The 55,309-nt window shown below is 72.5% G+C and carries 44 protein-coding genes and 13 pseudogenes (1 of these 57 running past the window's edge); 43 read left to right on the top strand and 14 right to left on the bottom strand.

The annotated features are described in order from the left end of the window. From EJG53_RS40505 to EJG53_RS44155, 5 genes and pseudogenes are all read left to right on the top strand, one after another. Positions 1 to 1,205, top strand: a 1,205-nt coding sequence (locus EJG53_RS40505) for a Rossmann-fold NAD(P)-binding domain-containing protein (RefSeq protein ID WP_125049066.1), incomplete at its 5' end; no start/stop codon positions are given. Between the two features lie 262 nt (positions 1,206 to 1,467). After that, positions 1,468 to 1,800: pseudogene (locus EJG53_RS43725) on the top strand (acyl carrier protein); the annotation flags it as partial. A 49-nt stretch (positions 1,801 to 1,849) separates the two neighbouring features. Beyond that, positions 1,850 to 2,484: pseudogene (locus tag EJG53_RS44165) on the top strand (beta-ketoacyl synthase N-terminal-like domain-containing protein). 78 nt (positions 2,485 to 2,562) lie between these two features. Beyond that, positions 2,563 to 3,123, top strand: a pseudogene (locus EJG53_RS44160) (hypothetical protein); the annotation flags it as partial. Positions 3,124 to 3,334: 211 nt separating this feature from the next. Further along, positions 3,335 to 3,454: pseudogene (locus EJG53_RS44155) on the top strand (hypothetical protein); the annotation flags it as partial. An 8-nt stretch (positions 3,455 to 3,462) separates the two neighbouring features. On the opposite strand, the gene EJG53_RS40860 reads toward EJG53_RS44155, so the two are convergent. Then, on the bottom strand, positions 3,463 to 3,606 hold the full coding sequence (locus tag EJG53_RS40860) for a hypothetical protein (protein ID WP_154806434.1): 144 nt from the start codon (positions 3,604 to 3,606) through the stop codon (positions 3,463 to 3,465). A 1,693-nt stretch (positions 3,607 to 5,299) separates the two neighbouring features. On the opposite strand from EJG53_RS40860, the pseudogene EJG53_RS44150 reads away from it, so the two are divergent. From EJG53_RS44150 to EJG53_RS44140, 4 genes and pseudogenes are all read left to right on the top strand, one after another. Further along, a pseudogene (locus EJG53_RS44150) lies at positions 5,300 to 5,620 on the top strand (KR domain-containing protein); the annotation flags it as partial. Positions 5,621 to 5,979: 359 nt separating this feature from the next. Next, positions 5,980 to 6,060, top strand: a pseudogene (locus EJG53_RS44330) (acyl carrier protein); the annotation flags it as partial. A 657-nt stretch (positions 6,061 to 6,717) separates the two neighbouring features. Then, positions 6,718 to 7,041: pseudogene (locus EJG53_RS40465) on the top strand (beta-ketoacyl synthase N-terminal-like domain-containing protein); the annotation flags it as partial. Next, a complete protein-coding gene (locus tag EJG53_RS44140) occupies positions 7,038 to 7,157 on the top strand; it encodes a beta-ketoacyl synthase N-terminal-like domain-containing protein (RefSeq protein ID WP_371858824.1) in 120 nt (39 codons plus the stop codon). The pseudogene EJG53_RS40465 and the gene EJG53_RS44140, both read left to right, overlap by 4 nt. A gap of 54 nt (positions 7,158 to 7,211) precedes the next feature. Here EJG53_RS44140 and EJG53_RS40460 read toward each other — a convergent pair whose 3' ends face one another. Continuing rightward, the gene (locus EJG53_RS40460; protein ID WP_125049061.1) at positions 7,212 to 7,448 is read right to left on the bottom strand and encodes a hypothetical protein; all 237 of its coding nucleotides are present in this window, start codon (positions 7,446 to 7,448) and stop codon (positions 7,212 to 7,214) included. On the opposite strand from EJG53_RS40460, the gene EJG53_RS44135 reads away from it, so the two are divergent. From EJG53_RS44135 to EJG53_RS44270, 4 genes and pseudogenes are all read left to right on the top strand, one after another. Beyond that, positions 7,408 to 7,779, top strand: a complete 372-nt coding sequence (locus EJG53_RS44135; protein WP_125049918.1) for a hypothetical protein — start codon at positions 7,408 to 7,410, stop codon at positions 7,777 to 7,779. The genes EJG53_RS40460 and EJG53_RS44135 overlap by 41 nt on opposite strands. A 521-nt stretch (positions 7,780 to 8,300) precedes the next feature. Beyond that, entirely contained in the window at positions 8,301 to 8,624 is a 324-nt protein-coding gene (locus EJG53_RS41395) for an acyltransferase domain-containing protein (protein WP_167515260.1), read from the top strand. 150 nt (positions 8,625 to 8,774) lie between these two features. Then, positions 8,775 to 8,897 carry a hypothetical protein gene (locus EJG53_RS43550; protein WP_280526806.1) on the top strand — a complete coding sequence of 41 codons (123 nt, stop codon included), beginning with the start codon at positions 8,775 to 8,777 and terminating at the stop codon, positions 8,895 to 8,897. Between the two features lie 332 nt (positions 8,898 to 9,229). Further along, a pseudogene (locus EJG53_RS44270) lies at positions 9,230 to 10,806 on the top strand (acyl carrier protein); the annotation flags it as partial. A 200-nt stretch (positions 10,807 to 11,006) separates the two neighbouring features. On the opposite strand, the gene EJG53_RS43210 reads toward EJG53_RS44270, so the two are convergent. Next, the gene (locus EJG53_RS43210) at positions 11,007 to 11,393 is read right to left on the bottom strand and encodes a hypothetical protein (protein WP_244955743.1); all 387 of its coding nucleotides are present in this window, start codon (positions 11,391 to 11,393) and stop codon (positions 11,007 to 11,009) included. Positions 11,394 to 12,527: 1,134 nt separating this feature from the next. Here EJG53_RS43210 and EJG53_RS40440 point away from each other — a divergent pair. The 13 genes and pseudogenes from EJG53_RS40440 (at position 12,528) to EJG53_RS40385 (ending at position 25,040) form a co-directional block, all read left to right on the top strand. Next, entirely contained in the window at positions 12,528 to 12,875 is a 348-nt protein-coding gene (locus EJG53_RS40440) for a polyketide synthase dehydratase domain-containing protein (RefSeq protein WP_125049059.1), read from the top strand. A 212-nt stretch (positions 12,876 to 13,087) separates the two neighbouring features. Beyond that, complete coding sequence (locus tag EJG53_RS40435) at positions 13,088 to 13,552, top strand: SpnB-like Rossmann fold domain-containing protein (protein ID WP_125049058.1); 465 nt, start codon at positions 13,088 to 13,090, stop codon at positions 13,550 to 13,552. A gap of 46 nt (positions 13,553 to 13,598) precedes the next feature. Next, positions 13,599 to 14,569, top strand: a pseudogene (locus EJG53_RS44125) (SDR family NAD(P)-dependent oxidoreductase). After that, positions 14,476 to 14,943 (top strand): acyl carrier protein, encoded by a 468-nt coding sequence (locus EJG53_RS44120; protein WP_371858823.1) that lies wholly within the window; start codon positions 14,476 to 14,478, stop codon positions 14,941 to 14,943. The pseudogene EJG53_RS44125 and the gene EJG53_RS44120 overlap by 94 nt, the downstream one beginning before the upstream one ends. Further along, positions 14,940 to 14,984, top strand: a pseudogene (locus tag EJG53_RS44325) (hypothetical protein); the annotation flags it as partial. The gene EJG53_RS44120 and the pseudogene EJG53_RS44325, both read left to right, overlap by 4 nt. Positions 14,985 to 15,035: 51 nt before the next feature. Continuing rightward, positions 15,036 to 16,619, top strand: a pseudogene (locus tag EJG53_RS44115) (type I polyketide synthase); the annotation flags it as partial. Between the two features lie 66 nt (positions 16,620 to 16,685). Further along, positions 16,686 to 17,812 (top strand): annotated as a pseudogene (locus EJG53_RS44110) (acyltransferase domain-containing protein). Continuing rightward, positions 17,733 to 18,416, top strand: coding sequence for a SpnB-like Rossmann fold domain-containing protein (locus EJG53_RS44105; RefSeq protein WP_371858778.1), 684 nt, complete (start codon positions 17,733 to 17,735; stop codon positions 18,414 to 18,416). Before EJG53_RS44110 ends, EJG53_RS44105 begins: the two are co-directional and overlap by 80 nt. Beyond that, the gene (locus EJG53_RS44265; RefSeq protein ID WP_125049054.1) at positions 18,329 to 19,567 is read left to right on the top strand and encodes a KR domain-containing protein; all 1,239 of its coding nucleotides are present in this window, start codon (positions 18,329 to 18,331) and stop codon (positions 19,565 to 19,567) included. The genes EJG53_RS44105 and EJG53_RS44265 overlap by 88 nt, the downstream gene beginning before the upstream one ends. Before the next feature lie 28 nt (positions 19,568 to 19,595). After that, positions 19,596 to 21,190 (top strand): annotated as a pseudogene (locus tag EJG53_RS44090) (type I polyketide synthase); the annotation flags it as partial. Between the two features lie 27 nt (positions 21,191 to 21,217). Further along, positions 21,218 to 22,195, top strand: coding sequence for an acyltransferase domain-containing protein (locus EJG53_RS44085; RefSeq protein ID WP_371858822.1), 978 nt, complete (start codon positions 21,218 to 21,220; stop codon positions 22,193 to 22,195). Further along, on the top strand, positions 22,192 to 23,472 hold the full coding sequence (locus EJG53_RS40390) for a cytochrome P450 (protein ID WP_125043141.1): 1,281 nt from the start codon (positions 22,192 to 22,194) through the stop codon (positions 23,470 to 23,472). The genes EJG53_RS44085 and EJG53_RS40390 overlap by 4 nt, the downstream gene beginning before the upstream one ends. Continuing rightward, positions 23,469 to 25,040, top strand: coding sequence for an FAD-binding oxidoreductase (locus EJG53_RS40385; protein ID WP_167515013.1), 1,572 nt, complete (start codon positions 23,469 to 23,471; stop codon positions 25,038 to 25,040). The genes EJG53_RS40390 and EJG53_RS40385 overlap by 4 nt, the downstream gene beginning before the upstream one ends. Before the next feature lie 73 nt (positions 25,041 to 25,113). Here EJG53_RS40385 and EJG53_RS40380 read toward each other — a convergent pair whose 3' ends face one another. Next, complete coding sequence (locus tag EJG53_RS40380) at positions 25,114 to 25,470, bottom strand: MerR family transcriptional regulator (protein ID WP_125043144.1); 357 nt, start codon at positions 25,468 to 25,470, stop codon at positions 25,114 to 25,116. Between the two features lie 110 nt (positions 25,471 to 25,580). Here EJG53_RS40380 and EJG53_RS40375 point away from each other — a divergent pair, with 110 nt between their 5' ends. Beyond that, the gene (locus tag EJG53_RS40375) at positions 25,581 to 26,516 is read left to right on the top strand and encodes an NmrA/HSCARG family protein (protein WP_125043146.1); all 936 of its coding nucleotides are present in this window, start codon (positions 25,581 to 25,583) and stop codon (positions 26,514 to 26,516) included. 113 nt (positions 26,517 to 26,629) lie between these two features. On the opposite strand, the gene EJG53_RS40370 is transcribed toward EJG53_RS40375, so the two are convergent. Next, positions 26,630 to 28,153 carry a chitinase gene (locus EJG53_RS40370; RefSeq protein ID WP_125043148.1) on the bottom strand — a complete coding sequence of 508 codons (1,524 nt, stop codon included), beginning with the start codon at positions 28,151 to 28,153 and terminating at the stop codon, positions 26,630 to 26,632. 178 nt (positions 28,154 to 28,331) lie between these two features. Between EJG53_RS40370 and EJG53_RS40365 the strand changes: the two genes are divergently transcribed. Then, positions 28,332 to 28,748, top strand: coding sequence for a nuclear transport factor 2 family protein (locus tag EJG53_RS40365; RefSeq protein WP_125049051.1), 417 nt, complete (start codon positions 28,332 to 28,334; stop codon positions 28,746 to 28,748). Positions 28,749 to 28,791: 43 nt separating this feature from the next. On the opposite strand, the gene EJG53_RS40360 is transcribed toward EJG53_RS40365, so the two are convergent. The 5 genes from EJG53_RS40360 to EJG53_RS40340 form a co-directional block, all read right to left on the bottom strand. Continuing rightward, complete coding sequence (locus tag EJG53_RS40360) at positions 28,792 to 29,574, bottom strand: thioesterase II family protein (RefSeq protein WP_125049050.1); 783 nt, start codon at positions 29,572 to 29,574, stop codon at positions 28,792 to 28,794. Beyond that, positions 29,571 to 32,069 carry an amino acid adenylation domain-containing protein gene (locus EJG53_RS40355; RefSeq protein ID WP_167515258.1) on the bottom strand — a complete coding sequence of 833 codons (2,499 nt, stop codon included), beginning with the start codon at positions 32,067 to 32,069 and terminating at the stop codon, positions 29,571 to 29,573. Before EJG53_RS40355 ends, EJG53_RS40360 begins: the two co-directional genes overlap by 4 nt. Next, positions 32,038 to 32,814: a condensation domain-containing protein gene (locus EJG53_RS40350; RefSeq protein WP_125049048.1), complete on the bottom strand. Its 777-nt coding sequence runs from the start codon at positions 32,812 to 32,814 to the stop codon at positions 32,038 to 32,040. Before EJG53_RS40350 ends, EJG53_RS40355 begins: the two co-directional genes overlap by 32 nt. A 67-nt stretch (positions 32,815 to 32,881) precedes the next feature. Beyond that, the gene (locus EJG53_RS40345) at positions 32,882 to 34,186 is read right to left on the bottom strand and encodes an aspartate aminotransferase family protein (protein ID WP_244955564.1); all 1,305 of its coding nucleotides are present in this window, start codon (positions 34,184 to 34,186) and stop codon (positions 32,882 to 32,884) included. Positions 34,187 to 34,188: 2 nt separating this feature from the next. Further along, positions 34,189 to 34,530 (bottom strand): hypothetical protein, encoded by a 342-nt coding sequence (locus EJG53_RS40340; RefSeq protein WP_125049047.1) that lies wholly within the window; start codon positions 34,528 to 34,530, stop codon positions 34,189 to 34,191. Positions 34,531 to 35,433: 903 nt separating this feature from the next. Between EJG53_RS40340 and EJG53_RS40335 the strand changes: the two genes are divergently transcribed. The 8 genes from EJG53_RS40335 (at position 35,434) to EJG53_RS40300 (ending at position 45,138) form a co-directional block, all read left to right on the top strand. Then, a complete protein-coding gene (locus EJG53_RS40335) occupies positions 35,434 to 36,099 on the top strand; it encodes a hypothetical protein (protein ID WP_125049046.1) in 666 nt (221 codons plus the stop codon). 45 nt (positions 36,100 to 36,144) lie between these two features. After that, positions 36,145 to 37,404, top strand: coding sequence for an FAD-dependent oxidoreductase (locus EJG53_RS40330; RefSeq protein ID WP_125049045.1), 1,260 nt, complete (start codon positions 36,145 to 36,147; stop codon positions 37,402 to 37,404). Further along, the gene (locus EJG53_RS41375; RefSeq protein WP_167515257.1) at positions 37,401 to 38,201 is read left to right on the top strand and encodes a HisA/HisF-related TIM barrel protein; all 801 of its coding nucleotides are present in this window, start codon (positions 37,401 to 37,403) and stop codon (positions 38,199 to 38,201) included. Before EJG53_RS40330 ends, EJG53_RS41375 begins: the two co-directional genes overlap by 4 nt. Next, positions 38,198 to 39,217, top strand: a complete 1,020-nt coding sequence (locus EJG53_RS40320; RefSeq protein ID WP_125049044.1) for a zinc-dependent alcohol dehydrogenase family protein — start codon at positions 38,198 to 38,200, stop codon at positions 39,215 to 39,217. Before EJG53_RS41375 ends, EJG53_RS40320 begins: the two co-directional genes overlap by 4 nt. Before the next feature lie 89 nt (positions 39,218 to 39,306). After that, positions 39,307 to 42,423 carry an amino acid adenylation domain-containing protein gene (locus EJG53_RS40315; RefSeq protein WP_125049043.1) on the top strand — a complete coding sequence of 1,039 codons (3,117 nt, stop codon included), beginning with the start codon at positions 39,307 to 39,309 and terminating at the stop codon, positions 42,421 to 42,423. A 432-nt stretch (positions 42,424 to 42,855) separates the two neighbouring features. Then, positions 42,856 to 43,380 carry a SigE family RNA polymerase sigma factor gene (locus EJG53_RS40310; protein WP_125049042.1) on the top strand — a complete coding sequence of 175 codons (525 nt, stop codon included), beginning with the start codon at positions 42,856 to 42,858 and terminating at the stop codon, positions 43,378 to 43,380. Next, a complete protein-coding gene (locus tag EJG53_RS40305) occupies positions 43,373 to 43,792 on the top strand; it encodes a hypothetical protein (RefSeq protein ID WP_125049041.1) in 420 nt (139 codons plus the stop codon). Before EJG53_RS40310 ends, EJG53_RS40305 begins: the two co-directional genes overlap by 8 nt. Positions 43,793 to 43,875: 83 nt before the next feature. Next, the gene (locus tag EJG53_RS40300; RefSeq protein WP_125049040.1) at positions 43,876 to 45,138 is read left to right on the top strand and encodes a mannosyltransferase family protein; all 1,263 of its coding nucleotides are present in this window, start codon (positions 43,876 to 43,878) and stop codon (positions 45,136 to 45,138) included. An 88-nt stretch (positions 45,139 to 45,226) separates the two neighbouring features. Here the strand turns inward: EJG53_RS40300 and EJG53_RS40295 are convergent, their stop codons facing one another. Then, a complete protein-coding gene (locus tag EJG53_RS40295; protein ID WP_125049039.1) occupies positions 45,227 to 46,750 on the bottom strand; it encodes a carboxylesterase/lipase family protein in 1,524 nt (507 codons plus the stop codon). 61 nt (positions 46,751 to 46,811) lie between these two features. After that, positions 46,812 to 47,420, bottom strand: a complete 609-nt coding sequence (locus EJG53_RS40290; RefSeq protein ID WP_125049038.1) for a TetR/AcrR family transcriptional regulator — start codon at positions 47,418 to 47,420, stop codon at positions 46,812 to 46,814. A 192-nt stretch (positions 47,421 to 47,612) separates the two neighbouring features. Here EJG53_RS40290 and EJG53_RS40285 point away from each other — a divergent pair, with 192 nt between their 5' ends. The 4 genes from EJG53_RS40285 (at position 47,613) to EJG53_RS40270 (ending at position 51,642) form a co-directional block, all read left to right on the top strand. Then, positions 47,613 to 49,103, top strand: coding sequence for an MFS transporter (locus EJG53_RS40285; RefSeq protein WP_125049037.1), 1,491 nt, complete (start codon positions 47,613 to 47,615; stop codon positions 49,101 to 49,103). Positions 49,104 to 49,213: 110 nt separating this feature from the next. Beyond that, positions 49,214 to 50,110: an SDR family oxidoreductase gene (locus EJG53_RS40280; RefSeq protein WP_125049036.1), complete on the top strand. Its 897-nt coding sequence runs from the start codon at positions 49,214 to 49,216 to the stop codon at positions 50,108 to 50,110. Positions 50,111 to 50,232: 122 nt separating this feature from the next. After that, positions 50,233 to 51,096 carry an alpha/beta fold hydrolase gene (locus EJG53_RS40275; protein WP_125049035.1) on the top strand — a complete coding sequence of 288 codons (864 nt, stop codon included), beginning with the start codon at positions 50,233 to 50,235 and terminating at the stop codon, positions 51,094 to 51,096. Between the two features lie 84 nt (positions 51,097 to 51,180). Further along, positions 51,181 to 51,642: a TetR-like C-terminal domain-containing protein gene (locus tag EJG53_RS40270; RefSeq protein ID WP_218041952.1), complete on the top strand. Its 462-nt coding sequence runs from the start codon at positions 51,181 to 51,183 to the stop codon at positions 51,640 to 51,642. Positions 51,643 to 51,676: 34 nt separating this feature from the next. On the opposite strand, the gene EJG53_RS40265 is transcribed toward EJG53_RS40270, so the two are convergent. Beyond that, the gene (locus EJG53_RS40265; protein ID WP_125049914.1) at positions 51,677 to 52,546 is read right to left on the bottom strand and encodes a LysR family transcriptional regulator; all 870 of its coding nucleotides are present in this window, start codon (positions 52,544 to 52,546) and stop codon (positions 51,677 to 51,679) included. 384 nt (positions 52,547 to 52,930) lie between these two features. Between EJG53_RS40265 and EJG53_RS40260 the strand changes: the two genes are divergently transcribed. The 3 genes from EJG53_RS40260 (at position 52,931) to EJG53_RS40250 (ending at position 55,039) form a co-directional block, all read left to right on the top strand. Continuing rightward, positions 52,931 to 53,626: an SDR family NAD(P)-dependent oxidoreductase gene (locus tag EJG53_RS40260; protein WP_125049034.1), complete on the top strand. Its 696-nt coding sequence runs from the start codon at positions 52,931 to 52,933 to the stop codon at positions 53,624 to 53,626. A 228-nt stretch (positions 53,627 to 53,854) separates the two neighbouring features. Then, positions 53,855 to 54,268, top strand: coding sequence for an STAS domain-containing protein (locus EJG53_RS40255; RefSeq protein WP_125049033.1), 414 nt, complete (start codon positions 53,855 to 53,857; stop codon positions 54,266 to 54,268). A 231-nt stretch (positions 54,269 to 54,499) separates the two neighbouring features. Then, positions 54,500 to 55,039 (top strand): STAS domain-containing protein, encoded by a 540-nt coding sequence (locus EJG53_RS40250; protein WP_125049032.1) that lies wholly within the window; start codon positions 54,500 to 54,502, stop codon positions 55,037 to 55,039. Between the two features lie 67 nt (positions 55,040 to 55,106). On the opposite strand, the gene EJG53_RS40245 is transcribed toward EJG53_RS40250, so the two are convergent. Then, positions 55,107 to 55,309: the 3' portion of a carboxymuconolactone decarboxylase family protein gene (locus EJG53_RS40245; RefSeq protein WP_125049031.1), read on the bottom strand. 286 nt of this gene lie beyond the right edge of the window; the window shows 203 of its 489 coding nt (coding positions 287–489); its start codon lies off the right edge, out of view; it ends in the stop codon at positions 55,107 to 55,109.

The following is a 55,309-nucleotide window of genomic DNA, read 5'->3' as shown; positions in this document are numbered from 1 at the left end:
CTCGCGGCGACCAAGGTGCCGAGGAGCTGTACCTCGTCCCCGAGGTGCCGCGTACCGCCGCGTCGGGCAAGGTCATGCGGCACCGGCTGCAGAACTGCCCGGCCCGGCTGTGGGCCGTCAACGCAGTGAGTCACCGCCGGGTGTCCGGCGTGGGCGGCGGACGCTGCGCGGGCGGAGGGCGAGCGGTCGGGCGGGCTGCGGTGGGCCGTGGTGGCGGGGCGGCGACGGGCGCGTACGAGGACTTCCCGCGGGCCGCGGTGGAGCGGTTCGGTGGAGAGGTGCGCTGCTACCCGGACCTGGCGGCGGTGGCCGAGGGCTGCAGCGACTACGTACCGGAGGGCGTCGTGCTCTTCCCCGAGCCTGTCCCCGTCAGCAGGCCGGAGAGCGGCGCGGATCACCTCGCTGCTGCCGTACGGGAGGTCGCGGCGCTCGGTGCACAGGTACGGGAGTGGCTGGCCGGTCAACGCGACGACAGGGCACGGTTGTTGGTGGTGGTCCGGGAGCCGGAAGCGGCAGCGGCGGAGGGCTCGGTTGTGGCCGGGGCGGCGCTCGTACGGGCTGCCGTGCGCGGGCTGATGCAGGCGTGCCGGGAGAGCGGGTCACCGTCCTCGCGCTGCCCCGGGCGCGCCCGCCTGCTCCCGGGTCTGCTGGCGGCGGCCTTGTATTCGGGCGAGCCGGAGGTGACGTGGCACGACGGCGCGCTGACGGTCCCTGTAGCGGCGCCCGTCGCCGCCCGGCCCGGCGCGGCCTTCGGCCCGCACGACGCCCTGCTGCTGACGGGCACCGACTCGCCGCTGACAGCCACGCTCGCCCGCCACCTGGTCACGGCCCATCGGGTCCGCCGTCTCGTACTCGTCGGGGCGAAGAACCGGGTGGGGACGAAGGGCCCGGCGGGTGCGAAGAGCCCGGCGGGAGCCGCAGGAACGGACCTCGCCGCGCTGCGTACGGAACTGGAACGCCTCGGGACGCACGTGACGCTGATCCTTCGCGACGCGTCGGCGGACGCGGAGAGCGGGGCCCTCAACGCCGCGTTGAAGCGCCTGGAGCGACAGGTGACCGGCGTGCTCCACATCCTTCCGGACACCACCGCCGCCGACGCTTCGTGCGCCCCGGACGGCGACGAGGCCGACGAACTGGCCGCAGAAATCGGTATGTTGCTGGCGCTGGACCGCTTCGCCGCGACGCGCACGTGCAGACGTTCGTGACCGTCGACCCGACGGAAGACGGCGCCGGCCCCGTACCGGTGGCTGCCGCCGCCCTGGCCCGGCACCGGCAGGCGCTCGGGGCTGCCCGCACTCGCCCGCCCTGCCGGCCGGCGGCCTGTCGAAGCGCGGGCTCACCGCGGCGTTCGACCTGGCCCTCGGCCGTACGGAAGCAGTCCTGGCCGCCCGTCCGCCCGCCGAAGAGCCGTCGGGCGGGGGCGGGGACGCGGCGGCGCCGCGCCATGCGAGCGGCCTGCTGAATCTCGTGGTGGAGACGTGCGCGGAGGTGCTGGACGGCCCCGGCGCCACGGCATTCGACCCGCAGCGGGCCTTCCGCGACGCCGGACTGACGTCGCGGGGCGCCGTCGAACTGCGCAACCGCCTGGCCACCGCCACCGGACTCAGCCTGGCCTCGTCGCTGGCCTTCGACCACCCGACCCCGTACGCCGTGGCCGCACACCTCGAAGCGCGCCTCTCCGGCCGCGCCGCCCCCGAGGACTCGCCGCACGGAGCGAATGCCTCGGCGACGGAGCCGGTCGCCATCGTCGGGATGAGCTGCCGCCTCCCGGGCGGGGTGACCTCGCCCGAGGACCTGTGGCAGCTCGTACGGGACGGGCGGGACGCCATCTCCGGGTTCCCGACCGACCGTGGCTCGGGTTCCGACGACGTGGCTGGGACTGGCGACTGTACGACCGGACCCGACCACCCCGGCACGTCGTACGTCGGGAGGGCGGGTTCCTGCACGACGCGGGCTGTTCGACGCGGACTTCTTCGGCATCGGCCCGGGAAGCCTCGCCATGGATCCGCAGCAGCGCCTGTTGTTGGAAGTGTCGTGGGAAGCCGTGGACGTGCCGGGCTGGACCCGAGTCGCTGCGCGGCAGCCGCACGGCGTCTTCACCGGCCTGATGTACACGACTACGGGAGCCGCGCACGGACGTGTATCCAAGACGAAGGCGCGTGAATTCGAGGGCCTGCTCGGCATCGGTGCTTCGGGCAGTGTGGCGTCCGGGCGGATCGCGTACACGCTCGGCTGGAGGGACCGGCGTTGACCGTCGATACGGCGTGCTCGTCGTCGCTGGTCGCCCTGCATCTGGCGTACGGTCTACGACTGGGCGAGTGCGACTCGCCTGGGGGGCGCCACCGTCATGGCAACTCGGCAACCTTCGTCGGAGTTCAGCGCCAGGCGGGCTGGCGCCTGACGGACGCTGCAAGGCATTCGGCGCGGAGGCCGAGCGGGACCGCGTTCTCCGAAGGAGTCGCCGTCCTCGCGGTCGAGCGCTGACGACGCCGAACGCAACGGCACGCGTCCTGGCGTCATCCGCGGCTCGCGTAACCAGGAGGCGCTCCAACGGCTCACGCCCCCAGCGGACCCGCCAGCAGAAGTCTCCGTGAGGCGCTGCGCGATGCGGGCTGGCCGCGTTCGGACGTCGAGCCGTCGAAACCCACGGCACGGGACGGTCTCGGCGACCCGATCGAGGCGAACGCGCTGCTGGCACGTACGGGCGCGACGCGCAGGCGAGCGGCACTGTGGTTGGGCTCGGTGAAATCCACATCGGACACACTCAGCCGCCGCGGAGCCACCGGCGTGCTGAAGATGGTGCTGGCGCTCCAGCAGAGGAACTGCGCGCACCTGTACGCGGAGGAGCGTCCCCGACATCGATGGGCGTCCGGGGCGTGCGCCTGCTCGGCGAGAACACCCCTGGTCTGTTCCGGGGAGGACGTCGGCGCGCCGCCGTTCTCCTTCGGGTCAGCGGGACGAATGCGCATCTCATCCTCGAAGCGCGTCTCGGGATCAGGTGGCGGAACCGGGCGGCGACGACGAAGGCCGGGACACTCCGCAGACGTTCCTCGGGCCTCCCTCGGACATGCTTCGGACATGCCGTGGGTGCTGTCGGCCAAGTCGGAACGGCTCTGGCGCTAGGCCCAACGTCTGCTCACCCACATCGCGGCACCCGGCGTTCCCCGCAGGCCATGGCCACGCCTGGCACACCCGTACATCACCTTCCCCACCGCGCCGTCTGACGCCACCAGTCTGACGAACGGGAGCCGCCTCACCGCGCTGGCGACACCAGCAGCATCCGGCCTCGTCGGGGCACCGTACGGCCACCGGGGCCGGGCCGGTCTTCGTCTTTCCAGGTCAGGGCAGCCAGTACCCGGGCATGACCGCCGAACTCCTGGACAGCAACCTCACATACGCCCACTGGATCGGCCAGTGCGAGGACGCCCTCGCTCCTGGGTCGGCTGGTCGCTGACGGATGTCCTACGAGGTGCCCGGTTCCCGCCTCGACGCGTCGACGTGGTGCAGCCGCCCTGTTCGCGTGTACGTCGCCTCGCCGTACTGGCAGACCTCGGCATCCACCCCACCGCCGTCACCGGCCTCCCAGGGCGAGATCGCGCGCCACATCGCCGGCGCCTCACCCTCGCCGATGCGGCCCGTATCAGCGCTCTCCGAGCCAAGCCTCCTTCCCTGACTGGCAGGGCGCCATGGCTCCTCAACCTCCGGCGGAAGTTGTCCAGGGCCTGCTCCGAGCAGACACCATCGCGGCGTCAACAGCCCTGCACACTGTCATTTCCGGCCCCCCGACCAGGTCAGCAAGCCTCGCCGCGCGCGAATCCCACGGCGCCGCACCGACTCCTCCGGTCGACTACGCGTCCACTCCCCCAGATCGAGACATCAGGGAGAAGCTGGTCGCTGCCTGGCACGGTCGGCCCGGGAAGCACGGATTCCTTCTTCTCGACGCTGCTCGGGCGTTGGGCGGAGCCCAAGGAGCTGGACGCGGAGTACTGGTTCGCAACCTCCGCGAACCGTACAGTTCCACACCGCATCACCACTCCTCAAGCAGGCCACACACTACATCGAAACCAGCCCCCACCGTCCTCACCCCCGCCATCGAAGAAACGCCACACCAGAAACACCGCATCCACACCACGGAACCCTCACCGCACCACCCGACACCCACCACTCCACACCACAGCCGCCCACCTCCACACCCACGGCCACACATCACCTGGCCACCACACAACCAACCGACCACCAACCTCCACCTACCCTTCCAACACAACACACTGGCTGGACATCACGGAAGAGGGCGGAGAAGGGGCTGCCGAGGACGAGCGGTTCTGGGAGCGGCTGGAACGGGCGCGCGATGCCAAGGAAAGCGGCGGCGACGGCTTGCGGAGGACGAACGGCAGGCGCTCGGGCTGGTTCTGCCAGGCTGCTCGCCTGGCGCGACGAACTGCGGACCGAAGCCGCGCTGGACGCATGGCGCTACAGGTTGAGTGGGCCCCGTCACGTCCGGCGCCGGACCGGAGCGGGTGACTGGCTGGTGCTGGTGCCGACGGGCTCCGGCGCTCGGTGCTCGACGGCCTTGTCGCGTCGCTGATCGACGCGTTCAGCGCCGTGCCGGGCATGCACGGTCGTACGGATCGACCGGAGGCCCGGATTACGTGTGCTGACCGAGGCATTGGCGCACCGGTACGTGGCGTGTTGTCCTGCTGGCGCTCGCCGACGACCGCTGCTCACGTCCGCGTCGGAGGCCCGGCGGGCTTCGCCTGCACCGTCGAAGTCCTCCAGGCCGTACAGGCAGCACAAGCGGTCACGACGACGCTCCGGCACAGTGCCCCAACTATGGTCGTCACCACCGGATCGGTCACCGTCGACCGAACGACACGTCACCCACCCGGCAGGTGCACTCGTCTGGGGCCTAGGCCGGGTCGCCGACCAGGAGTGCGGCGGGGTGTGGGGCGGCGTCGTGGATCTGCCGCCGGAGCCACGGAGGCGGACGTACTGCGTCTGGTGGACGTCTCGTGGGGGCCCGGGGCGAGGAGAACGAATGGCGTACGGCCTGCCGGCGTGCTCGCGCGGCGGTTGCGCGGGGCACCGCTGGCGCACGCGCCGTACTCCGTGACTGGCGTCGGAGACGGGGACGTCGTGGTGACCGGTGGCACGGGGTCGCTCGGCGCCATGTGGCGCGGTGGCTCGCCGGGCGCGGCGCGGAGCATCTGCTGCTGCTCGGGCGGCGTGGGCGGGCGGCGCCCGGCGCCGACGACTGGTCGCCGAGCTGACCGCGCCGGTACGCGGGTGACCGTCGCCGCCTGTGACGTCGGCGACCGGGACGAGCTGGCCGTCGTCTGGCGGGGCACCGTATCGACGCGGTCGTGCACGCTGCCGCGGAGCTGGACGACGCGCTGCTCGGCGATCTCACCGGGAGCAGATCGCGCGGGCGCTGCGGGCCAAGGCGGTCGGGGCGGTCAATCTGCACGAGCTGACGCGGGACGCGGAGCTGTCGGCGTTCGTCATGTTCTCGTCCATCGCGGGTGTCTGCGCGCTCTCCGGCAGTCCAACTACGCGCCGGGCAATGCTTTCTCGACGCACTCGCCGAGCACCGCGTGCGTTGGGTCTTCCGGCGACGGCGATCGCGTGGGGCACTGGGAGGGCGGCGGGATCGCCGCGCCGGAGGTGGAGGAGCAGTTGCGCCGCGGGGCACGGCCTCGCTCGCGCCGGAGCCCGCCCTGCGCGCGTTGCAGGCCGCGCTGGACCGCGACGAGACCGTGTCGCGTGGTCAACGCGGACTGGAGCACCATGGCCCGTCGCGCTCTCCGGGACCTGTTGCCCCCGGAGAGCCGGCGCGACCGCCGAGCCGTCGGGCGGTCCGCTCCAAGGGCTGGCCACCGCCACGGTCAAGGAGCAGGAGAAAGCGGTACGGAGGCTGGTGCGCGAGAGCGCGGCGGCCGCGCAGGGCCGGGCTTCCGCACCGAGGTCGAGGACGGCCGCAGTTTCCGGGACCAGGGCTTCGACTCGCTCGCCGCGGTCGAGCTGCGCAATCGCCTCAACCGCGCCACCGGGCTGCGGCTGCCGACACCGTCGTCTTCGAGCAGCGGGACCCGCGTCGCTGGCGGCCCATGTACGTACGCAGTTGTTCGGGCCGGTACGGAAGTGGAAGCAGGACCGGCGGCTGCGGAGTCGCCGCCGCGCGTGCCCTGACGCACCTGGAAGCGATCGGAGCGCTGCTGCGGGAGGCGGGGACACGGGGAAGGGTTCGACGAAGTGCGCGCCCGGCTACGGACGCTGGCCACCAGGAACCGGCCGACCGGACGGCTCTCCGGCAACGGTTCGCACACCGCCCGCCGGACATCAGCCAGGGCACGACCCGGAAACCAACCAGGACATCGACCGGACATCGACTGGGAGACGGCCACCGACGACGAGGTCGCCGGTCTCATCCACCGTGAATTCGGCATCTCGTGAGGAACCGGACGGGGGCACCGATGAACGACGACCACCAGTTGCGCCGCCTGCTCAAGCAGGTCACCGGGGAACTGCGGCACACCGGAACGCGCTGAGCAGGACCGGGAGCCGGTCGCGATCGTGGGGATCGGCTGCCGCTTCCCCGGGGCGTCGACTCCCCGAGGCGCTGTGGGACGTCGTCGCGTCCGGCGGTGAGACGACCGGGGACTTCCGGCGGACCGGGCTGGGACCTCGGCGGCTGCGCCGCGCGGACGCCGGAACGGGCGGTCCGCCTTCACCGAACGCGGTGGGTTCTGGCGGACGCGACGCTTTCGACGCCGGATTCTTCGGCATCTCGGACGCGAGGCGCTGGCGATGGACCGCAGCAGCGGCTGTTGCTGGAGGTGGCCTGGGAAGCGGTGGAGCGTACGGGCATCGATCGCATGCCTGGCGGGCCGCAAGGTCGGCGTGTTCACCGGCATCACGCACGACCACGGCGAGGGGGTGCTGGACGCGCCTGGCGAGTTGGAGGGCTTTCTGGGGATCGGTGCTTCGGGGAGCGTGGCGTCGGGGCGGATCGCGTACACGCTCGGACTGGAGGGCCGGCGCTGACGGTCGACACGGCGTGCTCGTCGTCGCTGGTCGCCCTGCACCTGGCGTACGGTCCCTGCGACTGGGCGAATGCGACCTCGCCTGGCCGGCGGCGCCACGTCATGTCCACCCCATGACTTCATCGAGTTCAGCGCCAACGCGGACTGGCGCGGACGGACGCTGCAAAGCCTTCAGCGCACGGCGACGGAACCGCCTTCGCCGAAGGCGCCGCGGTCCTCGCGGTCGAGCGGCTCTCCGACGCCGAACGCAACGGCACACGTCTGGCCGTCATCCGCGGCTCCGCCGTCAACCAGGACGGCGCTCCAACGGCTCACGCCCAGCGGACCCGCCAGCAGAAGGTCATCGTGAAGCGCTGCGCGATGCGGGCTGACCGCTTCGGACGTCGACGCCGTCGAAGCCCACGGCACCGGCACACCTCGGCGACCCATCGAAGCAACGCCTGCTCGCGCCTACGGCCCGGCGCGAACGCCCCTGTGGCTGGGCACGGTCAAGTCCAACATCGGGCACCCAGGCGCGCGGGGCCGCCGGGGTCATCAAGATGGTCATGGCCTGCGCACGAGGAATTGCCGCGCACCCTGCACGCGGACGAACCCTCCCGCACATCGACTGGACGCGGGCCGTACAACTGCTGACAACGGCGACACCTGGGAAGCACCGGCACCCGCGCCGCGCCGCGTCTCCTCTTCGGCGTCAGCGGCACAAGCCACTCGTCTCGAAGCCGCCGCCGTACTCCCGTAGCACATTGGTCGAGGAGCCGCCGTCGTCCCTGGCTCCTGTCGCAAAGGAGAACGGCCCTGCGCGCGCAGGCGGAATCGTTGGCGGCATGGCTGCCCGGGCGGCAGGAGACGCCGTGGGTGTGGCGCGGGCGCTGGCCGTGAGCCGGGCGGCGCTCCGGGACGCGCGGTGGTGCTCGGCCGTCCATGGCGGGACTTCTGGACGGAACCGGGCTCTGGCGAAGGCGTGTCTCCGACCAGGCGAGGTGGTCACCGGCCGCCGGTGCAGGGTGACACTGCTTCTCTTCACCGGCCAGGGGTCGCAGCGGCCGGGCGCCGGGGCTGAACTGGCGCCGTCTTCCCGGCGTTCGACGTCGCGCTCCGCGACGTCTGCGCGGCGCTCGCGCCCACTTGGACCAGGATCGTACGAGGTGCTACGGGCGGAGGACGGTTCGCCGTCGGCTGCCCTGCTGCGCCGTACGGAATACGCCAGCCGGCGATCTTCGCGCTACAGGTCGCCTGTTCCGGCTGCTGGAGTCCTGGGGCGTGGTGCCCGACGTGCTCGCCGGGCATTCCATCGGCGAGTTCGCGGTGGCCCATGTGTCCGGTGTGCTGACACTGCCGGACGCCGCGCGGCTGATCGCGGCCAGGGCGGCGCTGATGCAGGCGCTGCCGGAGTGCGGGGCGATGGTCGCGGTGCAGGCGCCCGAGGCCGAGGTCCGCGCGCGGCTGACCGCGTACGAAGGACGGGTCGCGCTCGCCGCGGTGAACGGGCCGGAGGCCGTGGTGCTCTCCGGCGACGAGCACGACGTACTGGAGCTCGCGGCCGGCTTCGCGGCAGCCGGGCACGGACCCGCCGGCTCCGGGTGAGCCATGCTTCCACTCGCCGCTGATGCGGCCGGTGCTCGAACCGTTCCGGTCCGCGCTGGCGCGGGCCTCCTTCGGGACGCCGCCGTGCCGGTGGTGTCACGCTGACGGCGGGCGGTCGATCCGGCGTACTTCGGATCGGCGGAGTACTGGGTGCGGCACATCGTCTCACCGGTGCGTTTCCTGGACGCCGTACGGGAGCTGGAGCGCGACGAGGCCGTACGTTCCTGGAGCTGGGCCGGACAGTGTGCTGTCGGCGATGGCCAGGAATGCTGACGGACGGCGACTCGCTCGCCGTACGCTGATGCGCCGGGACCGGCCGAAGTGGCCACCCTGCTCGCGGCGGTGGCACGGACGCATGTACGCGGCGGTCGGGTCGACTGGCGGCGGTACTGCCAAAGCGCGACGTCGACCTGCCGACGTACGCTTCCAGCGCGGCGGTACTGGCTCGCCGACGTGCGGGAGCGGTCCGCGAGACACGAACGCCGGAGCGGATGCCGTACCGGCGGGCCGGGGACACGCCCGACGTGGCACCGCGCCACCGTCACCACGACGACGAGGTGCTGCGCCTGGTGACGGACGCCTGCGCCCAGGTGCTGGGCGGCCCGGTGCGGTACGGCGGTGGCGACGCGGCCGACGACGGTACGCGGGCGGCGGCCTTCGACCCTCGGCGGGCGTTCCGCGACGCCGGGCTGACCTCGATGGGCGCGGTCGAACTGCGCAACCGGCTCGCCACCGCACCGGGCTCACCTCTCCGCGTCCTGGCTTCGATCACCCCACGCCCCTGGCCTGGCCGCACATCTGGTGGACCGGCTGACCGGCGCCCGGAACCCTCGGCGGCCCGGCCTCGGGACCGCGCCACGGTGGACGGCCCGGGGGACGACCGGTGGTGATCGTCGGCATGGGCTGCCGTTTCCCGGCGCCGTCGCCTCGCCCGAAGACTGTGGGAGCTGGTGCGCGACGGACGCGACGCGGTTTCCGCGTTCCCGCGACCGCGGCTGGGACCTGGCGGGCTGCACATCCGACCGGACCACCCCGGCACGACGTACGCAGGGAAGGCGGTTTCCTCGCGGACGCGCCGGGTTCGACCCGCGTTCTTCGGCATCGGCCCCGGGAAGCCTCGCCATGGACCCGCAGCAGCGGCTGTTGCTGGAGGTCTCCTGGGAAGCGGTGGAACGGGCCGGTATCGATCCGACCCGGCTGCGCGGTACCGTACGGGCGTCTTCACCGGCCTCGCGTTGCAGGACTACGCCAATCGCCCGCAGGACGTGCCGGGTGACCTGGAGGGGTACGCACCACCGGTGGGGCGGCCAGTGTGGCGTCCGGCCGGGTGGCGTACGCCTTCGGCCTGGAGGGCCGGCCTGACCGTGGACACGGCCTGCTCGTCCTCCCTGGTGGCCTCCACCTGGCGGTGCGCGCGCTGCGTCAGGGCGAGTGCGATCTGGCGCTCGCCGGTGGTGCGACGGTCATGTGCAGTCCGACGGCGTTCGTGGAGTTCAGCCGTCAGCGTGGGCTGGCGCCCGACGGGCGTTGCAAGGCTTTCGGTGCCACGGCGGACGGCGTGGGGTGGGGCGAGGGCGTCGGTGTCCTGGTCGTGGAAAGGCTGTCGGACGCCGAACGCAACGGCCACCAGGTCTGGCCGTCGTGCGCGGATCGGCCGTCAACCAGGACGGCGCCTCCAACGGCCTCACGCCCCAGCGGACCCGCCCAGCAACGCGTGATCCGGGACGCCCTGCACGACGCCGGGCTCGGCCTCGGACATCGACGCCGTCGAAGCCCACGGCACCGGCACCACCCTCGGCGACCCCATCGAAGCCAACGCCCTGCTCGCCGCCTACGGCCCGGCCGCGAACGCCCCTGTGGCTGGGCACGGTCAAGTCCAACATCGGGCACACCCAGGCCGCCGCCGGGGCCGCCGGGGTCATCAAGATGGTCATGGCCCTGCGCCACGAGCAGTTGCCGCGCACCCTGCACGCGGACGAACCCTCCCGCACATCGACTGGACCGCCGGGCCCGTACAGCTACTGACGACGGCAACGCCCTGGGAAGCCACCGGCACCCGCGCCGCGCCGCCGTCTCCTCCTTCGGCGTCAGCGGCACCAACGCGCATGTCGTGATCGAAGCCGCTCCGGTCCCGGCGGACCCGTCCCTGCCGACCAGGGGCCGGGCCGGCGAGCCGGCTCCGCTCCCCTCGTCCTCTCCGCCGTACGCCCACGGCTCTCGCCGCGCGGGCCCGGCAGCTCGCCGACCGGTGGCGGACCGCGCCCGCAGGACATCGCCGCTCCTGGCCACGACCGCTCGACGTTCGAACACGCGCCGTGGTCGTCAGCGGCACCCGCGAAGCACTGGCCGCGCTGGCGGACGGCAGGCCGACTCCCGATGTCGTCAGCGGCACGGCGACCGCGCGCGGAGGTCATGCTTCCTCTTCACCGGCCAGGGGGCGCAGCGGATCGGCATGGCGCGGGAGTGGTACGCGGCGTTCCCGGAGTTCGCCCGTGCCCTGGACGAGGTCTGCGCCCACTTCGAGGAGCGCTCCGGCGGACCGTTCGGGAGCTGCTGCTGGCCGAAGAGCCGTGGAGCCCGTAGCCGTGGAGCCGTAGCCGTCGAGCCCGAGAAGCACGCGGCGGGGCCGGGCCCGGTGTCCGTCACCGACACCGCCTTCGCCCAGCCGGCCTCTTCGCCGTCGAGGTGGCGCTGTTCCGGCTGCTGGCGGCGTGGGACATCCGTCCACTCACTGGTGGGGCACTCGATCGGCGAGCTGACGGCGGGCACGTCGCGGGCGTACTGTCGCTGCGCGACGCCTGCCGGCTGGTCGCGGCCCGGGGGCGGCTGCTCGGTGCGCTGCCGGCGGCGGTGCGATGGTCTCCGTACAGGCTTCCGAGGAGACGGTGCTGCGCTGCTGGCCGGGCACGAGGACCGGGTGGCGGTCGCGGCCGTCAACGGCCGGCGTCCGTCGTGCTGTCCGGGGCCGCGGACGCCCTCACGCCGGTCGTCGCCGCCTGCGGGACCGCGGCCACCGGACGCGCCCGCTGCGGGTCAGTCACGCCTTCCACTCCCCGCTGGTGGACCCGGTGCTGGACGCGTTCCGAGCGTGGCCGAAGAGATCGACTACCAGGTGCCACACTGCCGGTCGTCTCCGGCGTCACCGGGCGGCTCGCCGATCCGGCCGACCTCTGCTCCGCCGGGTACTGGGTACGACAGGTGCGCGACGCCGTACGGTTCCACGACGCCGTGAGCACCTTGCGGGCCGCCGGTGTCACCGACTTCTGCGAGCTGGGGCGGACACGGTCCTCGCCACCTCGGCCGCCGAATGCCTGGCGGCCGGCGGTGCGGAGCAGGAGGCCGGGACGCTGACGGTGAGCGTGGCCCGCAGGGGCGCCCGGCGGTACGTACCTGCTGACCGCCCTCGCCGAACTGCACGTCCGGGGGCGCGACGTGGAATGGGCCGCATGGTGGCGGGCGGACTGTCGGTCGACCTGCCGACGTACCCGTTCGAACACCGCAGGCTCTGGCTGGAGCCGGGCCGGGGCAGGTCCGCCGCGGCGCCGGGGCAGCGGACGCTGGACACCCGCTGCTCGGCGCCGGCGTCGAACTGCCCGGTGGCCAGGGCATGGTCTGCACCGGCCAGGTGTCGGCAGCGGGCGCCACCGGCTGGCTGGGCGATCACGCCGTGCTGGGCACCGTCCTGCTGCGGGTGCCGCGCTGCTCGACATGGCGCTGCGGGCGGGCCGGGAGGTGGACAGCCGCGCGTCGAGGAACTGACGGTCGAGGTGCCGCTGGTCGTGCCGCGCGACGCGGCGGTGCCGCTGCGCGTCGTCGTGAGCGGGCCGGAGCCGGGGACCGGGCAGCGGTCCGTCGAGATGTACGCCCGACAGCCGGGGACGGGGGCGAGGGCCGGGAGCCTTCGTGGACGCGGCACGCCACCGGTGTGCTCGGCGCCGCCGACGGCCCGCTGCCCGAGGGCCGGGCGTATGGCCGCCCGCGGGTGCGACCGCGCTCGACGCCGGCGACCTGTACGCGCGGATGGCGGAGCACGGCTTCGACTACGGGCCCGCGTTCCGTGGGCTGGTGCGGGCCTGGCGCCGGGCGGACGAGGTGTTCGCCGAGCTGGCCCTGCCCGAGGCGGCCGGACCGCTCACCGCGGGCACGGTGCACCCGCGCTGCTGGACGCGGCCAGCACGCCGCCCAGCTCCTCGACACGTCCGACGAGCCGGGCCGGGTGCCGTTCTCCTGGTCGGGAGTACGCGGCGGTGACCGCGCGGTGGCCCGGGCGCGGGTCCGGATGGCGGCCCGGCCGGAGGCTCCGGACACCGTCGAGCTGCTGGTCTGGGATGAGCACGGCCGCCCGTACTCGGCGTGGACGCGCTGACGCTGCGCGCGGTGCCCAGGGACCGGCTTCCCGCACCGGGTGACCGGACGGCGGGTGACCGGCTCGCCGGAGAGCTGTTCGCGGTGCGCTGGACGCCGTGGACGCCGTCGCCTCCGAGGACGACGGCGCCGCCTCCGCGCCGGAGGCCGTGGCGGACTTCGTGATCCCCCGCCGCTCCCGGCGACCGTACGTCCGTCGTCGACCGGATGCACACCTGGACCGATCGGGTGCTGGCGGAACTGCAAGCCAGCACGGATGCGGAGGCGGACGAGGACGCCGGCCCCTGCTGATCGTCACCCACGGCGCGGTCCGGGTCGCCGACGAGGAGGTCACGGACCCGGCGGCAGCCGCCGTGTGGGGCCTGGTCCGGTCCGCGCAGACCGAACGCCCCGGCCGTGTCGTCCTGTTGGACCTGGACGAACCCGGGTCGCTCGCCGACCTCGCGGGCAAGGTGCTGGCCGGTGGCGAACCGCAGACGGCGGTGCGGGCGGGCACGATGTTCGTACCCCGGCTGACGACCGTGCCGAGGGAGCCCACCGAGTCGGGCACCGCCCACCGGTGACCGGCCACGGTGTGCTCCCGGACCTGTCCCCGAGGGAACCGTCCTGGTGACCGGCGGCACGGGCGGCGTGGGCTCGGTGACCGTACGGCACCTCCTCGACCTCGGCGCGCCGCACGTCACCGTGCTCAGCCGCCGCCCGGCGCCCGCCGCTTCCCCGGAGGCCGGCGACGGGCCGGACGGCCGGGTCCGCCATGTGACGTGCGATGTGGGCGATCGGGCCCAACTGGCCCACGCCATAGCCTCCTTGGACCGTCCGCTGACAGGTGTGGTGCACGCGGCCGGTGTCGCCGACGACGGTGTGATCGGCTCCCTGACGCCCGACCGGCTGCGCGGTGTGCTGCGCCCAAGGCGGACCCGGCCTGGTGGCTGCACGAACTGACCCGGGAGGCGAATCCGGCGCTGTTCGTCCTGTTCTCCTCCAGCGCCGCCACCTTCGGCGCTCCTGGGCAGGGCAACTACGCCGCCGCCAACGCCTTCCTCGACGCGGTCGCCGAGCACCGTGCGCCTCGGCTGCCCGCCGCCTCGCTGGCCTGGGGCATGTGGGAACAGCGCACCGGCGTCACGGCCCATGTGACCGACAAGGACCTGGCCCGTATGGCCCGGGCCGGGATGCTCACCCTCCCTACGGAGGAGGCGCTACGGCTGTTCGACGTCGCGGTGGCGTCCGGGCGTCCCACGCTCGTACCGATGCGCTTCGACGCCGGTGCGGTGGCACGCTCCGGCTCCGTACCTCCGCTGCTGCGCGAACTCGCGCCTCGTGGCCCCGTTTCGCGCTCGAAGGGCCCTCCACGGCGAACGGCACTGCCGCCGCCGGGGCTTCGCTCACGGACGGGCAGGAGCTGCGCCGTACGCTCGCGGCCGCGTCCCCGGCGGACCGGCGCCGTCTGCTGTTCGACCGGGTCAGCCGGCAGGTCGCCGTCGTCCTGGGGTACGAGGAACTGGCCGGTACCGGCGAACGGGAACTGCGCGACCTGGGCCTGGACTCCCTCACCGCGGTGGAGCTGCGCAACGGTCTGATGGCCGCCACCGGCGTGCGCCTGCCCGCCACCGTCGCCTTCGACCACCCAGCGTCGCCAAGCTCACCGACTTCCTGCTCACCGAACTGGAGCCGGACGACGACGCCGCGGAGGCCGCCGTCCTGGCGGGCATCGACGACCTGGCCGGGGCGCTGGCGGCCATGGACACGGGCGCCGCCGCACGCACCCGGGTCGCCGTCCGCCTCCAGGCACTGCTCTCGCAGTGGCAGGACGCCGGTAGCGCGGGCGGGGCCGGCCCGACGACGTACGCCAGGACATCGAGGACGCCGGCGAACAGGAGCTGTTCGCCTTCATCGACGCCGAGTTCGGCACGCCCTGACCGAGCGCAGAACCGCGGAGGAACTGGTCCCATGACCGACGACAAGACCCTTCGGTACCTCAAGAAGGTCACGGCAGAACTGCACAGCACCCGGCAGCGGCTGGTCGAGGCGGAGACCGCGCGGCACGAGCCGGTCGCCGTCGTCGGCATGGGCTGCCGCTATCCCGGCGGCGTGACCACGCCGGAGGAACTGTGGCAGCTCGTACGGGACGGGCGGGACGCCGTGTCCGGGTTCCCGACGAACCGCGGCTGGGACCTCGCCGGGCTGTTCGACCCGGACCCGGACCGGCGCGGCAGGTCCTACGCCAGGGAGGGCGGGTTCCTGCACGACGCTGGGCTGTTCGACGCGGACTTCTTCGGCATCGGCCCGAGGGAGGCACTGGCGATGGACCCGCAGCAGCGCCTGTTGTTGGAAGTGTCGTGGGAGGCCGTGGAACGTGCCGGGCTGGACCCGGAGTCGCTGCGCGGCAGCCGCACCGGCGTCTTCACCGGGCTGATGTACCAGGACCACGTCACCCGGCTCTTCCCCACGCCGGAAGAGATCGAAGGGCTGCTCGGCGCGGGCGGCGCGGGGAGTGTGGCGTCGGGGCGGATCGCGTACACGCTGGGGCTGGAGGGGCCAGCGCTGACGGTCGACACGGCGTGCTCGTCGTCGCTGGTCGCCCTGCACCTGGCTGTACGGTCCCTGCGACTGGGTGAGTGCGACCTCGCGCTGGCCGGCGGCGCCACCGTCATGTCGACCCCATGACCTTCATCGAGTTCAGCCGCCAACGCGGACTGGCCCCGACGGGCGTTGCAAGGCATTCGGCGCTGCGGCGGACGGCGTGGGCTGGGGCGAGGGCGTCGGCATCCTTGTCGTGGAACGGCTGTCGGACGCCGAGCGCAACGGGCACCGCGTCCTGGCCGTCATCCGTGGCTCCGCCGTCAACCAGGACGGCGCCTCCAACGGCCTCACCGCCCTAGCGGGCCCGCCCAACAGCGTGTGATCTGGGACGCGTTGCGGGACGCCGGGTCCTCCCCCGCCGACGTCGACGTCGTCGAGGCGCACGGCACGGGAACGAACCTGGGCGACCCCATCGAGGCGAACGCGCTGCTGGCGACGTACGGACGGGAACGCGAACGGCCGCTGTGGCTGGGCTCGGTGAAATCCAACATCGGACACACCCAGGCCGCCGCCGGAGCCGCCGGCGTGCTGAAGATGGTCATGGCACTCCAGCACGGAGAACTGCCCCGTACCCTGCACGTCGACGAGCCGTCCCCGCACGTCGACTGGTCCGCCGGACCCGTACGTCTGCTGACCGAAGCCAGGGACTGGGAAGAGGCCGAGGGCCCGCGCCGGGCCGCCATCTCCTCCTTCGGCGTCAGCGGTACGAACGCCCACCTCATCCTCGAAGCGCCCCGCGGGACGTACGCGGCGGAACCGGCCGGCGACGAAGGTCGGGACGCTGCCTGGGGCAGCCCTTGGGACGTCGCCTGGGTGCTGTCGGCCAAGTCGGAACCGGCTCTGGCCGCTCAGGCCCGACGTCTGCTGACCCACGTCACCGAGCACCCCGAAGACTCCCCACAGGCCATCTCCCACGCCCTGACGACCACCCGCACCACCACCTTCCCCCACCGCGCCGTCCTGACCGCCGCCACCGCACCGGACCAGCTCCACAACGCTCTCAGCGCGCTGGCCACCGGGCAGGACGACCCGTCAGTGATCCGGGGCACCGCCCGGCCCACCGGAGCCGGACCGGTCTTCGTCTTCCCAGGTCAAGGCAGCCAGTACCCCGGTATGACGGCCGAACTGCTGGAGACCAACGCCACCTACGCGCACGCCATCACCGCCTGCGAGGACGCCCTCGCTCCCTGGGTCGACTGGTCGCTGACCGATGTCCTACGGGGTGCCCCGGACGCCCCCGCACTCGACCGCGTCGACGTGGTCCAGCCCGCCCTCTTCGCGGTCCTCGTCGCGCTCGCCCGTACCTGGCAGCACCTGGGCATCCACCCCACCGCCGTCACCGGCCACTCCCAGGGCGAGATCGCCGCCGCCCACATCGCCGGCGCCCTCACTCTCCCCGACGCCGCCCGCATCAGCGCTCTCCGCGCCCGAGCTCTCCTCCCCCTCACCGGCCACGGCGCCATGGCTTCCATCAACCTTACGCCGCACACCGTGCAGGAACTCCTGCCGCTCGACACCACCATCGCCGCCGTCAACAGCCCCACCACAACCGTCATCTCCGGACCCGCCGACCAGATCCAGCAAGCCCTCACCCGCGCCACCGAAACCCACAACGCCCGCACCCGCCTCCTCCCGGTCGACTACGCCTCCCACTCCCCCAGATCGAACAGATCCGGGACCGCCTGCGCTCCGAACTCGACGGCATCACCCCCCGCGACACCGGCGTTCCCATGTTCTCCACGCTCCTCGGCCGCTTCGTCGAGGGTGCGGAACTCACCCCCGACTACTGGTTCCGCAACCTCCGCGAACCCGTACAGTTCCACACCGCCATCACCCACCTCCTCCAAGCAGGCCACCACACCTACATCGAAACCAGCCCCACCCCGTCCTCACCCCCGCCATCGAAGAAACCGCCACCACCCACGAAAACACCCGCATCCACACCACCGGAACCCTCCACCGCAACCACCCCGACACCCACCACCTCCACACCACAGCCGCCCACCTCCACACCCACGGCCACACCATCACCTGGCCCACCCACACCAACCAACCGACCACCAACCTCCCCACCTACCCCTTCCAACACCAACACCACTGGCTGGACGCCGCACCACCCGTCGGCAGCTCAGATGTACGGGACGAGCTGTTCACCATCCGGTGGGAACCGGCGGGAGACCATGCCCCGGCCGTCGACCGGCCCGGACGCAACCTCTCGCCGGGCGACCTGGTGGTGCTGAGCGGACCGTACGCCGCCACCGAAGACGGAGAACCGCACCCCGACGCCGCCACAGCCGTGCTGCCCTCTGGCTCCTCCCGGACGCCGACGAAGACGCCGACGAGGCCGGGTCCGCCCTCGACCGCGCCCGTACCGGTGTGACACACGCGGTGACCGTGATGCAGCAGTGGCTGGGTGACGCGCGCTGGGCTGACGGACCGCTGGTCGTCGCCACGTCGGGTGCGGTCGCCGTGCGGGATGAGCGTACGGACGGCTTCGGGGACGCGGCGGTATGGGGAGCGGTGCGTGCGGCGCAGGCCGAGAATCCCGGCCGTATCGTGCTGGTGGACGTCGAGGACCGTGACGCGCTCACCGATGCGGTCGCTGCGGTGCTCGCGAGTGGCGAGCCCGAAGCCGCCGTACGCGATGGGCAGTTGCTCGTACCCCAACTGTCGGCGGTGGCCCCGGCGTCCGCCGCGGGGCCGGCTCCGGACCCGGCGGGCACCGTCCTGGTGACCGGCCGGCCCGACCCTCGGCCGTGCGGCATCTGGTGGCCCGTGGCGTACGTCATTTCACGGTGCTCACCGGCCCGGACGGCGAAGCCACAAAGATCACCGAGGCCATGACCGACTCCGCCTTCCCGTGCGAGGTCCACGCCGTCCCCTGGGACAGCACCGACCCACCGCAACTCACCGCCATCCTGGCCGAGCTGTCGCGGCCGCTGGCCGGTGTCCTGCACGGCGTACCGGCCACGGACGACGGCGTACTCGGCTCCCTTGCGCCGGACGGGCTCGACGCCGCCCTGCTCCAGGTGGCCGCACCGGTGTGGTGGCTGCACGAAGCGACTCTCGGCCTCGCGCCGGCCTTCTTCCTCGTGACCTCCCCAACGGCGGGCCTGCTGCCCAGGATCGGCGAAGTGGCCCAGGCGAGCGGCACCGCCTTCGTGACCGCTCTCGTCCAGCACCGGGCCGCCCTGGGGCTGCCGGGCCAGGTGATCGCCTGGGAGCGCGACGCGGACGGCGGACGGCACGGCACGTCGCCCCTGTCCGACGACCGGGCCGCCGACCTGCTCGGTGCGGCGGACGGCGGGCCGTCGGTACTCGTACCGCTGGGCCTCGTTGCCGGAGAACTGGCGGACCGGGAGCAGTACGGGGGCCTGCCGCCGCTGCTGGCCGCGCTGGCCCGTACCCGTATCCGCGACGGCGGCCGTACAGACCCGCAGGACGGACGGCCCGGCGGCGGCGCTTCGGACGCGGAGCGCCTGCGGGAGCGGCTGACCGGGCTCCCGGCGGACGAAGCGGACGAGGTGCTGACCGAGTTGGTGCGGCGCCAGGTGGCCGCCGCGCTCGGTCACGCCTCTGCTGCCGACATCGATCCGGACCGGGCCTTCCGCGATCTGGGGCTCGACTCGCTGCTCGCCGTCGAGCTGCGCAACCGGATCGGCGCCGCGACGGACCTGCGGCTGCCCGCGGGGCTGCTCTTCGACCAGCCGAACGCCGCGGCGCTGGCCGTGCACCTGCGGACGCTGCTGGCGCCGCCCGAGAAGGCGCCCTCGGCCGCCGTCTTCGCCGAGCTCGACCGCGTCGAGGCGCTGGTGGGCGAGGCGGCCACGCACGACGAGGACGTGCGCGCCGGTGTCGTGGCGCGCCTGCGGGAGATGGCGGACCGGCTGACGGGCCGGGCGGCGGACGGCGCGGCGGCGGACCGCGACCGCGTACGGACGGCAACCGACGAGGAGCTGTTCAGCCTCATCGACGGACTCGACTCGACCATCTGACGACGGAACGGAACGCGGGGTGGACACCGTGCACAGCAACGAAGAACGGCTCCGGGACTATCTCAAGCGGGTGACGGGCGACCTCCAGGCGGCCCGCGCCCGGGTGCGGGAACTGGAGGAGGACACCCGGGACGCCGTCGCCGTCATCGGCATGGGCTGCCGCTGGCCCGGGGGCGTCTCCTCCCCCGACGACCTGTGGCGGTTGCTGACCGGCGACGCCGACGGCATCACCGCGTTCCCGGACAACCGTGGCTGGGACGTGGCGGGGCTGTACGACCCCACGCCCGGCACACCGGGCCGTACCCATGTCCGTACCGGCGGGTTCCTGCACGACGCGGACCTGTTCGACGCGGAGTTCTTCGGCATCGACGACGCCGAGGCGACCATGATGGACCCGCAGCAGCGGCTGCTGCTGGAGACCGGCTGGGAGGCGGTGGAGGACGCCCGGATCGACCCGCGCACCCTGCGCGGCAGCGACACCGGCGTGTTCCTCGGCATGGCGCGGCAGCCGTACGGGGACACGGTCGACGCCTTTCCCGAAGACGGCATCGGCCACCGGATGACCGGCTCGATCACGAGCGTGGCCGCCGGCCGGCTCTCCTACACCTTCGGCTTCGAAGGGCCGAGTACGACCCTGGACGCGGCCTGCGCCTCGGGGCTCGTCGCCCTGCACCTGGCCGGCAGTCGCTGCGCAACCGGGACTGTTCGCTGGCGCTCGTCGGCGCCGCCACGGTCATGGCGGACGCGGAGATCTTCCTGGAGTACAGCAGGCAGGACGCGATGGCGCCGGACGGCCGCTGCAAGTCGTTCTCCGCGGCGGCCGACGGCGCCGGGTGGGCGGACGGTGTGGGGGTCGTCCTGCTGGAACGGCTCTCGGACGCGGTACGCAACGGCCGCCGCATCCTGGCCGTCGTCCGCGGCAGCGCCGTCAACCACGACGGTGCGAGCAATGGTCTGACCGCGCCCAACGGCCCGTCGCAGCAGCGGATGATCCGCAAGGCACTGGCCGACGCCCGGCTGTCGCCGACACAGATCGACCTGGTCGAGGGGCACGGTACGGGTACGCCGCTCGGCGACGCCATCGAGGCCAACGCGCTGCTCGCCGCGTACGGGGCGGAGCGCGACCGGCCGCTGTGGCTGGGCTCGGTCAAGTCCCACCTCGGGCATCCCCAGGCAGCGGCGGGGATGGCCGGGCTGATGAAGGTGGTACTGGCGCTGCGCCACGGCACGCTGCCGCCGTCCCGGTACGCGGACCGGCCGGCCGAGACGGTGGAACGGTCCCCCGGCGCCCTCCGTCTGGTGGCGCGGGCGGCGCCGTGGCCGGAGACCGGGCAGCCGCGCCGGGCGGCGGTGTCGGCCTTCGGCGTCAGCGGCACCAACGTCCACACGATCCTGGAACAGGCACCGGAACCGACCGGTACGACGCCCGCTGCGGAGCCTGGCGACCGTGCGGTGCCGTGGGTGCTCTCGGGCCGTACGCCCGATGCCCTGCGTGACCAGGCGCGGCGGCTGCTGGCCGATCTGGCGGCGCGGCCCGGCCGGTCCGTACGGGACATCGGCTGGTCACTGGCGCTGACCAGGGCGTCCTTCGCACACCGCGCCGCGCTGCTCGGCGGCGACCGGGACGCGTTGACGGCGGGGCTGCGCGCGGTGGCGGACGGACGGGCCGCAGCGGAGGTCGTCCGGAGCGGCACCAGCGGCCGTCGGCAGATCGTCTTCGCTTTCCCGGAGTACGGCGGAGCAGCCGACCGGGACGCCTGGGCAGAGCTGGTGGCCACCCTGCGCGACCGGTCGCCCGGCTTCTCCGCCCTGTACGAGCGCTGCCGTACGGCTGCGGAGGCGTCGCTCGCCGACGCGGCGGACACCGAGGTCGACGCCCAGGTGACGGCGTACGCCGCGATGGCGGCCCTCGCCAACCTGTGGCGGTCCTGCGGCGTGCGCCCGGCCGCCGTCGTCGGTGACGGGCTCGGCGAGATCGCCGCGGCCTGTGCCGTGGGGGCGGTACGGCCGGAGGACGGCGCGCGGATGGCCGCGCTGCGCGGCAGCGGCGGCGATCCCGGCGCTGCGGCACCGGCCGTCGCGGAGACGGACGCCGCTTCCTGGTACTCCGCCGGGCAGGCCACCGAACTCGTCCTCGGTACGGTGCCGGCCGGGCACTGGCGGTCCGCCCCGGCGGGCTCCGAAGCGCTGGAGAAGGCGTTCGCGCAGTGGGACGGCCCGCTCGTGATCTGGTTCGGGGCGCCTGGTGGTACGGGGTTCGGGGTGCCTGGTGGCAAGGAGATCGGGCTGTCTGGTGGTACGGAGGCAGGCGCGTCGGCCGAGGTTCCGGACCGGCCGGGGGCAGCGGTCGTGATTCCCGGCGCCCGCTGCGGGGACGCGGGCGACCCGCTGCTGCCGGGGCTGGCGATGGCGTTCGCGTACGGCGCGTCCCCGGACTGGCGGGCGGCGTACGACGGCATCGGCGGCCGGGCGGTCTCCCTGCCCACGTACGCCTTCCAGCGCCGCAGCTACTGGCTCGGCCGCGACGACCGCGAGGGCCCTGACGCCCCCGAGGGCCACGACGACCGCGACCATCACGACAACCAGCACGCCGCCGCTGCGGCCCCCGGCCCGGTGAGCGCCTCATGACCGGCACGCCGTCCACCACGACCGACACGCCGTTCACCGGCGCCTTCTGGGCCGCCCGGGCCGCCGAACAGGAAGAGGTCTTCCACGAACTGCGGCAACGACCGCCCTCCTGGCACCCACTCGTCCCCGAGGCCGGTGTGCTGTCGGCCAAGGAGGGGGACGGGTTCTGGGCGGTCGTCCGGCACGCGGACATCCTCGAAGTGAGCCGCGCCCCCGCGGCCTTCTGTTCCGGTCGCGGCATGCTGCTCGACGACTTCCCGCCGGAGATCCTCCAGGCGACCCAGTCCTTCATCGCCATGGACGACCCGCGTCACGCTCAGTTGCGTCGGCTGGTGGTCGCCGCCTTCACGCCCCGGCGCCTGGCGGCCATCAGGGAGCAGATCGCCGCCCAGGCCCGGCAGATCGTGGACGGCCTTCTCGCCGCCGGTGACTGCGACTTCGTGGCTCAGGTGTCCCGCCGCCTGCCGGTGTGGACCATCGCCGAGATGATGGGGGTACCGGCGTCGCTCCACGACGAGCTGGCCACGGCGGCCGACGTCCCGCTGTCCGTCCACGAGGAGTCCGTGCACCGGGGCCGCGATCCGATGCGTGTGGTCGCCGAGGCCGTCGAGTTCGTCACCGGCATCGGCACCGACCTGGCCCGGGCCCGCCGCCGCCGGCCGGCCGACGACCTGATGACCAGTCTGGTGCAGACGGAGATCGACGGTGCCAGGCTGACCGACCAGGAGATCGGCGCCTTCTTCAACCTCCTGGTCACCGCGGGCTTCGACACGACGCGCAACACCATCAGCCATACGGCGCTGGCGCTCACCGCCCACCCCCGGCAACGGGAGCTGCTCCGCGCGGACTTCCCGGGGCTGGCGAAGACTGCGGTCGAGGAGTTCGTCCGCTGGTCCACCCCGGTACTGACGTTCCGGCGCACCGCCACGCGGGACGTGGAGCTGGGCGGCGCGCGCATCGCCGAAGGGGACAAGGTCGTCCTGTTCTACCTGTCGGGCAACCGGGACGAGCGGGTGTTCACCGACCCCCTCGCCTTCGACGTCCGGCGCTCACCCAACCCGCACGTGAGTTTCGGTGGCGGCGGGCCGCACCACTGTCTCGGCGCCGTCGTGGCGCGTACGCAACTGACCGAACTCTTCGGTGAACTGCTGCGCCGGGCGCCGGATTTCGAGGTGGGAGACGCCTCCTACCTGCACAGCAATTTCGTCCACGGCATCACGCGCCTGCCGTGCGCGCTGCCGCGTGGACACCGGAACCGAACTGGAGCAGAGCGTTGAGCGACACAGCAAGCCGTACGGACGAGAGCGCCGGGCCGCGGCACACCGGCGACAGCACGGTGGTCAAGCCGGGCGACCCCCGGTACGTGGACCTGATCTCCGGCACCAACCAGCGGTTCATCGGCAGCCCGGAACGCATCAGGCTGATCACCTCCACGGCCGACGCGGTGCACGCCGTCCAGGAGGCCGTGCGCGAGGGCAAGCGCATCGCGGTGCGCAGCGGAGGGCACTGCGTCGAGGACTTCGTGTGCAACCCGGACGTGGAAGTCGTGCTCGACATGACGCGGATGTCGCGCATCGAGTTCGACCACGCGCGTCAGGCATTCGCCGTGGAGAGCGGCGCGCTGCTGTTCAACGTCTACGAGCAGCTCTACCGGCGCTGGGGCGTCGTCATTCCGGGCGGCATCTGCTATTCGGTCGCCGTCGGCGGGCATGTCTGCGGTGGTGGGTACGGCATGCTGTCGCGCACCCTCGGGCTGACGGTGGACCACCTGGAGGCCGTCGAGGTGGTGTGCGTCGACGCCCAAGGCAAGGCGTACAGCGTGGTGGCGAGCCGGGACCCGGACGATCCGAACCATGATCTGTGGTGGGCCCACACCGGTGGTGGGGGCGGCAACTTCGGGCTGGTGACGCGTTACTGGTTCCGTACGCCCGGCCGTACCGGTACCGACCCGTCGCAACTGCTGGTCGCCCCGCCCGCCAAGGTCCTGTTCGGCCAGACGGCCGTCCCCTGGGACCGGCTGCCGGAGGCGGACTTCCGCCGGCTGCTCCTGAACTACGGTGCCTGGAGCGAGCAGAACAGCGCGCCGGGCTCGCCGGGCGCGGAAGTCTCCAGTGTCCTGGTGCTCAACCACCGCGCCGGCGGCCCGGTGGCACTGGTCAGCCAGATCGACGCGGAGCGGCCCGGTGCGCGGGACCGGCTGCGCGGCTTCCTCACCGCACTGGTCGAGGGCACTTCCGTCCAAGGCGATCCCACCGTCACCGAAGCCGTCCAGGAACTGACCTGGCTGCAGGCCAACCGGCACCTGGTCACCATCATCGGCAACCAGCCGATCCCCTCGGTCCGCGGCGCCACCAAGTCCGCGTACCTGCGCACCAACTACTCCACCGACCAGGCCGCCACGATGTACCGGCATCTGAACCGTCCCGACGTGCACAGCCCCGGCGCGATCGTGATGCTGATGCCCTTCGGCGGGCAGATCAACGCGGTGGCCCCGGACGCCACCGCCTCCGCGCAGCGCGACTCGGTCATCAAGATGCGGATCGAGAACTGGTGGGTGAACCCGGCGGACGACGCGTCGAACATCGGCTGGACGCGGGAGATCTTCCAGGACCTGTTCGCGGAGACCGGCGGCGTGCCCGTACCGGACTCCGCCACCGACGGCTGCTACATCAACTACGCGGACGCCGACATGACCGACCCGGAGTTCAACCGGTCCGGCATCCCCTGGCCGGCTCTCTACTACAAGGACAACTATCCGCGTCTGCGCAGGGTGAAGGGACGCTGGGACCCGCGCAACGTGTTCCGGCACCGGATGAGCGTCGAACCGCCGGCCGCGGAGAGCTGAAGTCCGTCTTCGAAGACCGTCGGGTGACGGTGCATGGCGGGGTGATGGTGCATGGCGGGGTGATACGCCGCCGTCACCTTCCTGTTCCGTCATGATCGCGAGCCTCGGTTATGCAGTTGTGCAGCCGCCTGCGCTTGTCCCGCAGGTCCGTCATCTGCTGATCGAGGCGGTCGCGTTCGGCCGCGAGCAGTGCGAGCAGTTCCGGTGGCGTGGCACCGGCGTCGGCGAACGGCAGCACCTCGCGAATGGTTCTGCTGGTCAGGCCCACGGAGTAGAGCTGCTGGATCAACCTGACCCGTTCGACGGCACCGTCCGCGTACCGGCGCTGGCCACCCGGATTCCGGGAGGAGTGGAGCAGGTCCTGCTGCTCGTAATAGCGCAACGCCCGGACGCTGACGCCCGCCTTGGCGGCGACCTCTCCGATCCGCATCCCGACCTCCTGACGCGACTCCACGTCGCGCTTGCACCTGACGTTGGCGTCAGGTTTTAGCGTAGCGGACACCGGTGACAACCACCCCGTCCGAACCCTGGAGCTCGCCTGTGACCAGCACGTCTTCGACTCACTCCACCAGACCGCACAAAACCGTCGTCGTCCTGGGCGCCACGGGGCAGCAGGGCGGAGCGGTCGCCGCGGCGCTGCGGGACGACGGCTGGGCGGTGCGCGCGGTGGTGAGGGACCCGTCCGGCCACCGGGCCCGGGCGCTGTCGGCCCTCGGCGTCGAGACCGTCCGCGGCGACCTCGGCGATCCGGACTCGCTCCGCGCGGCCTTCACCGGCGCCCACGGCGTCTTCAGCGTCCAGCCGAACTCCGGCCAGTCCGGCGCCGAGGTGACCGACGAGGACGAGATCCGCTTCGGCGCGGCGGTGGCCGAGATCGCCGAGCACCGCGGCGTCGCCCACCTCGTCTACAGTTCGGCGGTCACCGCGGGTTCGACAACGGGCGTGCACCACCTCGACACCAAGAACCGTATCGAGGCCCATGTCCGGAACCTGGGCATCGCCGGAACCATCATCCGGCCGGCCACCTTCATGGAGCTCCTGGTGACCCCCGCGACGGGGCTCGACCGGGGACAATTGTCCTTCCTGATGCGCCCGGACCAAGCCATGCAGTTCATCGCGGTGCGCGACATCGGCCGTATCGTCGCCAAGGTCTTCGGCTCCCCCGATCGCTACGCCGGTCGCACCATGGAGATCGCCGGAGACGCCCTCACCGGCAACGCCCTGGCCGAGCATCTGACCCGGGCCGCCGGCCGGAAGATCAACTACAGCCGCCTGCCGACGACACCGCTCGCACAGGACGAGATCCTTCGCAAGCTGGAAGCACTGGTGGACGACGGCAGGCTGACGGGAAACGCGGACCTCGACGCGTTGCGTGCGGAGTTTCCCTTCCTGTTGCGCTTCGACCGCTGGCTGTCAGGCCCTGGGGCGGGCCTCCTCGCCGAGGCGCTGCATGCCCCCTCACCCGCTGGTCCTTGACGACGGCCCCTGGCCGGCTCCCGCCCGCTCCGTCCCCGAGTGCCAGGCACTGGCATCCGGGGACGGAGCTTCACGCGAAGTCGGTCAACAGGGGCCGGTCGGCAGGAAGCCGGTCAGCAGGAGCCGAGGTCCTGCCAGACACCCCACTCGCCTGTGGTGCCGGGTTCTTCGCCCGTCGTCCACCACTTGGCCTTCCAGGTGTGCCCGCGGTGCGCGACCTGCTGGCCCGCGGTGTACACCGTGCCGACGGCCCAGGGTGCGGCCGTGCACTGGCCGCCGCTGCCGCCGGTGACGGTCAGGGCGTAGGTCGCCGTGTGGCTGCCGGAGGGGCCGGTGCCGGTGACGGTGATGCGGTGGGTGCCGGACGGCGTGGCGGCGGTCGTGGTGAGGGTCAGGGTGGCCGAGCCGCCCGCCGTGACGGAGTCGGGGCTGAGCGCGGCGGTGACGCCCGCGGGGGCGCCGCTGACCTTCAGGTCCACCTTCTGGGCCGCGCCGGCGGTCACCGCGGTGCGCACCGTGGTGGTGGCCGTACCACCGGCCGTCACCGATCCGGCGGCGGGTGCGGCGGTGACCGAGAAGTCGTTCTGCGGGGTGCTGGAGCCGCTGGTGAAGGGCGCGAAGATCCGGGTGAAGTCCCAGGTCTGCTGCTCGATGCCGGAGCAGTTGTCCCGGGCCGGGCCTCCGGGGCAACTGCCGTTGTCCCGTTGCAGCGCCCAGAACGACAGGGTGTTGATCTTCTTGGCCTTGGCCCAGTCGTAGACCTGCCGGGCGTTGGCCAGGGTGAAGGTCTCGGCCGGGCCGAAGTCGTCGACGCCGGGCATCTCGGTGACGCCGATCATGCTCCAGAGCTGGGCGTCGCTCTTGTCCGGGTAGAGCCGCGCGAGCTGGTCGCGCAGGCCCTGGGCGGCGGTCTCGGTGTCGCGTGCCATGTCATGGGCGGCGTTGTCGTAGTAGTCGAACGTCATCAGGTTGACCACGTCGACCCGGGCGCCGTTCTGCACCGCGTTCTTCAGCAGGGCGACGCCGTTGGCGGCGGGGCCGCGGGTGGTCGTGGGCAGGGTGTAGGAGATTTCGAGCTTCCGGCCGTTGGCCGCCGCCCAGTCCTGTACGAGTTTGATCGCCTTGTTCCGCCGGTCGATGCCCGCGGTGTTGTCCAGCGCGTCGACTTCGATGTCCATGTCGAGCCGGCTGATGTCGTAGGTCGTGACGACCTTCTGGTACGCGGCGGCGATCTGCTGGACGTCGGTGCAACTGTCGGCGATCTCGGTGCCGGTGGTGTCGGCGGTGTAGCCGCCGAACGAGGGGATGGCGTCACCACCCCTGGCCTGCAGGGTCTTGATGTCGTCGCCGAAGGTGGCCGGGGAGATCGGCATGCTGGTGCTGCCGTTCCACAGGGGCGTGCAGGAGCCCTTGGCGGCCGTCTGGATGAACGCCATCGTCAGGTGCTTGGCGCCCGACTCGGCGGACATCGCGGCGGGGCTCTGGCCGGTCCAGGATTCGAAGTAGGGGGCCAAGACCTGGGCCGGGAGGGGGGTGGCCGCCGCCGCGGTGCCGGTGCCGGTTCCGGCGAGGCCGAGCGCGGTGGCGGCGGTGACCGCGGCGGCGAGGGCCGCCCGTAAGGGGTGCTTGGGTCTCATGTCTGTTCCGTCCAGCCGAAGGGGGTGTCCAGCTCGCCCCGTGCGGTACACGGGACGGGGAAGAAAGTCCCCCCGAGAGCACGAACATGTCAATGGTCTGGACCAAACTAGGACTAGACCAATCGGCGCCGAGGGGCGGATGAACGCCCGCCGCCTCCGTGCACGGTGAGGAGTGATCATGGCCGGTGCGGACGAACCCGGTACGGCCCGGCGTGAGGTGTTCGCGCTGCTGGAGCGCGTGGACACGGTCGACGAGTTCTTCGGGCGGCTCGCCGACGACGTGCGGTGGACACTGTTCGGCAAGCACCCGCTGGCCGGGTCCTACCGGGGGCGGGAGGAGTTCGTCCCCGCCACGATCGGCAAGGTGCGGCCGCTGCTCGACGGCGGGCTGCGCTTCCGTATCCGGGGGCTGTACGGCGGCGGGGCGGTGACCGTGGCCGAGATGGACGGGGTCGCCACGGCGAAGGACGGAGTCCCGTACGACCCGTTCTACGTCTGGGTGTGCCGCTTCGAGGGCGAGACCATCGTCGAGGTGAACGCGTACATCGACTCCGCGGCGGTCAACGACATCCTGGAGCGGCTGTCTCCCGAATGACCGGCCGGCACGACCGGTCAACAGGACCGGTCGGCGCGACACGTCAGCGGCGTACCGCCCCGGCGATCAGGCGCACGGTGTCGTGCGGCCGGGTGAAGCAGGCGAAGTGGTCGCCGGGCACCGTGGCCTGGGTGATGTCGTCCGCCGCGTAGTCCTGCCACGCCGCGGCGGCCGCCGCGTCGAGGTCCGGGTCGTGGGCGGCGCGGATCACGGTGACGGGCCAAGGGGCCCGCCAGGCGGGGCCGGGACGGTACCCGGCGAGCATGCGCAGGTCGGCTTCCAGGGTCCTGGCCGTCAGGTCGTCGTACTGCTCGTCGTCCGGACCGGCTTCGCTCCCGGCCCCGTGCTCGTACCCGTGCATCCAGCGCGGCCCGTCGCCGGTGTGCGACGGAGCCCCAGCGACCCGGTGCGGCGGCGGGCTGCCGGAGACGAAGAGACGATCCGGCGCCGGGATGCCGAGGCGTTCGAGTCGGCGGCAGGTCTCGTAGGCGAGCAGGGCTCCCATGCTGTGGCCGAACACGAGGTACGGGCGGTCCGCCAGCCACTGCGCCGCGATGGCGGCCTGCCGTGCCGTACGAGTGAGGTCGCTCGCGGGCCGTTCGCCGATCCGGTCCTCGTGGCCGGGGTACTGGACGGCCCACAGTTCACACTCGGGTGGCAGGAGGTCCCGCCACGGGCGGAAGGCGCTGGCGCCGCCCGCCGCGTGGGGGAAGCACAGGAGCCGGACGGCGGGTTCACCCGTTCTGCGGGCCGGGGCGGTGAGGTTCCTGAGCCACTGGCCCGCCGGGCCCGGCGCGGGGACACCGGCGGGGTACGTACCGGTCATCCGTCCGCCGTCCCGTCGTCCGCTGCCGTCCGCCCCGGTTGCTGTGGCCGGCCGAGCAACTCCGCCATCGCGGCCACCGTGGATGCCTCCAGGAGCGTGCGCAGAGGGACGCGCCGGCCGAAGCGGGCGCGGAGGGCGGAGGCGAGCCGCATGGCGCGCAGGCTGTCGCCGCCCAGGTCGACGAAGCGCTCGTGCCGGGAGGAGACCTCGCGGCCGAGGACGGCCGACCACTCCTCCGCGACGGCCTGTTCACCCGCGCCGCGCGGTGGCTCGTCGGGGACGGGGGCGGGTTCCGGGGCGGCCCAGGCAGCGAGGCGTCCGCGGTCCACCTTGCCATTGCCGCTGAGCGGGAGTTCGTCCAGCAGCAAGTAGTGCTCGGGCCGGGCGTAGGAGGGCAGCCGGGTGCGGGCGTGTTCCCGTACGGACGCCTGGTCGAGGGTGTCGGCGACGGGCAGGAGGTACGCGATCAGCCGGCGGGCCGGGCCCTGGCCGGTGACCACGGCGACGACGCGGGCGACCTGATGGTGGGAGGCGAGGGCGGCCTCGATCTCGCCGAGTTCGATGCGATACCCGTTGATCTTGACCTGGTGGTCGGTGCGGCCCAGGAACTCCAGGACGGCGCCCGGCCGATAGCGTCCCAGGTCCCCGGTGCGGTACCAGCGGGCCCCGGCGTGGTGGACGAAGCGCCGGGCGGTCTGTTCGGGGGCGGCCCGGTAGCCGCGGGCGACTCCCACGCCGCCGATCCACAGTTCGCCGGTCACCCAGTCCGGGCAGTCGCGCCCCTGGCCGTCCACGACACGGTAGCGCTGGTTGCCCAGCGGGCGCCCGTAGGGCAGCGAGGGCCAGTCGTCCTCGGCACCGTCCGCCTCGAAGTAGTTGGAGTAGACGCTGGCTTCGGTGGCGCCGCCGCAGGCGACGAAGCGGCAGCCGGGCACCAGGGCGCGCAGCCGCGCGGGCAGATCGGTGCCGATCCAGTCCCCGCCGGTGAGCACCAGCCGCAGCGTGTCCGGCGGCGGACCGTCCTCAGCGGCGGTGATCAGCGCGTCCAGGAGGACCGGCACCGAGTCCCAGACCGTGACGCGGTGGTCGCGGACCAGGCGCAGCCACGCCTGTGGGTCGCGGGCCTCCCCGGGGGCGGGTACGACGACGGCTCCCCCGGCCGCCAGCGGCCCGAAGATCTCGTAGACGGAGAGGTCGAAGTCGAGTGCGGAGATGGCGATGCCGCGGTCGTGGTGGCCGACGGCCCAGCGGTGGTTGATGTCGTCGACGGTGTTGACCGCCGAGCGGTGGGTGATCTCGACGCCCTTGGGGCGGCCGGTGGAGCCGGAGGTGAAGATGATGTAGGCAGGGGCGGAGACACTGGTGGTCACGGGGCGGCGCAACGGTGTCGTCTCTTGGGTGTCCTGCCAGGTCAGTTGCTCGACAGGGGGCAGCCGGCCGGCGGAGGGCTGCGGCTCGGCGGGAAGCCGCGGCTCGGCGGACCGCTGCGGGGCGGGCGGCGGCGGCCCCGGCGCGTCGGTGATCTCCTTGCGCACCCCGGCCATACGGAGGATGTCCGTACGGCGTCGCTCGGGCTGGTCGGTGCCGATGGGTACGTAGCAGCCTCCCGCGGCGAGGACGGCGAGTGCCGCGCGGATCTGGTCGGGCACGCTCTCCAGGGAGACGGCGACCGGCTCGCCGGGGCGGAGGCCGCGGTGCCGCAGCAGGGCGGCCATGCGCAGGGCGTCGTCGGCGAGGGCGGCGCGGGTGACGGGGCCCTCGGCGCAGAGCAGGGCGGGGCGTCCGGGGTCGGTGGCGGCCAGTTCGAAGAAGCGCTGGTGCAGCAGGTGGCCGCTCTCCGCCCGGTAGGTGGCGTTGGCCAGGTTGCGGGTCTGCTGTTGGGCGGCCGGCAGGTGGGCCGGGGGCAGCTGGTTCCAGTCCTGGTCGCACAGGGCGGTCAGCAGGTCGCCACCCAACTCGGTCATCGCCTCCGGGAGTTCGTCGGGGAAGAGGCCGTCGGCCAGGTCCCAGGCGAGGCAGACACCGCCGAAGTGCTTGACGGCCAGACAGTCCAGCCATACCTGCGGGGTCTGGGTGATCATCCATACGGGCGGACCGAAGCAGCGCTCGAAGCACGCCGGGACCAGGTCCACGTCCAGCAGGTTGGTGTAGACGGCCCCGGTGGGCGGGAGCCCTTCGCCGCGTGCGCGGGCCAGTTCCCTGAGTCCGGCCGGCCCGGCGGCGAACCGCTGTCGGCGGGCCGTACGCCGTTCCTGGTCGACGGTGTGCACCAGCTCCCGGAGCGTGGCGGCCCCGGAGACGTCGATACTGACCGGCCGCAGGCGGGTGAAGTCGCCGGCCACGGGCGCGGCACCGGAGCGGGACGCCGGGGACGGGAACTCCGGCAGACTGACGATGAAGTTGTCGTGGGTACTGAAGCGGCCCAGAGTGTGCGCGAAGGCGGCCAAGAGGACGGAGTCCGGTTCAAGGCCCTCGGCGCGCGCTCTGGCGCTCATCCGCCGCCATCGCGGGGCCGGGACGGTCAGCACCCGCCGGCTGAAGCGCGCGCCGGTCACCGTCTCCGGATCGGCGGTCAGGGGCAGCGCGGGGGGGAGCCAGGCTGCGGCCGTCCAGCCGCCGTCGCCAGGCGCCCAGATGTATGTCTGGCGGGGTGTTGGTTTCATGGCGCTGCCGGGCGGAGACGTCGTAGCGCGGCACCGGCGGGGCGGCTCCCCCGTAGAGGCGGGCGAGGTCGGTCAGCAGGACGCCGATGCTGGGCGGGTCGGCGGCCAGCAGGTCCACGTCGATGTGCAGGCGGCTGTCCGTGCCGGACAGCAGCGTCAGCCGCACGTCGAGCACCTGCCCGCGTGCCACGTCCAGCCGCTGACCCGACATCTGTGCACGGATGGCGGCCAGTGTCCGGGCCTGCTCCTCGGCGTCCATGGCGGTGAGGTCCCGGACGAGGAGACGGGCGGTGGGGGCACCGAGCACGGTGGCGGTCCCGTCGTAGCCGGGGAAGGCGGTACGCAGCGGCGGATGCCGCTCCTGGAGGCGGGTGACGGCGTCGCGCAGCCGTGCCGGGTCCACCGCCGTACCGTCGAACTCGAAGTACATGTGGCAGGCCACGCCGCCCAGCGGCGCCGTGTCCTCGCGGCCGAGGCGGTAGGCGGACTGGACGGGGGTCAGCGGGACCTTCCGGCCCGGCCCCGGACCGGGTTCCTTCCTTCCCCGCGGCGCGTTGTTCCTGTTGCCGGTTGCCATCGGTGGCCTTCTCCTTTCGTACGGCTCGCTCGCGTACCGCGGTGGGTGTCCGGGGGCCGTGCCGGGGTCAGCCGCGGGCTTCCCGGGTCGCGGCCGTGATGATCTGTGTGGCCTGTACGGCCTGCTCGTCCGAGATGGTCAGCGGCGGCATGATGCGCAGGCAGTTGCCGAAGCTGCCGCCCAGGCCGACCAGCAGCGCCAGCACCCGGCACTCTTCTTGTACCTTCGCGGCCATCTCCGGGGCAGGGTCGAGCGTGCCGGGGTGGGTGTACTCCACGGCCAGCAGCAGGCCCTGCCCGCGTACCTCGCACACCCATGGCTCGTCCGCCAGGGACTTGCGCAGGCCGTCCAGCAGCAGAGCGCCCACCTGTCCGGCGCGTGCGGGCAGGTCGCAGGCGTCGATGTGGTTGAGCGTGGCCAGGGCGGCGGTCAGCGACAGCGGGTTCCCGCCGAAGGAGGAGATGGAAGGCGCGGTGAGCGCGGACATGATGGCGCGGCGGCCCACCAGTCCTCCCATGGCGAAGCCGTTGCCGACGCCCTTGGCGAAGACCAGCACATCGGGTGCGACATCGTGCCACTGGTGGCCCCAGTACCGGCCCGTGCGCCCCCACCCGGTCTGGACCTCGTCGACGATCAGCGGGATGTCGTACCGTCGCAGCACCTCCTGGTAGGCGGCCAGTTGGCCGGGGGCCGAGGGGACGGCGCCCGCGATGCCCTGCACCGGTTCGGCGATCATGGCTGCCGTGCGTTCGGGGGTGCAGGTCTGGATGGTCTCCTCCAGGTCCCTGGCACAGGCCCGTACGTAGTCCTCGTCCCCCAGGCCCGCAAGGGCGCCGCGTCGGCGCTCGCCCCCGTGCACGTACGCGACCCGCAGCGGGGACAGCCCCCGGCCCTGCCAGGTCCGGTCGCCGGTCACGGCGAGGGAGCCGAAGGACCGGCCGTGGTAGCCGTAGCGCAGTGCGATGACCTGATGGCTGCCGCGGTACTGGGTCGCCAGCAGCAGCGCGGTCTCCACGGCCTCGGTTCCCGAGGAGGTGAAGAACACGACGGGGTCGGGGATGCCGGACGCGTCGGCGATGCGCTCCGCCAGTTCCACCTGTTCGCGGATCAGGTAGAAGGTCGAGGTGTGCACGACGCCGGTGCGCAGCCTTTCCCGCACCGCTTCCTCGATGCCGGGGACGCCGTAGCCCACGGTGTTCGTCGCGATGCCGGAGTAGAACTCCATGTACGTCTTGTTGCGGGAGTCGGTGACCATGCAGCCGTCCCCGCGCACGATCTCCAGGGGCTCTTCGTAGAAGAGCGGCATCCACGGGGGCATGATCTTCCGGTGGCGGCTGAGCAGGGTCCCGTTCCGGGCGCCGTCGTGTGTCACGGTTACTGGAGCTTGGCCAGGCTCGGCCACTCGTCCAGCGATCCGGGGCCGCGCACGACGGTGTCCTGGTGCGGCTCACCGTCGGCGATGTGGATGCGGACGTAGCGGTCACCGGACAGGAACCAGAACTGACTGTGCTGGTCCGGGACCGGCACCACCGCGTCGATACGGTCGAAGCCCGCCAGACTCGGCCAGTCCTCGAACGTCCCCGGCCCACGTACCACCGTGTCCTCGTGCGGCTCACCGCCGGCGAAATGGATCCGTACGTACTTGTTGCCGTACAGCAGCCAGAACTGACCGTGCTGGTCCGGGACCGGGACCGCCGCGTCGATGCGGACGGACATGAGGGTCTCCTTTCTGAGAGGGGTGCGCCCGCGCTCCAACTCTCCGCCGGGCGTGCACCACGTTGGCGAGCAGACGTCTCCCGATTCGCCCGGTGCGGCACTGTTGCCGGCACACCGGGCGACCGCGTCGACAGGAAGAAAGGCACGGTCGACCGCGCGCCGCGGCGTTGTTCGCCACGCCGGTCACGGCTCGCGGTTTCTCGGCGCCACTGCCGCCGCTGCCCGAAGACCGCGGACGGTGCGAGCGATCCGGAGGAGTGGGAAGAGGAGACTCCGGCTCTGCTCCGCCATCATCTTCAGCCGTTTCGGGAGTTGTCCAGGCGGGACGGAGGGCCTTCCATGCAACGCGTCTTTCACACACCTGAAACCTGGCCAATCCCTGCCGCCCCCTCAGGGAGAACCCGGACCCCGCAGCACCCGGCGGACTCAGTTCTTCGCCCGTACGCCGACCGTTGCGCGGGTATCTTTCAGCCGCCATACTCCGGCGGCAGTTACCAGAGAGCGGAATTGGCCGGTATTCCACCTCGGCCGCCCCGTTGAGCAGCCCGGCAGATCACTTTCGTCACCCGGCGAACGCGTCCGGCGCCGCTCGGTGCACTGACTCGTTTTCGACATCAGACATCCCGTGCACCACAGCGGCAGAAATCCGGGGGCTTCCTGTGCAGGGGTTCATTCCGCGTGCACGCTGTTGCGTTCCTTTAAGGACAAGGAGACATCAGATGCAGTGTTCAAGGTTTTCAGGGGTACGCCACCCCTAGCCCCCGACAGAACAAAGGGGCATGACCCCGGTGTCCGACATTTCTTCGGCACCGGCGACCGTCACCCGCACAAATCTCCGATCTTCGCGCGCCGTAAATCCGTGCGGCGCGAAACATCCGATGTCACGAAGGGAAATTACCGGCCATGGTCGATTCATCACCCGTCACGTCCCGGGACCTCGCCGACGAACTCACCGCACGACGTGAGAAGGAACCGGTGGGCAACGCCCTGCTCGACGCCGCCGCCGACGGACGCCTGTCCGGCGACGCGCTGCGCCGCCTGGTCAGCACGGAAGCCCAGTGCCACCTGGCCGAACTCGGCGCGTACGGAACGGCGCTGGCCCGGTTCCCGCGCCGCCCGGCGGCGGACCTGTGCATCCAGCTCGCCAGGCTGGTGTACGACGCCCAGCCCAAACTCCAGGACTGTGCGCAGGCACTCGGCCTCCACGACCTGTACGGCAGCGACCGGCCGGCGGACCTCACCGGCTACACGTTCAACGGCACCCTGAGCTGGCTGGCGGCCCAGGGCAGCCAGGCAGCGTTCGCGCTGGCCTCCGCCACCGACATGCAGGTGTACTTCTCCGGCTGCGCCGAACTGGTCCGGTACATCAGGCGGTCCGGCTTCGAAGCCCCGCGGTCCTTCCTCACCTACTACGAGGACGAAGCGTCGCAGGACCTAGAACAACTGGCCCTGGACGTGGTGCAGGACGGGCTCGACCGGGGTGACGACCCGCAGGACGCCGTGTTCTGCGCCCGGCTGCTGGAGGAGTCCATCGGCGACTTCTGGCGTGCCGCCGCCGGGCCCGCCTGAGCGGCCGAACCAACCAGTCCCCCACCCAAGAACCGAGGAGGCAGGATGCGGGTCGGCATCGCCGGAGCGGGAGCCGCTGGACTGGCCACCGCCTGGCTGTTGGACGGTGTCCACGACACGCTGGTGCTCGAAGCGCGTAAGGACGTCGGGGGCAACCTGCGGTCGGTCCACCCGCCCGGCGTCGCCGGGACCCCCAGCGCCCTGGACCTCGGCGTGCAGGAGGTACCCGGCGACGGGGTGACCGCACGCCTGGCCGAAGCTCTCGGCCTGGACGGCACGCAGTGGGACGAGGTGCCCGCCGGCCGCACCGTCATCCGCGACGGCACCCGCGCGAAGGGGCCGCCCGACGGCCGCCCGCCCGCACCGTGCCGCGCCACCGAGGACGCGACGGGCGAGGCCGCGGAACTGCTGGCCGCGCACGCCGCCGCCTGGCAACGGGACGAGCTTGCCTGGACCGTCCCGCTGGAGACGATGGTGGAGCCCTGGGACCTGCCGCGACACGTCAAGGACGCGGGGGTCTACGCCCTTCCCGCCTCGGTGTTCGGCTGCACGCTCCAGGACGCCAGGCGCCTGTCGGCCCGCGCCGTGGGAATGTTCTACGCCGACCCCGGCGACGGTGCCGATGCCCGTACGTACCGGCTACGCGGCGGAATGCAGGCACTCGCCTGGCAGTTGGCCCGCCGCTGCCGGTCGGTCCAACTGCTGCCCGGAACCTCGTTGCGGCGCATCCGCCGTACGGCGGGCCGCCTGGAAATGATCGACGCGCGCGGCGCCCGGCACGCGGTGGACGCCGTGGTGCTGACCCTGCCCGCCGAAGGGGCGCGGTGCGTGCTCGGCTCCCTCGGGGGCGCCGGCCGGGTCCGGGCGCTGCTGACCTCGTACACGTACAACGACCTGGTCTACGGCGTGCACGGCGACCCCTGCTACCTGCCCGCCGGGCGGGAGCACTGGTCCCCGTCGACCGTCACCGTGCACGGCCCGTGGGCGGAGACCACCGCGTGGCAGCGGCGCCCGGAAGGCGACCTGTTCGTCAGTCAGCTCACGCACCGCGACACGCTCCCCCGCTCCGTCCTGGCCTCCACCGCCTTCCGGACGCTGCAACCCACCCCGGAGATGCTTTCCGCCCAGGCCGAGCTGCTGTCCCTGCAAGGCGACGGCGGCGTGTACTTCGCCGGCCATGTCGCCACCCGGTCCGACGACCTGGACAGCGTCCTGGCGTCCGCGGCCGAAGTGGCCGGCCGGCTGGCGCCCCGCAGTCCCCGCCCGGCGCACCTGCTGCGCCCCACCGGAAAGGAAACCCCGTGAACCAGCCCGTCTTCCGTGACCAGCGCGCCCATGTCGCCGACCTCGTGATCCCGTGCGTGGACGTGGCCGCCGGACGGACCACCGAACCGAGCCGTATCGCCGGTCTCGACGACCCGGGCGACGTCGCGTCCGTCGTCGCGGCGTACGCCGCGGGCAACGCCCGGAAGGTGTTCCTGGACGTCTTCGACCCGTGGGACGCCGTCGACTACCTCCCGTCGCTGCTGCGTGAGCTGAAACAGACCGGCGTCAGCCTGCTGGTGTCCGTGGGGCACGGGCAGTTGCCCTCCCTCCTGCACACCGGCGGCCTCTTCGAGGCCGGCGCGGACGTGCTGTCCGTGAGCACCGGCCTGATCGAGAAGCCGGAGACCGTCCAGGCAGCCGTCCGGGAGTTCGGGGCCGAACGGCTGATGGGCGTCATCAACTGCCGCCGGACCGCGCCCGGCCGGTGGCGTGTCTACACCCACGACGGCGAGCAGGACGCCGGCACCGGCGCCGTCGACGTGGCCAGGCAACTGGCCGGCCTGGACGTCGGAGCCATCCTCGCCAACAGCGTCGACCGCGAGGGCACCGGCCAGGGCTTCGACCTCGACCTGTGCCACGCCGTCGCCACCGCCTCGGGCCTGCCCGTCATCGCCTCCGGCGGCTGCGGCAGCCTGGACCACCTGCACGAGGCCCTCGACGCGGGCGACACGACGTACGTCCTGGTCAACAACATGCTGCACAAGGGGCAGCACAGCATGGCGGAGATCCGCGACCACCTGCTGGCCCACTCCTCGTTCCGCGCGACCGGCACATGAGCGCCGCGACCATGCGCCAACTGGTCTTCGGCCGGTACGGCGACCCCGCCGAGGTGCTGCTCCTGCACCGCCGTCCGGTGCCCGAGCCGGGGCCGGGCGAGGTCCGGGTACGGATGCGGGTCAGCCCCGTCAACCCCTCCGACGTGCTCCTGGTGCAGGGGCGTTACGGGCGGCCCGCCGCCTTCTCCCCCGGACTGCGGCCGGACGGGAACGGCCCGGCGTCCCCCGTGGGGTTCGAGGGCGTCGGTGTCGTCGACGCCGCGGGCCCCGGCGTGCCGTACGCGACGGGTACGCGCGTGGCGGTGTCGGCGCTGGGCACCTGGGCCGAGTACCTCGTCACGGACGCGGACGCCGTCCTGCCCGTACCACCGGAACTTTCCGACGAGGCGGCCTGCCAGCTCACGATCAACCCGGTCACCGCCCACCTCCTCCTCGACGACCTCGGTCTGGAGGAGGGCGAGCTGCTCCTGCTGACCGCCGCCGCGTCCGCCGTCGGCCGGATGGTGCTCCAGCTCGCCGGCGGGCGGGGGCTGCGCTGTCTGTGTCTGGTGCGCGACAAGCGGCACCGCGCGGCGCTGATGGCAGCGGGCGCCGAAGCGGTCCTGGTCCAGGGGGAGGAACGTCTCTCCGAGCAGTTGGCGGCCCTCGCCGAAGGGCGCGGCATCGCCGCCGTACTGGACGCCGTGGGCGGCCCGACCGGTACGCTCGCGCTGCAATCCCTATGCGAGGGAGGGCAGTTCGTCAGTTACGGCCTGCTGTCCGGTGAGCCCCTCACCGTAGCGCCGGAGGAACTGATCTTCCGTGGCATCGCGCTGACCGGCTTCTGGCTGCCCGAACGCCTCGGCCGGCGGGACGCCCACCGCACCGACCGGCTGATGCGCCAGGTCACCGGGCAGTTGCTGGACGGGCGCCTCAGCGTCCCCGCGGTCGAACCCTACGACCTGGCCGACGCGGCCCGCGCCGTACGCCACTCACAGAGCTCCGGCCGTACGGGCAAAGCCGTACTGACGAGCTGACCGGCCCCTCCCCCGCACCCTTCGCTCTCTCCTCCGCAGCCCCGCGCCCCCTCATCTCCGCACCCCTTCACTCCCGTACTGGACGAGCCATGAGCCGCGACCTCGACCACACCCCCGACTCCGCCCCCGAACCCGTCCCCGACACCGTCCGCGCCTGGAACGACACCGCAACCGACTACCCCCGCGACGCCACCGTCCCCCAACTCTTCGCCGAACAGGCCCGCGCGCACCCCGACCGAGCAGCCGTGGAGTGGAACGGCGGCTGCTGGAACTACCGAGAGCTGTTCGCACGCGTCCGCCGCGCCGCCGCCCACCTGCGCTCCCGGGGCGTAGCGGACGGCGACACCGTGGCCGTCCTGCTGCGCCGCTCACCGGAGGCCGTCGTCGCGATCCTCGCCGTACTGGAAGCCGGCTGCGCCTACCTCCCCCTGGACCCCGGCGACCCGGCGGACCGGCTGGAGACGGTGCTGACCGGCGCCGGAGTACGGCACTGCGTCACCGCACCGGGAACCGCTCCGGAACCGGTACGCGACCACTGCGCGCAGATCACCACCGACGACCTGAGCGGCCACCCGCTGCCGGACCCCGGCGACCGCTGGGGGCAGGATCGGCGCGCCACCGACCCCGCGTACGTGATCTACACCTCCGGCTCCACCGGAACGCCCAAGGGCGTCGTCTGCCCGCACCGCGGACCGGTCCGCCTGGTGAAGAACACCGACTGGCTCCAACTGGAACCCACCGACCGGCTGCTGGCCACCACGGCGCTGACCTTCGACATCTCCTGTCTGGAGCTGTTCGGCCCGCTGCTGAACGGTGCCTGTCTGGTCCTGCCCGAACCCGAGACCCTGCTGTCCGCCGACGCGCTGGGAACGGTGCTGCGGGAGCGGCGCATCAGTGTGCTGTGGCTCAGCGCGGGCCTGTTCCACCAGCACGCGGAGGACAACCCGCGGATGTTCGGCTCGCTGCGCGCCCTGATCGCCGGGGGCGACGCGCTCAACCCCTCCGCGGTACGCGCCGTCCTGCGCCACGGCCGCCCCGAACTGCTGATCAACGGCTACGGGCCGACCGAGGCGTCCTCCCTCGTCACCGCCTACCACGTCGAGGAGCTGGCCCCGCACGCCGAGACCGTGCCGATCGGCCGGCCGATCGCCAACGCCACCGCCTACGTCGTACGGGAGGACGGCCGCCTGGCCGCCCCCTGCGAGGACGGGGAGCTGTGGGTGGGCGGTGACGGTATCGCCTGCGGCTACCTGGGCGACGCCGACCGGACCGCCGAGGTGTTCGTGCCCGACCGGTTCGGCGGTGACCCGGACGCCCGGCTCTACCGCACCGGCGATGTCGCCCGCCGACGCCGCGACGGGGTACTGGAGTACCGCGGGCGCCGCGACCGGCAGGTCAAGCTCCGCGGCTACCGGGTGGAACTGGACGAGATCGAGCTGACGCTGGCCCGCCATCGGGAGGTCCGCGAGGCGGCCGTGGACGTCCTGGGCGACGGGCCGGGCCAGCACCTGGCCGCGGCCGCCGTGCCCGCCCCGGACATACCGGCCGAGGGACTGTCCCGGCGGCTCACCGCCTACGCCCGCGACCGGCTGCCCCCGTACATGGTCCCCACCCGGATCGCCACCGTCACGGAGATTCCCCTCAAGCCGAGCGGAAAGATCGACCGCGACCGGTTCCTGGAACTGGTGGCGCAGCAGAGCGGCCGGCCACACACCGGTGGCGAGCCGCCCCGAGGCGCCGCCGAAGAAGCCGTCGCCGGCATCTGGACGCGGCTGCTCGGCCTCGACCAGGTAGGGCGGGAGGACGAGTTCTTCGCCGTGGGCGGTACGTCGCTGCACGCCACCCAGGTCGTCACCGCCGTACGGGACCGTCTGGACCTGCCCCCGGGCTCCGGCCGCGCACTCATCAGGGAGCTGCTGGACGGCCCTTCCCTGTCCGCATTCACCGCCCGCGCCACGGCACTGCGCGACGGCGCCGGGACGGAGGACACCGTGGATTTCGCCGCGGAGTCCCGCCTCGACGCCCGGCTGCGCTTCGACGCCCGGCCCGCCGCGACAGCCACCCCGCCCCGCTCGGTCCTGCTGACCGGCGGAACCGGCTTCCTCGGCGTCCACCTGATCGACCAGCTCGTCGACGCCGGAGTGCGGCGGGTGCACTGCCTGACCCGCGCCGACGACCGGGACACCGCCCGTGCGCGCCTCGCCGCCCGGATGCGCCTCTACGGCCTCGACCCCTCCTGCTGCGACGACCGCCTGGTGCCCGTGCCAGGCAGCCTGGAGGCGCCCCGCTTCGGCCTCTCCCCCGCGGCCTGGGACGAACTGGCCCGCGAGACGGACCTCGTCGTGCACGCCGGAGCCCAGGTCAACTTCGCCTACCCCTACGAGGCCCTGGCACCGGTCAATGTCACCGGCACCCGTACCGTCCTCGAACTGGCCGCCGCCCACCACCTCAAACCGGTCCACCACATCTCCACCGTCGCCGTCCTCGCCGGGTCCGGCGCCGCGGGCGTACGGCACCTCGGCGAAGACGCTCCCCTCGCCCACCCCGACAAGATCTCCCAGGGCTACCCGGAGACCAAGTGGGTCGCCGAACGCCTCCTGGCCCGGGCCGCCGAACGCGGACTGCCGGTCGCCGTGCACCGGCCCCACGAGGTCACCGGCACCCGGCGGCGCGGGGTGTGGAACACCGACACCCTGATGTGCGCCCTGTTCCGCACCATCGCCGAGACCGGCATCGCCCCGGACCTCCCTCTGCCGCTGGACTTCGTACCGGTCGACTACACCGCCCAGGCCGTCGTCCACATCCTCACCCACGAGAAGCCGGACGGCCGGACCTACCACCTGACCAACCCCCGCCCCGCGCGGCTGCCGCTCCTCACCAGCCGGCTGCGCGCCATGGGATACCCGGTGGAAACCCTGAGTCATGACACCTGGCTGAACCGCATCCGCGCACTGGTGGCCCGCCACCCCGACCACCCCATCGCCCCCTACCTGCCGATGTCCGCAGACACCCCAGAGGAGCCGGAGCAGGCGGTCAGGGACCTGTACCTCACAGGCGCCGTCCCCGCGCTCGACCGCACCAACACCGCCCGCGCCGTGGACGACAGCGGCATCGACTGCCCACCGGTGGACGCCGCCCTGATCGATCTCTACCTGGGCTACTTCCGCGACAGCGGCTTCCTCGAACCGCCGCGCCGGAAGGAGTGAAACCGGGGACACCAGCAACTCCCGCAACACTCGCGCACCGGCCGACGGCCTCCAGGCCGGCTTCCTGCCCGCGCACACCGCAGCCGCGCACACCGCACTCCGAGCACACCGCACTCCGATCACCGCCGCCCACCGGGGTCACCGGCAGGCTGACATGCTCACGTGCGAGACTGGAGCGGACAGACACCCGGACGGGCCGAACCGGAGGCCGGCTGCGGTCGAAGGCCCTCCGGTCGGCACCGTCCCGTCCGGCGACCTGCCGTTCCCGCCCCGGCGACCCCGCGTCGCCGGGGCGCGCTGGCGTCGGCATCCGCCCGCACCGGCGGTCCGGTGGGCAGTGCGGCGCGCCGCACCGGCCGGCGCCGTGACGAGCGTCACGTCACTTCCTCGTCCTGTGTGTCGACCGAACAGCGCCCGCGGGGCGTATGGCAGGTGAAGCGAGAGATCCGGGAGTGGCTGTTGACCGTCGAGGAGTTCGAAGAGTTCTACGCCCAGACGGTCGCGCGGCTCACGGGTCAGCTCTACGTGATGCTCGGCGACCTGCACGAGGCGCAGGACGTGGTGCAGGAGGCGTTCGTCAGAGGCTGGAGCCGGCGCCGGCAGCTCGACCGGAACGGGCAGCCGGAGGCATGGATCCGTACGGTCGCCTGGCGGCTGGCGGTCAGCCGGTGGCGGCGCCTGCGCCGGAGCGCCGACGCGTGGCGGCGCAGCGGCGCCCCGCCCCATGTCGAGGGGCCGGGACCGGCGCAGGTCGCGCTGGTCGGCGCGCTGCGGGAACTGCCTGCGCAGCAGCGTCGCACGCTCACCCTGCACTACCTGTGCGATCTCTCCGTCGAACAGATCACGAGTGAGACGGGACTGTCGGCGAGCACCGTCAAGACCCATCTGAGCCGCGGCCGCAAGGCACTCGCCGGCCGTCTGCACGACCCGCGCATCGAGGAGGCGCCCGGTGTCTGAGCCCCAGGACCCGCTGCGGTCCCTGTTCCAGGAAGCGGCCGAGGCCGGACGGGACGGCAGCGTCACCGCGTCGGCGGGCGAGATCGCCGCGCGCGGGCGGCGGGCGCGGCGGCGACGCGTCGTCGCGGTGGTGAGCGTGGTGTGCCTGGCCTTCGGTGGCGGCGCCGCCACCACGGTCGCGCTGCTCTCCCGTACTCCGGCCCCGGTGGGTCCGGCCGGCCCGCCGCCGCCCGCTCGGCCGTCTCCAGACCGGCAGCCGGCGCCCGGTTCCACGCCTCCGCCGACTCCGGAGTCCACGGTCAGCGCCTCCGCGCCCCCGGGGTCCACAGACACGCCTTCCGCTCCCCCGGAAACCACGGCCACCACTTCGTCCTCGGACGCCCCTCGGGAGACGGCCACCGAACCGCCCTGATCCGGCCCGCTCCGTCGTCCGGCACCCGGCGGACCGCCGCCGGGCGTCCAGGTCTGCCTGTCCACACCCTCAAGGAAACGTTTATGCCCCCTTCGTCGATCGACGCGCGCGAGCCCTCCCATCCGCCGGCCACGCCGCCCGGGCGCCTTCCGCGTCCGCCCGGCCCCGCCGTGCGGACCGGCCGTGCGCTCTGGGGCAAGCGCGGTCCCGCGGCCTGGCGCCCCAGCGCCGCGGACCGGGACATCCTGTGGCTGTACCTGTCGACGCGCGTGGGGATCTGGCTGACGGCCTACTGCGCCCGGTGGCTGTTCCCCTCCGACCCGGGCACCCACGATCCCGGCCCACTCCTCGCCCCGTTCCAGCACTGGGACTGGGACCACTTCCTGCACATCGCCCAGCAGGGCTACTTTCCCGGGCAGGCCGGGCCCTGGCAGGCCGACTGGGACAACCGGGAAGCCTTCTTCCCCGGCTTCCCCCTCGTGCTGCGGGCGGTCCACGTCGTCGTGCCGGACTGGGGGCTGGCCGGACTGGCGGTCTCCTTCGTCTCCGGTGCCGTCGCCGTCCTGGCGCTGGCCCGTATCACCCGGCACCACCTGTACGACAGGGAGGCGGGCTGGCGCAGCGTCCTGTTCTTCCTGATATCCCCGTGCGCCGTCTTCCTGGCCGTCGGCTACACCGAGGCCCTCTTCCTGGCCCTGGCCCTGCCCGCCTGGCTGGCGGCCCGACGCCACAACTGGCCCCTGGCCATGGCGCTGACCGCCGCGGCCACCGCCGTACGCGTCAGCGGCCTCTTCCTGGCCGCGGCCCTGGCCACCCACTTCCTGCTCAGCCTCCGCAGCACCCGCAACCTGCGCCCGCTCCCCTGGCTGGCCCTCCCCGCGCTGCCCCTGTTCCTCTTCAGTTGGTTCCTGCAGTCCCGCACCGGTGACTGGATGGCCTGGAAGCACGCCCAGGAACGCGGCTGGTACCGCGTCTTCCACACGCCCTGGGAAGCCTGGATCACCACCTGGAACAACGCCTTCGACCGGTCCCAGAGCACCGGTTACGCCTTCATGTTCCAGGCCGAACTCGTGGTCATGGCCGTCGGCCTGGCGCTGCTCGTCGTCCTGGCGCGCAAGCGCCGCTGGCCCGAGACCGTCTACGTCGCCCTCAGCCTGTGTGCCCTGGGCACCTCGTACTGGTACGTCTCCATCCCCCGAGCCGCCCTCCTGTGGTGGCCCCTGTGGATCGGCCTGGCCGCCTGGAGTCTGCGCAGCCCCCGGTTCAAGACCGCGTACCTCTGCCTGGCGGCCCCCGTAAGCACGGTGTTCGCCCTGACCTTCTTCACCGGACGCTGGACCGGCTGACCGGGCCCGTCCGTACCGCCCGTACCCCCTCGCCCCCGGCCGAACAGGCCGGGGGCGAGGGCGTGTTACCGCTGATAGGCCGGTGCCGTCACCCGCCGCCCGTCGGTTCCAGCGCGGCGAAGGACCAGTCCGCCCAGATCCGGCGTGAGGTCTCCTCCGGGTACGGCACCGTGGCGGATTCCGCGTTGAACACACGGGTCAGCCGGTCCTCGGGCCGGTACGGGGGCCAGCCGGGCGCGCCGGTCCCGGCGAAGGCGGTCCAGGCCGCCATCATCGACTCCGAGACTGCCGTGGCCTCGGGAGAGGGGTCCTTCCCCAGGAGCATTTCCCCGATCTCTCCGCCGTGGTTGCCGAAGACCAGCGGGACGTCGAGCCCGTGGCAGGCGCCGAGCGCGCCGCCCATCGCCGGGCTCGGCCAGGCCATTTCGTACAGGTAGGCGGTGCCGCCGCCGGCGGTGTGGGCGTCGGCCAGGTGGAGGCTGGGCATCCGGAACAGCCAGTCGGACAGCACCAGGTCCTGCAGGTCGGTGGGGTTCGCGTCCGGGTGGCCCGCCCGGTAGGCGCGGGCTCCGGCGGCATCGGGCGCGCACCACTCAAGGAGGGCGGCGGCCTCTTCCTCGGTGACCTTTCCGCGCCGCCCCGAGAGCGCGGTGAATCCCCGGCATTCGTCCCGGGTGTGTCCCACCACGAGTTCGACACCGGCGCTCTGGCCCGCGCGCAGCGCTTCCCAGGGAGTCCGCGGCAGGAGGTCGCCGTCGACGACGGGGGCGAACGGCATCCGGACCCGGGCTGCCCGGCCCCACCGCTTCCCGTGGTCGGCCATGGAGTTCAGTACGGTGTCCGCCGCGTCCCGCAGGGCGTCGGGGGCCACCGGCGCCAGAGCGGCGCGTGTCGGGGCCAGGCCCAGTTCGGCGGCGACGGCCGTACCGATGTCCGCGGCCAGCGGCAGGCTGTAGAAGGTGCCCGGCACGCTCTGCGCCACGGCTCGGTGGAAGAGTCCGGCCGCGCGGGGCGTCGCCATCAGCGCGGCCACCGCCCCCGCGCCCGCGGACTCGCCGAAGACGGTCACCCGGTCCGGGTCGCCGCCGAAAGCCGCGATGTTCTCGCGGACCCATTCCAGCGCGGCGAGCTGGTCCAGCAGGGCCCGGTTGGGCGGCGCGTCCGCGAACTGTCCGTAGCCTTCCGCGCCCACCCGGTGGTTGAACGTCACCAGGACGGTGTCCCGGCGTGCCAGGGCCGCACCGTCGTAGCCGGGCCCGTCGGCCGACCCGATCATGTACATGCCGCCGTAGATCCAGACCATGACCGCCAGCCCCGCCGCGCCGGGATCGGGGCTGAAGACGTTGACCGTCAGCCAGTCGTCCGCGCCGGCCACGCTCTGCCGTCCGGTGCCGTAACCGACCGCGAGGGACTGCGGCGGCGCCGGCCCGAAGGCGTCGGCGTCCCGTACGCCGTCCCAGGGCGACGCGGGCACCGGCCCGGCCAGGTGCAGGTCACCGACGGGCGGCCGGGCGTACGGAATACCCAGGAAAACAGCCACACCGTCCCGCCACCGGCCCCGGACGACGCCGGACGCGGTACGGATCTCGGGTGCTCGGTCGGATCGGGTCATACGGTCCCCTTCCCCTGAAGCGACGCACGCCACATTACTGAGTTCCGCCCGGCGCCGGGCGTCAACTGTCGGCCGTCACGCCTTGGTCCTGCTGCCTGCGGACCGCGAGAACCCGCGTGAACTCCTCGGCCAGCCGGCGGGTGTCGATGCTCTCCACGCCGCGCCCGGACAGGATGTGGAAGAAGGGCGGGCCGACGAGGAGTGCCGTCGCCTGCTCCACGGAGAGGTCGCTGCCGCTCGCGTCGAGCGCCGGTTCCACGACCTTCGCGGCGCTCTCGCCGATGATGTCCCCGGAGGAGAGCAGCGACGCGACGGCCGGGTCGTGCTGGGCTTCCCCGATGAGCGCCCGGTAGGCGGCTCCGGCGTCGGAGTGCGCGAGGAACTTCACGAGCGCGTCCAGGTAGGCCGTGAAGTCTTGTGCCGGGTCGCCGCTCAAGGGGACCGAGAGTTCCTTCCGCGCGTCGATGGCGCTGGCCTCGTAGAGGACTTCCGCCTTGTTGGACCACCACCGGTACACGGTCTGCCGCCCCACGCCCGCGCGTTCCGCGATGCCTTTCATGGTCAGCGCCGCGTAGCCGACCTCGACGAGCAGGTCGTCGACCGCGTTCAGGACGGCCGTCCGGGCGCGTTCACTGCGGGGCCGCCCACTGCGGCCGTGTTCCTCAACCATGCCCCCCACTATAACGAGTCACCATGCCTCGTATCTGTGCTACGTTTACGAGGCACGGTGACTCGTAAGTGCCGCCGCCCGCGGCTGCCCGGCCCGCCGCCCTGTCCTGTGTGCGGCAGACCGTCCGAAGCCAGCTCCCCGCCCCGGGCTCCGCCGTGCCGTCGAGGAGCATCCGAAAAGGACCTGTGAACTATGACCTCCACGCTGGAACGCCCCGTGCGCCAGGCCCAACGGCCCGGCCTGGTGCTCGCCGGCATGAGTGTGTGCACCGCCCTGGTCGTCGGTTTCGTCGCCGCGATCAACCTGGCCGTACCGAAGCTCGCGGCGAGCTCGCTGCATCCGACGTCGGCCGAGCTGCTGTGGATCGTCGACGCCTACGTCGTCGTCTTCGCCTGCCTGGTCATCCCCGCCGGTGCCGCCGGTGACAAGTTCGGCCGCAAGGGCACGCTCCTGACCGGACTGGGCGTCTTCGCGGCCGGGGCCGTCCTCTCGTCCGTGGCGCCGAACGTGCCCGTCATGCTGGCCGGACGTGCCGTCACCGGCCTCGGCGCGGCCTGCGTGCTGCCCAACTGCGTCGGCATCCTCATCCACGCCACAGCGCCCCGACGGCGCGGCCACGCGCTGGCGGTGTGGGCGGCGGCGACCGGTATCGGCGGTGTCGTCGGCAACGTCGGCGGCGGGACGCTGCTGAGCGTCGCCTCTTGGCGCATGCTGTTCGTCGCGGTCGCACTGGTCGCGGTCTGCTGCCTGGTGTGGGTGGCGACCTGCGCACCGGTCAGCACACGCCACGCCCGCAGCCTCGACCTGCCCGGTGCGGTGCTGTTCGTGGCCGCCGTCGTCGCCTTGCTGACCGGCATCATCGAGGGGCCCGAACAGGGGTGGGGCAGCACGGTCGTCCTCGTCGCGTTCGCCTGCAGCCTCGCACTCGGCCTCGTCTGGGTCCTGGTGGAACTGCGCACACCCCACCCCATGCTCGACCCCCGCCTGTTCCGCAACCCCCTGCTGAGCAGCGCCGCCATCGGCATGACCGTCCTGTTCTTCGGGAACTTCGGCCTCTTCTACGTCAACGCCTCGCTGCTCCAGTACGGCCGCGGCTTCTCCGTCCTGCAGGCGGGTCTCGGGATCATCCCGCTGACCCTGCCGCTCCTGGTGGGCACCCGTTACGTACCGGGCCTCATCCACCGCGTCGGTCTGCCCGTGACCCTCGCGGCAGCCTTCCTCCTCACCAGCACCGGCCTGTTCGGGCTGTCCTACGCCACGGCCCTGCCGTACCCCGTCTACGCCGTGGCACTGTTCGTCATCGGCCTCGGCATCATGCTCGCCGGGCCGTGCCTGACCGCGGAGATCGCCTCGGGACTCCCCGTGGAACAGGCCGGAATCGCCGGCGGACGCCAGTCCGCGACCCGGGAACTGGGCAGCGCACTGGGAGTCGCCGTCGTGGGCACCATTCTCACCGCGGGGTTCACCAGTCACCTGCCGGACAGCCTCAGCCGTCACACCCCGGTTCCGCGCACCGTGGCGGAGGCCCTGGCGCTGGAGCCGGCCCAGCACCGCGCCATCACCGAGGCGTTCACCGACGGCGCGGACACCGCCTTGCGCGCGGCCGCCCTGCTGACCCTGCTCGCGGGAGCACTCGTCGTCGCCGGGGCGGCGCGCGCCCACCGAAGCGCCGCGAGCAGGTGAGCGGGCGGCCCCGCGCCCCAACGCCCCCTTCTCACAGGGGCATCCCCTACAGACCTCCCATACGGACATCCCGTACGGGCATCTTCTACAGAAAACAGGAGGCCACGCAGATGCGTGCTTTCGTAACCGGAGCAACCGGCTGGATCGGCTCCGCCATCGTGGACGAGCTGACCGCCACCGGACACCAGGTCGTCGGGCTCGCCCGGTCGGACCAGGCCGAACAGACCTTGAAGGCCAAGGGCGTCGACGTCCTCCGCGGTGACCTGGACGACCTGGAGTCCTTGCGCCGCGGTGCCGCGGAGGCCGACGCGGTCATTCACATGGCCAACAAGCACGACTGGGGCAACCCGGCCGAGACCGACCGCTCCGAGCGGGCCTCGGTGCACATCCTCGCCGAGACGCTGGTGGGCACCGACCGCCCGTTCATCGTCGCCGCACCCCTCTCCGGTCTCGTCCAGGGCCGGCCGGCCACGGAGACCGACGTCTCCCCCGCCGTCGGCCTGGAGTCGAACCGGGGCGGCAGCGAGAATCTCGCCCTGGACTACGTCCCCCACGGCGTACGCACCGTGATCACCCGGTTCTCGCCGAGCGTCCACGGCAACGGTGACTGGGGATTCGTCAACTTCCTCACGGGCGCCGCCCGCAAGCAGGGCGTCTCCGGCTACATCGGTGACGGCTCCACCACCTGGTCGGCGGTGCACCGGGGCGACGCCGCCCGGCTCATCCGTCTCGGCATGGAGAAGGCCCCGGCCGGGTCGCGGCTGCACGCCGTCGCCGAGGAGGCCGTGACCACCAAGGCGATCGCCGAAGCCATCGGCCGGAGCCTCGGCCTCCCGGTCGTCTCGATCGACCCGCAGGACGCCGACGCGCACTTCGGATTCGTCGGCAGCTTCTTCACCAAGACCATGACCGCGTCCAGCGAGCTGACCCGCGCCATGCTCTCCTGGACCCCCACCGGGCCGACCCTGGTCGAGGACATCGAAGCCGGTGCCTACACCACTGCCTGATACGGCGCCCTCAGGCCGGCCCGGTCGTGCGGGAATCGTCCCGCACGACCGGGCCGGCCCCGGCCGTGCGACCTCGGCCGTAGGTACTGACACCACTGGTTAATGGTGTTAGCTTTCTGGTTATGAGCATTAACCGAGCAGCGCCCGCGACGGAATTCCTGCCGGTCGACGGCCGGCACCTGGCGTACGACGTGACCGGCAAGGGACCGCTGATCGTCCTCGCGCACGGCATGGGCGAGAACAGGACGGCCTACCGCGAGATGGCCGCCCGGCTCTCGACGGCCGGCTTCCGCGTCGCGCGGATGGACCTGCGGGGCCACGGGGAGTCCAGCACCGGCTGGGACTCGTACACCCGTACCGACGTGGCCGGCGACCTCCTCGCCCTGATCAGGCACCTGGGCGGCCCCGCCGTCATCGTCGGCCACTCCTTCAGCGGGGGCGCCGCCACCATCGCCGCGGCCGAGGCGCCGGACCTGGTCCGGGCCATCGTCGAGATCAGCCCGTTCACCCGCGCGCAGCAGGTCAACCTGGGCGATCTGCTGACCCATGCCCGCTACCGCACGGGCGCCACCCTGCTCATGGGCGCCGCCCTGCTACGCAGCGTCCCGTTGTGGCTGCGCTACCTCGACCACGCCTGCCCGGGTGCCCGGCCCTCCGGTTTCGGCGACCACCTCGCCGCTGTCGAGGCGGACTTGCGCCGTCCGGGCCGGATGGCCGTCGTCGGCAAGCTGGGCCGGTCCGCACCGACCGATGCCGGTGCCCGGCTCGCCGATGTCCGCTGCCCGGTGCTCGTCCTCATGGGCACGCTCGATCCCGACTGGCCCGATCCCGAAGCCGAAGGCGAAGGCATCGTGGCGGAACTGCCTGCCGGACTCGGCCGGCTCGAACTGATCGAGGGCGCGGGGCACTACGCACACGTCCAGTTCCCCGCCGAAGTCGCCACCGCTGTGGTGAAGTTCGTCAAGGGTGGCGGTGCGCGTGGCTAGAGCGGCGCTGTCCACGAGCGCGGTGGTCGGCCTCGCGATAGAGGTGGTGGACGAGGGGGCCCCGAGGCCCTGACCCTGTCGGCGGTGTCCGGCCGGGCGGGCGTCACCACCCCGTCCCTGTACAAGCACGTGCGCTCCCTCGCCGAACTGCGGGCCCTCGTATCGGCCCGCGTCATGAACGACATCGCGGACCGGGCCGGGCGCGCCGTGCTCGGCCGCTCCGCCGACGAGGCGATCCGCGCGTTCATGACGGCGTGGCGGCACTACGCGCGGCAACACCCGCACCGCTATTCGGCCGTGCTCCAGAGCCCCGACCCGCGGACGGCCGAGGCCGGGACGCGCCTGGTCGACATCATCACCGCCGCCCTGCGCGCTTACGGGTTGGAGGACTCCGCCGCGATCCATGCCGCGCGATGTCTGCGTGCGGCCGTCCACGGCTTCGCGGTCCTGGAAGCTCAGGACGCCTTCGGCCTGCCCGAGAACCTGGACGACAGCTACGAGCTGCTGATCCGCATGACGGTCGCCGGCCTGCGGGCGCCGCACTGACCGGCGGGCCGTCGGCCACCGCGTCGGCGGGGCGTCATTCCCCGGCCCCGGCCGGCGATGCCCCGGCCGCCGCCCGCTCGGTATCCGTATCACCGGAGCGCCCGCGCAGGGTGGCGGTGGCGATGTCCAGGAAGTCCCGTACGAGATCCGTGCAGCCGCTCTCCGGTACGGCCAGGCAGGTACCGACCGGCGAGGAGTCGGTGACGTGCAGATAGACCAGGTCGGGGCGGGAGTACGAGCCCGCGACGCTGAGCGGGACGAGCGCGATGCCCTGCCCGGAGGCGATGAGTTCGAACTTCTCCTCCAGTGAGGACGTCCGCCGCGTCCGGACGTCGAGGATCGGCTCACCGGCGAGATCGGCCGCCGTGAGGGTGCGGCGGTCCGCCAGCGGATGGGTCACGGGCAGGCACGCGACCTTGGTCTCCTGGCCGATGGGGACGGTGCGCAGCCCCGTGTCGTCGAAGGGGCGCCGGAGGTATCCGATGTGCGCCCGGCCGTCGCGGAGCGGCGCGTCCTGCTCCCACCAGCGCAGCGGGAAGACATCGATCTCGACCTCCGGATGGCGCGCCGTGAACGTCCGGATCGCCTCGGACACGTGGAGGCCGGGCGAGAAGGCGACGATCAGCCGCTGTTCGTCCCGCGCGGCCTCGTGCACGCGCCGCAGCGCCGCGTGCACCGCCGTGGTGATGGTGCGCGCCTCTTCGTACAGCCGCCGTCCCGCCGAGGTCAGTTCGACACTGCGGGTGGTCCGTGTGAGCAGCCGGCAGCCCAGCTCCTGCTCGAACGCGCGGATCTGCCGGCTGAGCACCGGCTGAGCGATGAACAGTGCCTGGGCCGCCCGGCCGAAGTGCCGGTGCTCGGCCACCGCGACGAAGTAGCGGAGCTTCCGCAGATCCAGGTCCAGATCCATGTCGTAACGGTATCAATGTGGCCGCAAGAGTATTGGACGCCCCAACGGACCGCTCGGAGAATGGGACCGTGATCGTCACCACCGTCGCGGTGGACGGCGTCGGCAGCCAGGCCCCGCGCATCCCGCTGGAGACCGCCACCGCCGATCGCCGCCAGAACATCGGGACTTCGCGGCGCCCGGCCTGAAACCCGCCCGCTCCGCGTCCGTACGGAGCGGACACGGCCGCTTTCGCCTGCCCGCTGCCGCAGTTGCCTCCCGATGCGAACGCACGTCGGCGAACGACCGCCGGCCGGCGACGGCCGCGTACGACGATCCCTCACTACGACGTGCACCACCCGACCTCAGCGCACCGACCCGCTGACCCACGACAGGATTCACATGACCGACACCCGCAAAACCGCTCTCATCGTCGGGGCCTCCCGGACACTGGGCCTCGGGCTCGCCGCCGAGTTCCTCCGCCGTGACTGGAACGTCATCGGTACGGTGCGCGGCTCCGGGCGTACCGGCCTGCACGAACTGGCCGAGGCGTCCGAGGGGCGGCTGACCATCGAGTCGCTGGAGATGACCGACCCCGACCAGATAACGGCACTGCGCGACCGGCTGGCGGGACGCCCCCTCGACCTGCTCTTCGTCAACGCCGCCATCACCCGCGGCGACCTCCCGATCGGCGAGGTGCCGACGGACATGTTCACCGAGGTCATGGCCACCAACGCGCTCGGCCCGATGCGTGTCGTGGAGTTCCTGCGCCCACTGGTCGTCCCGAACGGGACCATCGGCGTCATGTCCTCCGACCAGGGGAGCATCACGCTGAACACCGACGGCGGCCAGGACCTGTACCGAGCGAGCAAGTCCGCGCTGAACCAACTGATGCGCTGCTACGCCGCCCGTTACGCCGGGGACCCGCGCACCCTGCTCCTGATGGACCCGGGCTGGGTGCGTACCGAACTCGGCGGCATGGAAGCCGAACTCAGCGTGGAGGAGAGCGTTCCGGGGGTGGCGGAGACGATCGAGAACCACCGGGGGAAGCCCGGCCTCCACTTCGTCGACCACCTGGGGCAGACCGTGCTCTGGTAGCGCCGCCCCGTAGCCCTTCCCCCACTACCCCCGTCGACCCGTACGTGGTGGGTCACGAACGTCCACCCGCTGTACGGCTCCGGCACGTCATTCATGCGCCGATTCCACCGACGGAAGATTCGCGCACCCTGATGCACGTAATTTTCTTCGTGTATCGGTTGACGTGTATCGCCGGAGGGGCGAGCCTGGGGTGCGGAGGCAGGTGAGCCGACGAGGAAGAGGAAGGCCATGCCGGAGCCTGCGCGCTGCGCATCCCCCTTCACCCAGCAGGACACCGAACGCGCCCTCGCCCGCAGCACCGCGCCACCCGTGGTCCCCGAACCGTGTCTCCTGGCCCTGGAGGTCACCGCGGACGGCGACCGCACACGCGTCACGATCCGGGGCGACCTGGACCTGGACACCGGCCGGCGCATCGAACCCGGCCTGCACGCGGCCCTCGGCCACTCCACCCGCGGCCTAGACCTCCACCTCCACGCCCTGCACTTCTGCGACTGCGCGGGCCTCACCACACTGCTGCGCCTGCGCAGCCGGGCGCAGCACCTGAACAAGACCGTCACCATCCGCACCAGCAACAGCGCCATCAACCAGCTCCTGGAACTGACCGGCACGCGGGCCCTGTTCGTCGCCCCCGAGAAGCACTGAGGGACGCCGCGGGCGTGGCGGGCCGACGGACCGTCCGGACAGCCGTCGGCCGCACTGGAGTCCGGCCCCGCTGCGCCTCCCGGGCCCCTTTGGGCAGCTCAGCTTCCGCGCCACGGCCACGGCCGCTACCGTGGCCTCAATGCTCCGGAGGGCGCAGGGTGTGCCGGGAAGTCTGGTCGGCGTTCGAAGGGCCATGCCTTGGCCCCGCCCGACGGCCTTCTGGAGGGACCGATGCGCAGCGGCTCGCCCCTCATGGCCTCGCTTCTCCGCATCCCGCTGATCGAGCCACCCGATCTCCGGCTGACCGTCAGCACCCGCCGCGAGGCCGGCGGCGCCACGGAACTGGGGGTCGTCGGCGAGCTCGACGTCCGTACGGTGCGCCTGCTGTGCGACGCCACCGTCGCCCACCTGAAGTCCGGCCACCGTCGGCTGCGGCTCGATCTGTCCGGCATCACCTGGTGCGACAACGCCAGCCTCTACACGCTCCTGGGCATAAGCGGCGCCGTGCACGCCGCACAGGGGAGCCTGGAACTTGTGGTGGCCAGCGAAACGGTTGAGCGGGCTCTGGTCCGTACCGGTGTGGGCCCCCGGCTGGCCCCCTGCCCCGGCACGTCGACGTGCTCCCGCATGACGGCGCACCACACCGCGGGGAAGCAGCTCCCGCGTCCTGCCGAGACCCGCCCGCACCGGACGTTCTGGCGGGGCTCGTGCGGTGACCTGCTGTGCTGGGAGCCGAAGGGGCCCGGTCCTGGCGCCCCTTCGACGGCCTGACCCGGGGCTCCGGTCCCGCCCGGGGGACCGGACGAGCACGGCCTGGGCCCCCGCTCCCACTCGGCAATCAGTTGACCGCGGCAGCGAACATGCCCGGCTCGTACGTACCTCCCTGCTGGTGGGTGATGATGGCGAGCCGGTTGGCCGCGTTGATCAGGGCGACCACGGCGATCAGCGCGGCGGTCTGGTCGTCGTCGTAGTGCTTGCGCACCTCGGCCCAGGTCTCGTCGGAGACGCCCTCGTAAGCGTCGGCGAGCCGGGTGCCTTCCT

The sequence above is a fragment of the Streptomyces chrestomyceticus JCM 4735 genome (assembly GCF_003865135.1).
Taxonomy (GTDB): Bacteria; Actinomycetota; Actinomycetes; order Streptomycetales; family Streptomycetaceae; genus Streptomyces; species Streptomyces chrestomyceticus.
Note: the sequence above shows the minus strand (reverse complement) of the source record. Positions and strands in the feature narration are given on the sequence as shown.

What these genes read in the sequence shown, in the direction of transcription:
- EJG53_RS40340 (WP_125049047.1), bottom strand. Translation starts at nt 34,530, where the DNA reads ATGTCCGTCCGCATCGACGCGGCGGTCCCGGTCCCGGACCAGCACGGT.
- EJG53_RS40380 (WP_125043144.1), bottom strand. Translation starts at nt 25,470, where the DNA reads ATGCGGATCGGAGAGGTCGCCGCCAAGGCGGGCGTCAGCGTCCGGGCG.
- EJG53_RS40295 (WP_125049039.1), bottom strand. Translation starts at nt 46,750, where the DNA reads ATGACCCGATCCGACCGAGCACCCGAGATCCGTACCGCGTCCGGCGTC.
- EJG53_RS40275 (WP_125049035.1), top strand. Translation starts at nt 50,233, where the DNA reads ATGAGCATTAACCGAGCAGCGCCCGCGACGGAATTCCTGCCGGTCGAC.
- EJG53_RS40370 (WP_125043148.1), bottom strand. Translation starts at nt 28,153, where the DNA reads ATGAGACCCAAGCACCCCTTACGGGCGGCCCTCGCCGCCGCGGTCACC.
- EJG53_RS40290 (WP_125049038.1), bottom strand. Translation starts at nt 47,420, where the DNA reads ATGGTTGAGGAACACGGCCGCAGTGGGCGGCCCCGCAGTGAACGCGCC.
- EJG53_RS40300 (WP_125049040.1), top strand. Translation starts at nt 43,876, where the DNA reads ATGCCCCCTTCGTCGATCGACGCGCGCGAGCCCTCCCATCCGCCGGCC.
- EJG53_RS40335 (WP_125049046.1), top strand. Translation starts at nt 35,434, where the DNA reads ATGGTCGATTCATCACCCGTCACGTCCCGGGACCTCGCCGACGAACTC.
- EJG53_RS40280 (WP_125049036.1), top strand. Translation starts at nt 49,214, where the DNA reads ATGCGTGCTTTCGTAACCGGAGCAACCGGCTGGATCGGCTCCGCCATC.
- EJG53_RS40260 (WP_125049034.1), top strand. Translation starts at nt 52,931, where the DNA reads ATGACCGACACCCGCAAAACCGCTCTCATCGTCGGGGCCTCCCGGACA.
- EJG53_RS40860 (WP_154806434.1), bottom strand. Translation starts at nt 3,606, where the DNA reads ATGTGGCGCGCGATCTCGCCCTGGGAGGCCGGTGACGGCGGTGGGGTG.
- EJG53_RS40330 (WP_125049045.1), top strand. Translation starts at nt 36,145, where the DNA reads ATGCGGGTCGGCATCGCCGGAGCGGGAGCCGCTGGACTGGCCACCGCC.
- EJG53_RS40355 (WP_167515258.1), bottom strand. Translation starts at nt 32,069, where the DNA reads ATGAGCGCCAGAGCGCGCGCCGAGGGCCTTGAACCGGACTCCGTCCTC.
- EJG53_RS40285 (WP_125049037.1), top strand. Translation starts at nt 47,613, where the DNA reads ATGACCTCCACGCTGGAACGCCCCGTGCGCCAGGCCCAACGGCCCGGC.
- EJG53_RS40255 (WP_125049033.1), top strand. Translation starts at nt 53,855, where the DNA reads ATGCCGGAGCCTGCGCGCTGCGCATCCCCCTTCACCCAGCAGGACACC.
- EJG53_RS40365 (WP_125049051.1), top strand. Translation starts at nt 28,332, where the DNA reads ATGGCCGGTGCGGACGAACCCGGTACGGCCCGGCGTGAGGTGTTCGCG.
- EJG53_RS40250 (WP_125049032.1), top strand. Translation starts at nt 54,500, where the DNA reads ATGCGCAGCGGCTCGCCCCTCATGGCCTCGCTTCTCCGCATCCCGCTG.
- EJG53_RS40315 (WP_125049043.1), top strand. Translation starts at nt 39,307, where the DNA reads ATGAGCCGCGACCTCGACCACACCCCCGACTCCGCCCCCGAACCCGTC.
- EJG53_RS40360 (WP_125049050.1), bottom strand. Translation starts at nt 29,574, where the DNA reads ATGACCGGTACGTACCCCGCCGGTGTCCCCGCGCCGGGCCCGGCGGGC.
- EJG53_RS40350 (WP_125049048.1), bottom strand. Translation starts at nt 32,814, where the DNA reads ATGGCAACCGGCAACAGGAACAACGCGCCGCGGGGAAGGAAGGAACCC.
- EJG53_RS40320 (WP_125049044.1), top strand. Translation starts at nt 38,198, where the DNA reads ATGAGCGCCGCGACCATGCGCCAACTGGTCTTCGGCCGGTACGGCGAC.
- EJG53_RS40390 (WP_125043141.1), top strand. Translation starts at nt 22,192, where the DNA reads ATGACCGGCACGCCGTCCACCACGACCGACACGCCGTTCACCGGCGCC.